56 protein-coding genes (2 of these 56 only partly in view) are annotated in these 57,165 nt (G+C 61.5%); 23 read left to right on the top strand and 33 right to left on the bottom strand.

The window, feature by feature from the left end:
• Positions 1–346, top strand: partial view of an SDR family oxidoreductase gene (locus AXG89_RS41605; protein WP_062001600.1) — the 3' end only. Its footprint begins 422 nt before the window's first position; only the last 346 of its 768 coding nucleotides appear in the window; its start codon lies beyond the left edge, outside the window; it ends in the stop codon at positions 344–346.
• 180 nt (positions 347–526) lie between these two features.
• Entirely contained in the window at positions 527–1,228 is a 702-nt protein-coding gene (locus tag AXG89_RS41610; protein ID WP_062001599.1) for a response regulator transcription factor, read from the top strand.
• On the opposite strand, the gene AXG89_RS41615 is transcribed toward AXG89_RS41610, so the two are convergent.
• The gene (locus AXG89_RS41615) at positions 1,229–3,013 is read right to left on the bottom strand and encodes an ATP-binding response regulator (protein ID WP_075357376.1); all 1,785 of its coding nucleotides are present in this window, start codon (positions 3,011–3,013) and stop codon (positions 1,229–1,231) included.
• Between the two features lie 213 nt (positions 3,014–3,226).
• Between AXG89_RS41615 and AXG89_RS41620 the strand changes: the two genes are divergently transcribed.
• Complete coding sequence (locus AXG89_RS41620) at positions 3,227–4,090, top strand: hypothetical protein (protein ID WP_236873654.1); 864 nt, start codon at positions 3,227–3,229, stop codon at positions 4,088–4,090.
• Here the strand turns inward: AXG89_RS41620 and AXG89_RS41625 are convergent.
• On the bottom strand, positions 4,071–5,900 hold the full coding sequence (locus tag AXG89_RS41625; RefSeq protein WP_075357375.1) for an FAD-binding protein: 1,830 nt from the start codon (positions 5,898–5,900) through the stop codon (positions 4,071–4,073). The two genes, AXG89_RS41620 and AXG89_RS41625, sit on opposite strands and share 20 nt — an antisense overlap.
• Positions 5,901–5,937: 37 nt before the next feature.
• Complete coding sequence (locus AXG89_RS41630; protein WP_075357374.1) at positions 5,938–6,252, bottom strand: antibiotic biosynthesis monooxygenase family protein; 315 nt, start codon at positions 6,250–6,252, stop codon at positions 5,938–5,940.
• A gap of 349 nt (positions 6,253–6,601) precedes the next feature.
• Here AXG89_RS41630 and AXG89_RS41635 point away from each other — a divergent pair, with 349 nt between their 5' ends.
• Positions 6,602–7,813: an MFS transporter gene (locus AXG89_RS41635; RefSeq protein WP_075357373.1), complete on the top strand. Its 1,212-nt coding sequence runs from the start codon at positions 6,602–6,604 to the stop codon at positions 7,811–7,813.
• 6 nt (positions 7,814–7,819) lie between these two features.
• Here the strand turns inward: AXG89_RS41635 and AXG89_RS41640 are convergent, their stop codons facing one another.
• Positions 7,820–8,737 (bottom strand): ion channel, encoded by a 918-nt coding sequence (locus AXG89_RS41640; RefSeq protein WP_075357372.1) that lies wholly within the window; start codon positions 8,735–8,737, stop codon positions 7,820–7,822.
• Positions 8,738–8,835: 98 nt separating this feature from the next.
• Positions 8,836–8,976, bottom strand: a complete 141-nt coding sequence (locus tag AXG89_RS42715; protein ID WP_162916251.1) for a hypothetical protein — start codon at positions 8,974–8,976, stop codon at positions 8,836–8,838.
• A 40-nt stretch (positions 8,977–9,016) separates the two neighbouring features.
• Here AXG89_RS42715 and AXG89_RS41645 point away from each other — a divergent pair, with 40 nt between their 5' ends.
• On the top strand, positions 9,017–9,778 hold the full coding sequence (locus tag AXG89_RS41645) for a 3-oxoacyl-ACP reductase (RefSeq protein WP_075357371.1): 762 nt from the start codon (positions 9,017–9,019) through the stop codon (positions 9,776–9,778).
• A gap of 86 nt (positions 9,779–9,864) precedes the next feature.
• Here AXG89_RS41645 and AXG89_RS41650 read toward each other — a convergent pair whose 3' ends face one another.
• Together AXG89_RS41650 and AXG89_RS41655 are read right to left on the bottom strand one after the other, a co-directional pair.
• A complete protein-coding gene (locus tag AXG89_RS41650) occupies positions 9,865–10,323 on the bottom strand; it encodes a hypothetical protein (protein ID WP_119024858.1) in 459 nt (152 codons plus the stop codon).
• Positions 10,324–10,572: 249 nt separating this feature from the next.
• The gene (locus AXG89_RS41655) at positions 10,573–11,466 is read right to left on the bottom strand and encodes a LysR family transcriptional regulator (protein ID WP_062001592.1); all 894 of its coding nucleotides are present in this window, start codon (positions 11,464–11,466) and stop codon (positions 10,573–10,575) included.
• Between the two features lie 126 nt (positions 11,467–11,592).
• Between AXG89_RS41655 and AXG89_RS41660 the strand changes: the two genes are divergently transcribed.
• Positions 11,593–12,588 (top strand): zinc-binding dehydrogenase, encoded by a 996-nt coding sequence (locus AXG89_RS41660; RefSeq protein ID WP_075357369.1) that lies wholly within the window; start codon positions 11,593–11,595, stop codon positions 12,586–12,588.
• A 38-nt stretch (positions 12,589–12,626) separates the two neighbouring features.
• Here the strand turns inward: AXG89_RS41660 and dapA are convergent, their stop codons facing one another.
• From dapA to AXG89_RS41710, 10 genes are all read right to left on the bottom strand, one after another.
• A complete protein-coding gene (gene dapA, locus AXG89_RS41665; RefSeq protein WP_075357654.1) occupies positions 12,627–13,499 on the bottom strand; it encodes a 4-hydroxy-tetrahydrodipicolinate synthase in 873 nt (290 codons plus the stop codon).
• Positions 13,500–13,674: 175 nt separating this feature from the next.
• Positions 13,675–14,658: an ABC transporter substrate-binding protein gene (locus AXG89_RS41670; RefSeq protein WP_075357653.1), complete on the bottom strand. Its 984-nt coding sequence runs from the start codon at positions 14,656–14,658 to the stop codon at positions 13,675–13,677.
• A 26-nt stretch (positions 14,659–14,684) separates the two neighbouring features.
• Positions 14,685–15,488: a siderophore-iron reductase FhuF gene (gene fhuF / locus AXG89_RS41675; protein WP_062002325.1), complete on the bottom strand. Its 804-nt coding sequence runs from the start codon at positions 15,486–15,488 to the stop codon at positions 14,685–14,687.
• Complete coding sequence (fhuB, locus tag AXG89_RS41680; protein WP_075357368.1) at positions 15,485–17,566, bottom strand: Fe(3+)-hydroxamate ABC transporter permease FhuB; 2,082 nt, start codon at positions 17,564–17,566, stop codon at positions 15,485–15,487. Before fhuB ends, fhuF begins: the two co-directional genes overlap by 4 nt.
• Entirely contained in the window at positions 17,563–18,396 is an 834-nt protein-coding gene (locus tag AXG89_RS41685; RefSeq protein WP_075357367.1) for an ABC transporter ATP-binding protein, read from the bottom strand. Before AXG89_RS41685 ends, fhuB begins: the two co-directional genes overlap by 4 nt.
• Positions 18,393–19,400 carry a TauD/TfdA family dioxygenase gene (locus tag AXG89_RS41690; RefSeq protein ID WP_075357366.1) on the bottom strand — a complete coding sequence of 336 codons (1,008 nt, stop codon included), beginning with the start codon at positions 19,398–19,400 and terminating at the stop codon, positions 18,393–18,395. The genes AXG89_RS41685 and AXG89_RS41690 overlap by 4 nt, the downstream gene beginning before the upstream one ends.
• A 44-nt stretch (positions 19,401–19,444) precedes the next feature.
• A complete protein-coding gene (locus AXG89_RS41695) occupies positions 19,445–19,687 on the bottom strand; it encodes an MbtH family protein (RefSeq protein ID WP_062001587.1) in 243 nt (80 codons plus the stop codon).
• 101 nt (positions 19,688–19,788) lie between these two features.
• A complete protein-coding gene (locus tag AXG89_RS41700; RefSeq protein WP_075357652.1) occupies positions 19,789–20,478 on the bottom strand; it encodes an RNA polymerase factor sigma-70 in 690 nt (229 codons plus the stop codon).
• 166 nt (positions 20,479–20,644) lie between these two features.
• Positions 20,645–20,974 carry a hypothetical protein gene (locus AXG89_RS41705; protein ID WP_119024859.1) on the bottom strand — a complete coding sequence of 110 codons (330 nt, stop codon included), beginning with the start codon at positions 20,972–20,974 and terminating at the stop codon, positions 20,645–20,647.
• A 76-nt stretch (positions 20,975–21,050) separates the two neighbouring features.
• Positions 21,051–22,022: a LysR family transcriptional regulator gene (locus AXG89_RS41710; protein WP_075357364.1), complete on the bottom strand. Its 972-nt coding sequence runs from the start codon at positions 22,020–22,022 to the stop codon at positions 21,051–21,053.
• Positions 22,023–22,452: 430 nt separating this feature from the next.
• Here AXG89_RS41710 and AXG89_RS41715 point away from each other — a divergent pair, with 430 nt between their 5' ends.
• From AXG89_RS41715 to AXG89_RS41760, 10 genes are all read left to right on the top strand, one after another.
• The gene (locus AXG89_RS41715; protein WP_062001584.1) at positions 22,453–23,457 is read left to right on the top strand and encodes an arabinose ABC transporter substrate-binding protein; all 1,005 of its coding nucleotides are present in this window, start codon (positions 22,453–22,455) and stop codon (positions 23,455–23,457) included.
• 74 nt (positions 23,458–23,531) lie between these two features.
• Positions 23,532–25,040, top strand: a complete 1,509-nt coding sequence (araG, locus tag AXG89_RS41720; RefSeq protein ID WP_062001583.1) for an L-arabinose ABC transporter ATP-binding protein AraG — start codon at positions 23,532–23,534, stop codon at positions 25,038–25,040.
• Between the two features lie 62 nt (positions 25,041–25,102).
• The gene (gene araH / locus AXG89_RS41725; RefSeq protein ID WP_075357363.1) at positions 25,103–26,107 is read left to right on the top strand and encodes an L-arabinose ABC transporter permease AraH; all 1,005 of its coding nucleotides are present in this window, start codon (positions 25,103–25,105) and stop codon (positions 26,105–26,107) included.
• A gap of 383 nt (positions 26,108–26,490) precedes the next feature.
• Positions 26,491–27,975, top strand: a complete 1,485-nt coding sequence (locus tag AXG89_RS41730; protein WP_075357362.1) for a mechanosensitive ion channel family protein — start codon at positions 26,491–26,493, stop codon at positions 27,973–27,975.
• Positions 27,976–28,031: 56 nt separating this feature from the next.
• The gene (locus tag AXG89_RS41735) at positions 28,032–28,484 is read left to right on the top strand and encodes a MarR family winged helix-turn-helix transcriptional regulator (RefSeq protein ID WP_062001580.1); all 453 of its coding nucleotides are present in this window, start codon (positions 28,032–28,034) and stop codon (positions 28,482–28,484) included.
• A gap of 27 nt (positions 28,485–28,511) precedes the next feature.
• Positions 28,512–29,072, top strand: coding sequence for an isochorismatase family protein (locus tag AXG89_RS41740; protein ID WP_075357361.1), 561 nt, complete (start codon positions 28,512–28,514; stop codon positions 29,070–29,072).
• Positions 29,073–29,074: 2 nt separating this feature from the next.
• Positions 29,075–29,404: a hypothetical protein gene (locus AXG89_RS41745; protein WP_062001578.1), complete on the top strand. Its 330-nt coding sequence runs from the start codon at positions 29,075–29,077 to the stop codon at positions 29,402–29,404.
• Positions 29,401–30,648 carry an MFS transporter gene (locus AXG89_RS41750; protein ID WP_062001577.1) on the top strand — a complete coding sequence of 416 codons (1,248 nt, stop codon included), beginning with the start codon at positions 29,401–29,403 and terminating at the stop codon, positions 30,646–30,648. Before AXG89_RS41745 ends, AXG89_RS41750 begins: the two co-directional genes overlap by 4 nt.
• A 349-nt stretch (positions 30,649–30,997) precedes the next feature.
• Positions 30,998–32,020, top strand: coding sequence for a hypothetical protein (locus tag AXG89_RS41755; protein WP_143325511.1), 1,023 nt, complete (start codon positions 30,998–31,000; stop codon positions 32,018–32,020).
• An 83-nt stretch (positions 32,021–32,103) separates the two neighbouring features.
• Positions 32,104–32,418, top strand: coding sequence for a hypothetical protein (locus AXG89_RS41760; RefSeq protein WP_236873655.1), 315 nt, complete (start codon positions 32,104–32,106; stop codon positions 32,416–32,418).
• Here AXG89_RS41760 and AXG89_RS41765 read toward each other — a convergent pair.
• On the bottom strand, positions 32,415–32,828 hold the full coding sequence (locus tag AXG89_RS41765) for a winged helix-turn-helix transcriptional regulator (protein ID WP_075357650.1): 414 nt from the start codon (positions 32,826–32,828) through the stop codon (positions 32,415–32,417). The two genes, AXG89_RS41760 and AXG89_RS41765, sit on opposite strands and share 4 nt — an antisense overlap.
• Before the next feature lie 99 nt (positions 32,829–32,927).
• Between AXG89_RS41765 and AXG89_RS41770 the strand changes: the two genes are divergently transcribed.
• Positions 32,928–33,851, top strand: a complete 924-nt coding sequence (locus tag AXG89_RS41770; RefSeq protein ID WP_075357359.1) for an NmrA/HSCARG family protein — start codon at positions 32,928–32,930, stop codon at positions 33,849–33,851.
• Positions 33,852–33,862: 11 nt separating this feature from the next.
• Here AXG89_RS41770 and AXG89_RS41775 read toward each other — a convergent pair whose 3' ends face one another.
• Positions 33,863–34,240, bottom strand: a complete 378-nt coding sequence (locus AXG89_RS41775) for a DUF3140 domain-containing protein (RefSeq protein ID WP_075357358.1) — start codon at positions 34,238–34,240, stop codon at positions 33,863–33,865.
• A gap of 94 nt (positions 34,241–34,334) precedes the next feature.
• On the opposite strand from AXG89_RS41775, the gene AXG89_RS44125 reads away from it, so the two are divergent.
• Together AXG89_RS44125 and AXG89_RS44130 are read left to right on the top strand one after the other, a co-directional pair.
• On the top strand, positions 34,335–35,231 hold the full coding sequence (locus AXG89_RS44125) for an NAD(P)/FAD-dependent oxidoreductase (RefSeq protein WP_250645756.1): 897 nt from the start codon (positions 34,335–34,337) through the stop codon (positions 35,229–35,231).
• Positions 35,170–35,751: an NAD(P)/FAD-dependent oxidoreductase gene (locus AXG89_RS44130; protein ID WP_250645757.1), complete on the top strand. Its 582-nt coding sequence runs from the start codon at positions 35,170–35,172 to the stop codon at positions 35,749–35,751. The genes AXG89_RS44125 and AXG89_RS44130 overlap by 62 nt, the downstream gene beginning before the upstream one ends.
• 107 nt (positions 35,752–35,858) lie before the next feature.
• On the opposite strand, the gene AXG89_RS41785 is transcribed toward AXG89_RS44130, so the two are convergent.
• The 8 genes from AXG89_RS41785 to AXG89_RS41820 form a co-directional block, all read right to left on the bottom strand.
• The gene (locus AXG89_RS41785) at positions 35,859–36,986 is read right to left on the bottom strand and encodes a zinc-dependent alcohol dehydrogenase family protein (protein ID WP_075357357.1); all 1,128 of its coding nucleotides are present in this window, start codon (positions 36,984–36,986) and stop codon (positions 35,859–35,861) included.
• Positions 36,983–38,647 (bottom strand): acetolactate synthase large subunit, encoded by a 1,665-nt coding sequence (locus tag AXG89_RS41790; RefSeq protein ID WP_062001572.1) that lies wholly within the window; start codon positions 38,645–38,647, stop codon positions 36,983–36,985. The genes AXG89_RS41785 and AXG89_RS41790 overlap by 4 nt, the downstream gene beginning before the upstream one ends.
• 131 nt (positions 38,648–38,778) lie before the next feature.
• Positions 38,779–40,737, bottom strand: a complete 1,959-nt coding sequence (locus AXG89_RS41795) for an acyl CoA:acetate/3-ketoacid CoA transferase (RefSeq protein ID WP_119024860.1) — start codon at positions 40,735–40,737, stop codon at positions 38,779–38,781.
• 129 nt (positions 40,738–40,866) lie between these two features.
• On the bottom strand, positions 40,867–41,745 hold the full coding sequence (locus tag AXG89_RS41800; RefSeq protein ID WP_236873656.1) for a class I SAM-dependent methyltransferase: 879 nt from the start codon (positions 41,743–41,745) through the stop codon (positions 40,867–40,869).
• 8 nt (positions 41,746–41,753) lie between these two features.
• Positions 41,754–42,245: a polyhydroxyalkanoate granule-associated phasin gene (locus AXG89_RS41805; protein ID WP_236873657.1), complete on the bottom strand. Its 492-nt coding sequence runs from the start codon at positions 42,243–42,245 to the stop codon at positions 41,754–41,756.
• A 515-nt stretch (positions 42,246–42,760) separates the two neighbouring features.
• Positions 42,761–43,864 carry a porin gene (locus AXG89_RS41810; RefSeq protein ID WP_075357994.1) on the bottom strand — a complete coding sequence of 368 codons (1,104 nt, stop codon included), beginning with the start codon at positions 43,862–43,864 and terminating at the stop codon, positions 42,761–42,763.
• A gap of 52 nt (positions 43,865–43,916) precedes the next feature.
• The gene (locus AXG89_RS41815) at positions 43,917–45,245 is read right to left on the bottom strand and encodes a uracil-xanthine permease family protein (protein WP_062002318.1); all 1,329 of its coding nucleotides are present in this window, start codon (positions 45,243–45,245) and stop codon (positions 43,917–43,919) included.
• A 33-nt stretch (positions 45,246–45,278) separates the two neighbouring features.
• The gene (locus AXG89_RS41820) at positions 45,279–46,394 is read right to left on the bottom strand and encodes an aryl-sulfate sulfotransferase (RefSeq protein WP_075357995.1); all 1,116 of its coding nucleotides are present in this window, start codon (positions 46,392–46,394) and stop codon (positions 45,279–45,281) included.
• A gap of 102 nt (positions 46,395–46,496) precedes the next feature.
• Here AXG89_RS41820 and AXG89_RS41825 point away from each other — a divergent pair, with 102 nt between their 5' ends.
• Complete coding sequence (locus tag AXG89_RS41825) at positions 46,497–47,441, top strand: LysR family transcriptional regulator (RefSeq protein ID WP_119024861.1); 945 nt, start codon at positions 46,497–46,499, stop codon at positions 47,439–47,441.
• 241 nt (positions 47,442–47,682) lie between these two features.
• Here the strand turns inward: AXG89_RS41825 and AXG89_RS41830 are convergent, their stop codons facing one another.
• The 4 genes from AXG89_RS41830 to AXG89_RS41845 all read right to left on the bottom strand — a co-directional run bounded on the left by AXG89_RS41830 (position 47,683) and on the right by AXG89_RS41845 (position 50,371).
• On the bottom strand, positions 47,683–47,964 hold the full coding sequence (locus AXG89_RS41830; protein ID WP_083637727.1) for a DUF3325 domain-containing protein: 282 nt from the start codon (positions 47,962–47,964) through the stop codon (positions 47,683–47,685).
• Positions 47,964–49,595, bottom strand: a complete 1,632-nt coding sequence (locus AXG89_RS41835) for a PepSY-associated TM helix domain-containing protein (RefSeq protein WP_075357997.1) — start codon at positions 49,593–49,595, stop codon at positions 47,964–47,966. The genes AXG89_RS41830 and AXG89_RS41835 overlap by 1 nt, the downstream gene beginning before the upstream one ends.
• Entirely contained in the window at positions 49,595–49,891 is a 297-nt protein-coding gene (locus tag AXG89_RS41840; protein WP_075358163.1) for a DUF3649 domain-containing protein, read from the bottom strand. The genes AXG89_RS41835 and AXG89_RS41840 overlap by 1 nt, the downstream gene beginning before the upstream one ends.
• A 147-nt stretch (positions 49,892–50,038) precedes the next feature.
• Positions 50,039–50,371, bottom strand: a complete 333-nt coding sequence (locus tag AXG89_RS41845) for a hypothetical protein (RefSeq protein WP_119024862.1) — start codon at positions 50,369–50,371, stop codon at positions 50,039–50,041.
• Between the two features lie 279 nt (positions 50,372–50,650).
• On the opposite strand from AXG89_RS41845, the gene AXG89_RS41850 reads away from it, so the two are divergent.
• The 3 genes from AXG89_RS41850 to AXG89_RS41860 all read left to right on the top strand — a co-directional run bounded on the left by AXG89_RS41850 (position 50,651) and on the right by AXG89_RS41860 (position 54,590).
• Entirely contained in the window at positions 50,651–51,346 is a 696-nt protein-coding gene (locus tag AXG89_RS41850) for a gluconate 2-dehydrogenase subunit 3 family protein (RefSeq protein WP_119024863.1), read from the top strand.
• A 75-nt stretch (positions 51,347–51,421) separates the two neighbouring features.
• Positions 51,422–53,206, top strand: coding sequence for a GMC family oxidoreductase (locus AXG89_RS41855; RefSeq protein WP_075358000.1), 1,785 nt, complete (start codon positions 51,422–51,424; stop codon positions 53,204–53,206).
• A gap of 10 nt (positions 53,207–53,216) precedes the next feature.
• A complete protein-coding gene (locus tag AXG89_RS41860) occupies positions 53,217–54,590 on the top strand; it encodes a c-type cytochrome (protein WP_083637786.1) in 1,374 nt (457 codons plus the stop codon).
• A 41-nt stretch (positions 54,591–54,631) separates the two neighbouring features.
• On the opposite strand, the gene AXG89_RS41865 is transcribed toward AXG89_RS41860, so the two are convergent.
• Positions 54,632–55,570 (bottom strand): Gfo/Idh/MocA family protein, encoded by a 939-nt coding sequence (locus AXG89_RS41865; protein WP_075358002.1) that lies wholly within the window; start codon positions 55,568–55,570, stop codon positions 54,632–54,634.
• A gap of 60 nt (positions 55,571–55,630) precedes the next feature.
• Positions 55,631–57,165, bottom strand: partial view of an IlvD/Edd family dehydratase gene (locus AXG89_RS41870; RefSeq protein WP_075358003.1) — the 3' portion only. It continues 208 nt past the right edge of the window; only the last 1,535 of its 1,743 coding nucleotides appear in the window; its start codon lies off the right edge, out of view; it ends in the stop codon at positions 55,631–55,633.

Raw genomic sequence — 57,165 nt, forward strand, 5'->3', positions numbered from 1 at the left:
CGTGAACATCGGATCGCTCACGAGCGAAGGCGCGCGCGCGACCGTGGGCGCCTACACCGCCGCGAAGGGTGGCATCAAGATGCTGACGCGCGCGATGAGCGCGGAATGGGCGGCATCGAATATCCAGGCGAACGCGATTGGCCCGGGGTACATCCTCACCGACATGAACAAGCCGCTGGTCGAGAATCCCACCTTCGATGCATGGGTGAAAAGCAGCAACCCGTCTCAGCGCTGGGGCACGCCGGAGGAACTTGTCGGCACGGCGGTGTTCCTGTCGTCGGCGGCGTCGAGTTATGTGAACGGGCAGATCATCTACGTCGATGGCGGGTGGCTTGCCGTGCTTTGAAGCCTGACGCGCGGGTTCAAAAAAAACCGGCGTTCGTTCGTTTAAGTAGCGCACGTGGATACTTCGCATAAATAATCCTGTTGCCATAACGAATTCAAGCCACATAATCGCCAATACGACCGCTTCAGTCAGACCGCATCCAAGCCACTCGACAAAGCAGGCCCGCGACATGGAGATGCCATGAGGTTTCTGGTGGCCGATGACCACGAACTGATCCGGCAAGGCGTGAAATCGCTGCTGCGCGGGCTCGACCCCGACGCCCAGTTCGACGAAGCCGATAGCTGGGAAACGCTCGCTGCCGCTGCGAGGCCGGAAGCGAACCACGACCTCGCGATAGTCGACCTGCACATGGCCGGCATGGAAGGTGCAGCGTCGCTGCAAACGCTGCTGAAGGCGAATCCGGCACTGCCGCTGGTGGTGTTGTCGGCGGAGGAGTCAGCCGACGAAATGCGTGCGGTGCTTGCTGCCGGCGCACTCGGTTTCGTGCCGAAACGCGAACCCGCAAGCGTGATGCTCAAGGCAATCGAGCTCGTGCTTCTCGGCGGCGCCTACGTTCCCATTGAAGCGCTGAGTCTGCTCGGACCCGGGCAGGCCCCTGCGCCCGTTGCCGAACGTTCCGGGGCGGCTGTCGTGGAGGCGTTGCCGGTCGGTATCCAGCCGCATCATCGGCATCTGATGGAAAACCTGTCGCCACGCCAGCAGGAAATCATGCGGCTCGTGTACCGCGGCTGGACCAACAAGATGATCGCGCGGGAACTCGGTGTCGCCGAGGGAACCGTCAAGGTGCATCTGTCGGTCATGTTCCGGGCGCTATGCGTGCACAACCGGTCAGCGGCGATCGCACTGATTGGCGGCTGGCTTGAAACCGGCCGTACGCTCTGATTACGATGCCGGCGGCTGGCGCTCCAGCGCCGCGTTGCGTTCGCCCTGCTGCCAGAGGGCGTCGAGCGTGCGGCGCAAGCGGGCCGGCGTCACCGGCTTGTGCAGCACGGGAATCCCTTGCGCGGCGAGCGTGCTGAGCTCGGACGACGCCATGTCGCCCGTGATCATCAGCGTGACGATGTCGCCATCGCCCCGCTCCCACAACGCCTGCCGCACCGCGCGAACAGCCTGCGCGCCGGTTCGGTGATTGCCGAGCTGGTAATCGCAAAGCAGCGCATCGGGAACGAAATCGTCTTCAACGGCTTGCACCGCAGCGCGCTCGTCCCGCACGCTTCGCACGGTGCAACCCCAGCGGCCAAGCAGGCGTTCGAGTGCGGCAAGAATGGCGGGATCATCGTCGATGCAAAGAATCCGCCTTCCCGCAGCCGTTGGCCCGGTCAACGCCACATCACTGAGCCTTGCGGTGATCGTGATCAGGTCCGGGTCGCCGCGCTTGACCGGCACGCCGACTGTCGTGCCGCGTCCCGGTGAGGAGCGCAACGTGACATCGCCGCCAAGCAGTTTCACCAATCGTCTGACAGTAGGCAAGCCGAGCCCGTGTCCCTGCCGCGGTTTTTCATCAGGCAGCCTCGCCTGATAAAACTCTTCGAACACGAGTTCGTGTTCTTCCGGCGCAATGCCAATCCCCGAATCACGTACCTCGATCCGTCCACTTCGATATCCCATCCATATCGCGCCGCGCTCGGTGTATCGAATCGCGTTCGATATCAGGTTGCCCAGCACGCGCTCGAGCAATACAGGGTCAGAGAAGGCGACCGCATCCGTCGGCGCGATGCGCAATGCGAGACCCTTGGCGGCGGCGAGCGGACGGTATTGGTTATCGATACGAGTGAAAATCTCCGCGAGGCGAAAGTGCAGCGGGATCACCTGCGTGACACCGCTTTCAAGGCGCGCCAGATCGAGCACCTGATTAAAGAGCCCGTTCAGTGCTTCGACATTTGAAATGATGCCGTCGGCCGTTTCGCTGCGTTGAGCACCGGAGGCCAACGTGTCCCTCAACGATTCGGCAAGCAAGCCGATCGCATGCAACGGCTGGCGCAGATCGTGACTGGCGGCTGCGAAAAAACGCGTCCTCGCGCGGCTCGCCTCTTCCGTCACCCGCTGCTGGATGGCGAGCGATTCAGCCAGCCGCTGCTGGTTCACCCGCGCCTCCACGACCCGCCGGAAGAGTGTCCGGTAGCGCGCGGCGTAGAAGTTCATCGCGATGAAAAACACCACGAGCACCGAGCCAATTACGATGCGGTCGCGCGTGGGCGAGGTGAAGTTCAGCACCACCGCGGGCATCAGGAGCAACGGAATCGCGCTGGAAAAATTGAAGAGGTCGAAGCCGCTCGACATGAAAACACCCGCCGCCAGCGTCACCAGCAGCACGGTATGGAGGACGGGAAGATCGGCTTGCTGGCTGTGGAACGCGAACCAGATCGACAAGCCGGGCGCGCTATACAGCACAATACTTCGCAGCGCGTGAAGGTTGATCCACTTGCGTGGCGCGAATGTCGCCGGCCAATGACGGTTCCACGCCCACAGTGCTATTCCGCCAAAATTAGCGATGCTGTAAAAGACAATCCAAGCGGTGAACAGGCCTCGATGCGCAATTGAACCGAAATAAACTGCGCTTAAAGCCGCAATGGCTAACCAGTGCGTAAAGAATGCAATGGGGTCCTGAGCATAAAGAACCTTGGCGAGGTCTTTGTCTATTTCCCGCCGCATTGGATCGTTCTGCATCCTGTCAGCCCCTTTTTTACAAGATGCGCGCCTGGCTGACGCACGTGGGAACGACTTGCTAAAACGACACTGGACATAACGGTGGGGGCGTCGAGCCGCCTTAAGACCTTACACAAGTTTACCCGACGGCTATTACTTTAGCCATATGGCGCAACTCGCATCCAGTCACCATACTTCGCTCGACATCCAATAAAACATACGAGGGAGAGCAACATGGACACCATGACCGCGCACGCGCGTATCGCGAACCTTGACACCGCAATACTTCCGGATCTCTGGCGCCGCCGCACCCATCTGTCGCATGACGAAATGGTGTCGATGTACCATTTGGTGCGCGGCGCGTTGCGCGCTTACCACCCGCTCGAACTCCAGTCACTTCGCGAAGACAAGGAAGAGCTCGTCGCGCAGTTCATTTACGCCAAGGTGCTGCGTCTGGAACCGGGTCACTCCACGGCGAAGTCCTGCGCTGAAAGCGCGCCATCGAACAACTATGCCATTTGCGCCTATTTCAGACGCTATCTGATCGATTGCCTGCGCAGCGCGAGCCATCAGCGCAATGTATCGATGGAAGTGAGCGGCATCGATCAGCAAGTCGATGAACATGCTCAGGCTATAGAAGATCCCGTCAGGTCGGTGCTCCTGCAATACGGACTCGATGAATCCCGGGTGCGGCGCATGGCGCGCTGCTTCATAAGCGCGCTTGACCGACACGAGCGTGTGGTGCTCGCGGGGACGCTCGGCCGCGATTCGGGCCGCAAGGGTGGGCTCTCGCGAATCGCGGCCGAGCACAAGGTGCCGTCGTATCACTATCGTGCAGTGAAACTGGGCGTGGCGTTGCGGAAAACGGCGCGTCCCGCGGATTTCGCTGCAACGAAGATCGGCTGCTGGTTGAGCGACATTGTCGGCATCCCGATCAACGAAGAGAATCAGCCGGTGATGCTGGTCGTGCTCGATCTGCTCGCAGCCGAGTCAGTTGAGGGCGTGAATGGGTATCCGGTCGAATCTGCCAGTGAAGATGCAAGCGCTCATGCAAACGACTACGCAGGCGAATACGCAACTACGCCCGCAGCCGCGTGAAGCCGTCGTCGCTCCATTCTTCTGAATTCACGCCGTGATGCACGAAGAATAGACCGTCCGGATCGTATCGCCGCTTGATCGCCAGCAGCCTCGGATAGTGCACGCCCCAGAATGCGTCTTGCCAGTCGCGCTCGAAGAAATCACTCTCCGATACATACGAGCCCGCACGCGGCACCACGGTTCGCAGTGTCGCCGTCGCTTTCGCGATGCGGCTGGCAGCATGGCGGGCAACGCGGATATCAGGTTCATGTCCAGCGATACCGGGCAATGCCGGCGGCCCTTCGCCAGAGATGATTGCAAGCGCGAAGGCATCGAGCACGGCGGGGTTCATGGCGGTATCGCGGGTGGCCGTTCGCGCATCGTCCGATGCCCCCGCGAGTCCCTTGTTGAAATGCAGCGTCACGCCCCAGTCCCGCGTGCTGGCAAACAACGCATTCACACAACGCGCCCGCTCGCCCTCGTCCAACAACGATGCAGGCAGCCACGTCGAGTGATACCCGTAGAGAAACTGCCCCGCTTCCGCCGCGTCGGCGCTCCAGAAGACGTTGCCGGGCGACGCGCCCGTCCGGTTGTCCGCGGCCATCACGCCCGGCGCAAATGCTTCCATGAAGGCCGGGTCCCAGAAACGCTGCGCGGGAACTGCGATGATCTTCGCCGCCTTCGGCATGTAGAAGTCGCTCGGCGACTTTGCGATCCAGTCGAAGAACGGTTGCCAGACGCCGGCGGCCTGATCCTCGTTCAAACCCTGGAACACCATCGATATATTCAGAGTGTTATTGCCGCGAAAGCTCACCGTCTCACCCCAATGCGGATTGAAGAGCCTGCTTGCATAAAAGCGCATGAACTCACTGGTCAAGCGCTTGAACGCGGCGTCGGATGAAGCTTTGACCGCGCCAAACACCGCGCCGAACTGCTCGGGAAGGTCGTGCGTCTTGAGTGTGAGGCGCGTTATCACGCCGAGGCTCCCGCCTCCGCCACCTTTCAGGCCCCAGAAAAGATCCGCATTGGAGCACGGGTTTGCGATCCGCACGGCGCCGTCGGCGGTGACGACTTCCGCTTGCAGCAACGAGGCCGCCGCCGTGCCGAACCGCTTCGAGAAGTTGCCGAAGCCGCCGCCCTGAACGAGTCCCGCAACGCCGACAGTAATGCATCCGCCGCCTTGCACATAGCGGCCGGCGCGGGTGGTGACAGCATCGTAGACATGACTCCAGAGCGCGCCCGCCTCCACGGTCACAGCCGGTTGCGAAGGCTGACGTCCCTCGCAACCCTCGCCAACAAACGCATCATGCAGCGTGACCTCGTGCATGGCGTGCGTCCAGATCAACAGCGAGTCGGCCGCGTTCGATGTCCCTTGATAACTGTGACCGCCGCCTTTCATGACCAGCCGCAGCCGATGCCTGCGCGCGAAGTTCACCGCTCGGGCTACATCGCGTGCGCTGGTTGCGTTGAGCGCATAGACGCTTGGCGACGATGTCCATGCGTCGAGGTAGCCGGATGTTTGCGTGAGCGCGGCGGAATCGCTTATGAAGTACGGGTTCTTGAGCTGGCCGAAGATATCGGCGCATGCAGTGCTCGCGGGCGATTGGGCGCACGCGGCAAACGGCGATTCGACCTTGAGAAGATGGCCGCCGACCGCGTTGTTGAGTGCATCCCATTGTTGCTTCGATGGCCAGCCGGGCTCATCCGGCCGCACGCGCCGCATGGTCGGCCCGTCCAATACTGCCGCCATTGCCGCCCTCACCGGCACGCCGCCAACAAGCGGCGCGGCCAGCGCTCCTTTAAGCCAGGTCCGCCTGTCTAAAGCGCACATGTCTCCTGTCACCTCGCGATTGCTGACGCTGATGCGTCTATTTGACCGTCTGGATCACTTCAAAACCTTCGAACTCCGGATGCCCCAGATAGAGCGAGCGCGTTTCATTGCCGGCATTCCGGTGTGCCGCGCGAAACGCATCGCTTTTGGTCCATCCTTCGAAAACGTCGTAGTTCGACCAGATCGTATGGCTGGAATAGAGTACGTGATCCTCCTTTTGAGGACCTTTCAAAAGGTGGAATTCCACAAAACCCGGCACCTCCTTGAGATGCGTGTCCCGGCTAGTCCAGAGATCCTCGAACGCGGTCTCGGACCCGAGGGCCACTTTGAAACGGTTCATGGCGATATACATATGGTCAGCTCCTTTGATCGGTAAAGTGTGACGGCGCACCAGTTTATCGCCATCGCGCGGGGCTTGTTTCAGGGCAGGATGAAACGCCCGAATGCGGCTCTGAATGCGGCTCTCCGGTAGCCTGTACACCGGGATTGCGCCTGCTGGTCCGCAAGCGGGCTCGTGCTGCTGGTGGTATCGTGCCGCATCCGGACGTCCTTGGCCATTCGTACGTTTTTTCATTTGTTCGCGTGCCTTTCATTTGCGCAGTGCGATGGCGCAGCCGCAATCTGCGTTCGCCAAATTCCCGCAGTCCGCTGTCAGTACGCGTCGAACACGAGTATTCCGTCATTCAATCTGTGGAGCATGCATGTCCCCGAATTCCCCGTCGGCCGCCACGGGTCCAGCCCAGGTCAAGATGACCAGCGGCCTGATCGCGTTGTTCGCTTTCTGCTGCGGCGCCATTGTCGCCAACCTGTACTATGCGCAGCCGATCATCGAAATGATCGGGCCGGATGTTCACTTGTCGAGCGGCGCGGCGAGCCTGATCGTCTCGCTCACGCAAATTGGTTATGCGCTCGGGTTATTCTTCCTCGTGCCGCTCGGCGATCTGCTGGAAAACCGCAAACTGATGATCGCGACGGCGCTGGTTTCCATCGCCAGCCTCGCGGCGGCCGCGCTCGTTCATCAGCCACACGCGTTCCTTGCCATCTCGCTGCTCGTCGGCTTCAGCTCGGTCGCGGTGCAGATCCTGATCCCGCTCGCCGCGCACCTTGCGCCCGATGAAACACGCGGACGGGTCGTCGGCACGATCATGGGCGGCCTGCTGCTGGGTATCATGCTGTCGCGGCCCATATCGAGTTTCGTGGCGGGTCACTTCGGGTGGCGCGTGGTGTTCGGTTCTGCCGCCGTGCTCATGGCAATCGTGACAGCGTTTCTTGCGTTCACCATTCCGTCGCGCCAGCCCGATCACAAGGCCACCTATGTGCAACTGATCCGCTCGCTCGGCACGCTCGTCGCGACCATGCCGATCCTCCGGCATCGTGCGTTGTATCAAGGGCTGATGTTCGCCACGTTCAGCTTGTTCTGGACCGCCGTGCCCGTCGAGCTGATCCGCCATCACGGGCTGACGCAGAACGGCGTCGCGCTGTTTGCGCTGGTCGGCGCAATGGGCGCGACGTCGGCGCCACTTGCAGGGCGGCTCGCCGATGCCGGTCATTCCCGGCTCGGCACCCTGATTGCCTTGATCCTCGCCGCGTTGTCGTTCATGCCGTTGCTCATCCATCCCGCGTGGGGCGTGGCCGGCCTCGTGGTGACGGGAGTCGTGCTTGACTTTGCCGTGCAGATGAACATGGTGATCGGCCAGCGCGAGATTTATGGACTTCATGCCGCAAGCCGTAATCGTTTGAATGCGCTTTATATGACGAGCATTTTCATAGGCGGTGCATGCGGATCGGCGGTTGCGAGCACGTTGTTCGAGCGCGGCGGCTGGACCTTGATTGCGAGCGTCGCCAGCGTGTTTCCGCTTCTCGCCTTGCTGCATTATCTGTTCGTCGGACGCTCGGCTACGCGACTTGCCTGAGCCGCTTCAAAGCGGCACGACTTCGTTGAACTTCGCGTAGTCGATATGCGTTTCGCCGTTCTGCACCGAGAGCAAATCGACGTATCGATGGCCGTATAAAATTGACTCAGGCGGCCAACTGCGGCGCGCCTGCATGGGCTGCATGGTGGTTTCGTCGAGACCTTCCACCATCAGCATCAATTCGGCGTTGCTTGCTTCGAGCGACTCGAGCGTCTCTCCGTGGAGCGGACTGTTTTCATCGATCACATGCATCAGGCTCCAGCTCAGCAGAAATGCCGGATGCTGGTCGCGGATGAGCGGCAGGTCGTGCACCTTGCGCGAGAAAAAGCCTTCAGGGGTAGTCTCCGAACGTATCACGCGCATCCGCGCCTTAGCCTCGACAATGACGTTCTGCCGCGCATTCGCGGCGCGAACCATCAGCGTCAGACGGCCATCGATAGGACGAACCACAGCATTGTTCGCGAACAGAATGCGCGCGCGAGGCCGCGAGAACCGCGCGAAGATCATGCCGGTCGTCAGCGCGATGCCCGACATGCCCACGAAGATCTCGCCCGTCGCAATCGCATGACCGTACAGCGTCGCCGGATGCATGTCGCCATAGCCCACCGTCGCGAGCGTTTCGACGCTGAAGAAGAACGCGCCGAGCAAACCGGCGGGCGCCTGATTCGCGATCGCGTGCTGCCCCATCTGGAATAACAGCGCGAAACCCAGGTTGAGCACAAGGAACAGCAACGCGACGACACCGAAGAAGACCGGCCACTTGGCGGTTAGCGCGATGTGATAGATGTCATGCCAGAAGTAAGTCCTAAGTCCGTGCGTTGTCACGTGGTGCCGGTCATCTAGAACGATCCGCCGATGCGGCGGCGCCGCATGATGCTCTGCCGGCTGCTCGCTATGCGGTGATTTTGATGTCTCGTGTGGCATGGTCGGTCGTTCTCATAGGGGACGGCCGGTCAATACATGGCTGCCGGCGAAAGGCGTCATATTAATCGCGAAATAGTACGGAGGACAGATCAATCCATCTAATGATTGATGTCACGCGTTGAGCGAATGGGGGCGTCGATCAGCGCGAGATCATCGCCGCTACCGAATCTGGCCGGTTGCGAATAGCCGAACCGCGCGACGACAAGACGCTCCGACGGCACGACCAGACCCTCCGGCATAATGCTCCAATCCAGTCCCAAACGAACTTTGGAGAAATCGATGCTACTGCCTGAACAGAACGTACTCGTGACCGGTGGCGCACGCGGGCTCGGTGCGGCGATCACCGAAGCGCTCGCGCGCGAGGGCGCCGGCGTCGTGATCAACTATCGTCGTAGCGAAGTTCAGGCGAAACTGCTCGCGGAGCGTCTCGGGCCGCGCGTGGTGGCAATCCAGGCCGATATCACCGACAAGGCGTCGGTCGCGCGTCTCTTCGACGAGGCTCACGCGAAAACGGGCCGCCCGGTGCATGCCGTGGTGAATAACGCGCTCGCGAATTTCAGCTTCGATGGCGACGCGCGTCCAAAGATCGGCGACATTGAATGGGCGCGCTTTCAGCAGCAGATCGATGGCGCGCTCAGGGGCGCGCTGAACACGATTCAGGCCGCGTTGCCTGCGATGCGCGCCGCTGGCTTTGGCCGTATCGTCAATGTCGGGACCAATCTGTTCCAGAATCCTGTTGTGCCGTATCACGATTACACGGCGGCAAAAGCGGCGTTGCTCGCGCTGACGAGAACCGCATCGAACGATCTCGGACCGGATGGCATCACGGTGAACATGGTGTCTGGCGGCCTGCTGCGCACCACCGACGCCAGCAGCGCGACGCCCGAAGCCGTGTTCGACATGGTCGCGGGATTCACGCCGCTGCGCCGGGTCACGACGCCTGCCGAGTTCGCCGACGCAGTGCTGTTCTTCCTCTCGCCATGGGCGCGCGCGGTGACGGGGCAGAACCTGGTGGTCGATGGAGGGTTGGTCAAGGGATGAGGATGGAAAGTTCTCTGCTTGGGCGAGGAGCCAGGCGCAGAGGCGTCCGCCCCGGATAGTCAACCGTCGTTCGTGCCGTAGCTATATCAACGAATGATGAGTATCGTCTGAACGCCGTCGTCGTTGACGTCAAATCGAACATACGCTGCGTCGTCAAGAACGTATATCAAGGCTTGTGTCCCGGGCATTACAAGCGGCGGCTTCTTCACTGGTTTGCCAAGGGTCGAAGTTATTTTACTCAGGCTATCCCCGATCTTGATGCCGAGTACGCTTCCCGTGTAAGGAGCATCAAGCCGTATCGTCTCAACATGGCCCGCCGGATTGAAGAATACCCAGATGCCACGCGTTCGGAGGTGCAGATCTGTCTTGCCCTTGTTCGGATCGGCGACAAAACTGGGCAATGCCGGATTGCGGATTTCCGGTTCGACCTGCATTTGCGTATTCAATGCGGTTTGGACCGAAGGGATGTCGTCGCCGAGCTTGAATCCAAGATTCGGCAAGGGATTCATCTGAGCGTTTGCGGTGCCATTGAGGACAATCACCAAGCCTAGCGCGAGCCATACTGCATACCTGTTTCTCACTTCGATTTTTCCCGTAGGTTGTGCGTTTTCGAATCTTGCGTTATCGATCTTTTGCTACATGGCGTGCAGGGGAAGCGACCACTCGCCGGATCGAGGCTGTCTATCCGGACCGGATGCTCCAAAATGCCGCTGCACGTTGTTTATCGACAGCGTGGCGATCTTCTTTAGTCCCCGACACGCCAACCCGCAAGCTGAACTCGTCTCAGTGATGTATCAAACCCCGGAACTCCCAAAGGCCTCCACAAGATACTCGATGAACACCCGCACCCTCATCGGTACCCTCCGGCCAGTCGGATAAACAAGATGGATCGGCACGCGCTCGGGCTGCAACGCCGGCAACAGGACCTGGACCTGCCCGTTACGGATCTCTTCCGCGAGCAGCCAGTATGGAGCCTGAGCAATGCCAAGGCCGCTCAGCACAGCCGCACGGATGTGCTCGGCATCACCGGTCAGCAGCGAGCCGTGCGGAACGTAAGAAACAGACTCCCGCCCGACCTTGAGCGCCCAGGGGTATCGCTCACGGCCCTTCGCAAAGACGATGCAAGCGTTCTGATCGAGATCCGCGAGCCGCGCCGGCACGCCCCTCGCGGCCAGATACGCGGGGCTCGCCACCAGCACGAAGTCGGTCTCGGACAGCTTTCTGGCAGTGAGCGAAGAGTCTACGAGTCGCCCATGGCGAACCGCCAGGTCGACACCGTCGCCAATCATGTCGACATGACGCTCCGATACCGACAGTTCGACCGTGACGTCGGGGTACTGGCGAAAGAAATCAGGGAGTAGCGGTGTAATGCATAACCGTCCGTGAGCCGGTGCAGTATTGACCCTGACCAGGCCTCGCGGCGATTGTTGGCGATCGCCCACCGACGACTCGAGCGCGTCGAAGTCGTCCACGAGTTGCCTCGCCGACTCATAGAACGTCTGTCCCGCTTCGGTGATCACGACCCGCCGCGATGTCCGCAAGACAAGCTGTGCGCCAAGGTGCCGCTCCAGCGCGCCGATCTGTTTGCTGACTGCAGGCTGCCCGATCCCTTCTTCACGCCCGACGGCGGAAAAGCTCCCACATTCGACCAGACGTACAAACAGGCGGATCGCGTTCACTCTATCCATACGGCCATCCGCATCAATTCCAGAATGAAATCGATGGTATGCCCTGATGCAGCGTTTCGGCAATGGATGAAGTTGCTTATGTTATGGGCTGTGCAAGCAACAACCCCAGGACAAAGGAGCTGAGCGATGAAAGCGATATGTGTGACACCCGAACGCGAGCTTGAAGTTCGCGACATTCCGACCCCGACCGCGCCGGCACCGGGCCATTTGCTGATCGACATGGAAGCATCGGCGATCAACCATGGCGACAAGACTTTCCTGCGAATCCCCACAGCCGCCGGCAAAGCGCTCGCGCTGGGCCAGCACGACGTCTGGGGTGCGTCGGGAGCAGGACAGGTGTTGGCGGCGGGAGCCGGCGTTCCTGCAGAATATGAGGGCAAGCAGGTGGCGATCTACCGATCGCTTGGAAGAAGTCCCGAAAGCGTTGGACTTTGGTCCGAGCGGGCGCACGTGCCCTACTCTGCGTGCCTGATCCTGCCCGAGCATGTTCGCGCCCGGGACTATTGCGGTTCGCTCGTGAACGTGATGACGGCCTACGCCTTTCTCGAAGAGATCGCCGAAGCGCGTCACAAGGGCGTCATCGTCACGGCCGGGAATTCGGGCACCGGTCATGCTCTTGCCGCCCTGGCCCGTATTCGAAAGTTGCCCGCGATCTTCCTGGTGCGTACCGGGGAAGCACGCGAGACGCTGTGCCGTTTCGGCGCGGAGCATGTCATTGTCACCACCGAAGGTTTCACCGATACGCTCCGCACGTTGTCCGCCGAACTGGGAACGACGGCGGTATTCGACGGCGTTGGCGGAGACTTGCTGTCGAAGATCGCACCGGTCCTGCCAGTGAATTCGACGGTCTACATCTACGGCTTTTTAGGCGGCGCCGTTCCAGTTTCGATTCAGTCCGTGCTTTTCATGATGAACAACCTGACCTTGCGACGGTTCAGCAATTTCGAAAGCCGCACGGTGAAGGATCATGACAAGCTCGTCTCCGCTCTCAAAGCGCTCGAGGGTGTAATTGACGACCCGATGTACAGGACCCGGATTGGCAAGGCGTTCCCGCTCGATCAGATCGAAATGGCCATGGCCTACGAATCGAGTAGTGGCGCCAAGGCCGTCTTGCTGACTTAGGCGGCCCCGAAACGGTTTCTTTTTCTCAACCAAAAGATTCAGGCCACGATGGCAAGCTGCCGGAAACACGCGTCGAGCGCGATCCGCAATTGCTCCTTGAGCGTCGCCGACGCTTCCATGACCGGCAAGCGCGTTTCGCTGCCAATCACGCCGTCGAGGGCAAGCGCCGCCTTCACGCCGGACGGATTCGGCGCGCTGAACAAGAGTTTGATGACAGGCTTGAGGGCTTCGAAGAACGCGGCGGCATCGTCCGTTCTCGCCGATAAAACCCGTTCGTGGATCTCGGCCAGGACATCGGCGAAAAGATGGGCGCTCGTCAGGATGCCGCCCGATCCGCCGGCAATCAGGCAATCGAGGTAGGCGTCGTCGTTGCCGCAGAGAACGCTGATCGGCAGTTGGCAAAGCTTCTCGAAAGTCGCCGGCACACAGGCCTTGATCGCGACAATATTGGCATGCTCGGCAAGGCGCTCGACCGTGTTCGTATCGATGGAAACACCCGTGCGATGCGGCACGTCGTAGAGGATGACGGGGCGTTCCGTGGCGCGTGCGACTTCGTCGAAGTGCCAGCGAATGCCGTCTTGATCAGGGCAGACATACGCCGGCGCGGACACCAGATAGCCGCCAATATCCCAGCGGTCGAGTTCGCGAATTTCCTGCACCATGTCGCGTGTGTTCATGCCGCCAATACCGACCACCACCGTCAGCCGCGTACCGATCACTTCGAACAATGAACGCAAGACCTTGAGCCGTTCGTAATGATCGAGCAGCGCCGCTTCGCCGGTCGTTCCCAGTGCGACAAAACCGCTGATTTCCTGGCTCAGATATCGCTCGGCGAGACGCTGGAGTGCGTCGGTATCGACTTGTCCGTCCTTGAACGGCGTGACAATAGGCAACCATATTCCGGACACCATGCTCAACTCCGCATGGCCGGTCGGGCCAGGGCGTTTTCAATTTTCGATAAAACCTGTTCGGACGTCATGACCATCCCCTCGCGTTCATTTGATTGGATCAAACGAAGCGTATCGGATCGCGTGTAAACGTCGCGTCAAAAAAGCGGGAGCGCGCATATAGAACGCGCCTGCGTAATCAGCGCGGCGGCAGCGGCAGTGCCAGCAACTTGTTGGTGATTTCGTTCGATAGACGTAAGGCCGACATCGGGCCGCCGAAGCCCCAGATGTTCGGCTCAACCAGCGCGATGCGCCCTGCCCGCTTCGACGGAACGAAGCGCCAGACGGGGGACGTGAGCTGTGTTTCGATGGGAACGTTCTCGCTCGACGCGGTCACGAACAACACCGCGAGGTCGGGCTTCTTGAGCAAATCAGCCGACGTCACGTAGATGGTGCCTTCACGCGTCGGCTTTGATGGCCACAGCGACAAACCCAGCGCCCGCGCCACCCCCGCCGCCGTGCTGTTTCCTGTATAGACCCAATACCGATCCGGCAAGCCGAGTTCCTGCAACAACGCCACCTGCTCGCCGCTGCGGCCTGCGAAAGCGAGGCGTTGTGCATCGTGGGCGAGGCCCGCATCGAGTTTCGCTTCTACTGCTTGCGTCCTGTCCTCGCGTCCTGTGAGACAGCCTATCGTGCGAAAGATCGTGCGGGTCCAGTCCAGTTGCGTTTTCTGCACGCCACTTTGTTCCATGTCCGGACTGAACTGGAAGAGCACCGTGGGCGCGATCCGGTCGAGCGCCGCGAAGATCGGCGCATGTCGATACCCCACGCCAATGATCAGGTCGGGACGCACCGATGCAATCGCTTCAAGGCTCGGTTCCTGCCGCGTGCCGACTTCCGGCACGCCGTTGAAACGCGCGCTGTCGTAGCCGATCCAGCCGGCGTAGTAAGCGTTATCGACGAGACCGACGGGCGTGATATCGAGTGCGGCCAGATCTTCCGCGAACATGAATTCGAGGACGACGACGCGCTTGGGTTTCAAAGGCATCGTCTTGCTGAATTGCGATATGGTCGCGTTATCCGCAAGCGGTCCGCAGACGGGCGCGTTCGGCTCCGACGCGAACGCCACCGACGCCACCGACGCCACCGACGCCACCGACGCCACCGACGTCATCACCATGCATGCAAACGCACAGAAAAGCTTCTTCACGCGATTGCCTCTTGTAGCGCGAGTTGTTCGTCCGACATTGTCAGCAGTAAGGGACAGCTGGTGCAAAGTTGCGTTTCTCCGGGGATCTCGTAGCGCACGCAACACACGCGGCGTGCGCGAAACGGGTCGGGCAGCAGCGCCGAGCGCGGCTTCATCTGGCGGATGGGGGCGCGCAGCGGATTGGGTGCGCCATCCGCGCCGAGGGAAAGTCCGAAGAGCCATGCAGCATCGCCACGATCGTCTTCCTCGCCCGGCAGCAGCGCGCATTGCTCCAGCAAGTAGTCGAGCAGATTGCCTGCGTTGCTCCACAACACGCGTGGCGCGATGCGCGTCATGCCGGCGAGCATCCCGATCACTGTATCGAGATGCTCGAGCAGGCCGGCGTAGTTGAGCACGGTATCGTGGGTATGCGGTTTGAGCGCGTCGGCTGCGAAACGCAGCGCGACCGGCATGCCTTCGCGCAGGACAAGCTGCGCTCTCAATGGCGACATGTCCAGAGGACGTCGCAGCAGCCGCGCCGCCAGAATTCCCGCGGGGGCGGCAAGCCCGAAATAGTACTTGCTCCATTGCGATAACAACGCACGCGCGTGAAGCTCGGCATCGCCGCCATAGTGATGGACCATTGCATCGAGCAACGCGTTCCGATGCGCGCCCAGCGACGACAAAGGGATGCTGATGTCGTTCGTTTCCAAAGCATGATCGGGCGCACCGAGCCACACGTTCTGCAGATACGGCGCGATCGATGCCGGCGCGAACGATGCAAGACATTGCGAAGCATTCGACGCGGCGTCCGGACTCATCGTCCGCTCCGCTTTTCGCGCCGTACCTGCAGCACCAGAAGCGCAAGCAGATAAGGCGCGCCGATCAACGCCGTCAGCACGCCCGCCGGAATCTCACGTGGCGCGAGCAGCGTGCGTGCGGCGATATCGGCGGCGGCGAGCACCAGCGCACCGATCGCGGCCGCGAGCCAGAGCCGGGTCCGATGTGCCCGCGCGCCGAGCATGTTCGCCAGATGCGGCGCCATCAATCCGATAAACCCCACCGGCCCGACCGCCGCCACCGCCGCGCATGCAGCGAGCGTGGCAATGGTGAGCACGAGCGGCCTCAGCACGCTGATTGGCACGCCAAGCGCGACCGCCTGATCATCGCCGAGTGCGAGCAGGTCGAGTGGACGCGCGAGCAACGCAAGTACCGGTAGGGCAACGACGCACCACGGCAGCAGCGCCGCGACTTCGCCCCAACTGCGCCCATATGTGCCACCTACGAGCCACACCACGAACCGCGCCGGCTGCACACTTTGCTGCGTGATCAGCCATTGCGACAACGTAGTCCATAACGTACCAATGACAATGCCCGTCAACGCCACCGCGAGTGGCGCGTAATGATGCCGCCGATTGAGCAACAAGGTAAGCAGAAGGGTTATGCCACCGCCAGTCAACGCGGCGCCCGAAACGATCGCGTGACCGGCGAGCGGCCAGATCATCAGCGCGACGAGCGTCGTCAGCCCCGCCCCTTGCGTGACGCCGAGCACCTCGGGACCCGCCAGCGGATTTCTCACGATGCTCTGCATCAACACGCCGCTCGATGCCAGCAACGCGCCCGCAAGCAACGCGCACACGAGGCGTGGCACGCGCAGATCGAGCAGCATGCGCGCCACATCGTCACGATGAGCAAGGACGCCGAGCCATCGCTCGGGACCCAGCCACGTCGGGCCAGACGATGCACCGATTACCAGGATCACCGCGCACGTCGCCGCCAGGATCGCCGCGACCGCCGGCCACGGCAACGCGCTCATCGCGCGGACGAAGCGCGTGCCGCGTGCTTCCACCGCACGTTCCTGGCCCCCATGCAGCACGCCTGCCCACGCGGCGCCGCTGCGGATCATCGCGAGCATCAGCGGCGTGCCGGCGAACGCAATGGCGACGCCTGTGGAAAGCGTCGAGTCGAGATCGAGTGCGAGTACGGCGCTGTCGGTGACGAGCACGAGCGCGCCGCCCACCAGCGCCGATAACGGCACGAGCGCGCCCAGCTTCGATGCCTTCGCGCCGCGAATCTGCCGCAGCAGATTCGGCGCGATCAATCCAACGTAGGAGAGCGGTCCCGCAATGCTCACCGCGACGCTCGCAAAAGCGACCGCGACGGTCAGCGCCGCGAGCCGCGTGGCGTCGATACGAACGCCGAGCGCAGCGGCGGCATCGTCGCCAAGAGACAGCGGATCGAGCGGCCGCATGACGAACGGCAACGCAACGAGCGGCACGACGAGCCACCCAAGCGCCGACTTCAATCCGGCCGCGCCCGGCTGATACAAACTGCCGCTCGCCCATAGCGATGCGCCCACCACGGTCTGCTCGAAGAAGGCCAGCAACAGTGTCGATATGGCCGAGAACAGCAGCATGCAGACGCTGCCCGCCAGCACCAGCCGAAGCGGGGTCGCCCGCCAGCCGCCGGCGGCCGCCGCAACACATGCAGCGGCCGCGAGACCGCAGGCAAACAGCAACGGCACGGAGGCCGCGCCGAATACGGCGGGCAGGATCATCGCGGCGAGCAAGCCGAGTTGCGCGCCGCCCGTGATCCCAAGCAGATCGGGCGATGCCAGCGGATTGCGCGTCAGCGCCTGGAACAACGTGCCGGCGACCGCAAGACAGCCGCCCGCCACGAGCGCCGCTGCAATGCGCGGCACATTCAGGTCGAAGAGAAAGACACCGGCGAGCTGAGCGGCGTCGCTGCCCGGCGCGGCCTCAAGCCACGCACGGACATCGGGCGCGAGGCGCAACAGCGCAACTGCGACGATCAGGAGCACGAGCAAGACGACCAGCAAACCCACGCGGCTTTTTACCGGCGCGCGCCATCGCTCGGAAGAGGAGGCAAGCGTGGTCATGCGACCAGATCCCTGGCCGGGCTTCCCAGCGATTCCGCTTCGTAAGCCGGCACGCACATAGGCGCACCCGTCTGCGGATGTGCGATCTTCAGCATCCGCACGCCGAACGTATCGTTGAGATGATGCGGGTCGAGCATGGCATCGGGCGCGCCATGAGCGACGATCCGGCCGGCGCGCATCAATACGATTTCATCGCTGAACGCGGCAGCCTGGTTGAGGTCGTGCAGCACCCATACGATCGTCAATCCGCGCTCGCGATTCAGCCGCCGCAGTTCGTGGAGAATATCGAGTTGATGATGGATGTCGAGATAGGTTGTCGGCTCGTCGAGCAACACGATAGGCGCCTGCTGCGCCAGCGCCATCGAGATCCACACCCGCTGACGTTCGCCGCCCGAGAGCGCGGCGACATCGCGTGCTGAATCATCGGCCAGGCCGCTTGCTTCGAGCGCTTCATCGATCGCTGCGTGATCCGCGCGTGTCAGTCCTCTCAGCCAGCCGCCATACGCATAACGCCCGTATGCAACCAGTTCACGCACAGTCAGCCCTGCCGGAATCTGGTTGAACTGCGCAAGCATGGTCAGCGTCCGGGCGAGCACGCGCCGGCGCAATGTACCAATAGGCACGCCGTTCACTTCGACATGTCCACCAAGCGCCGGCTGCAATCCGGCAAGCGTGCGCAGCAACGTGCTCTTGCCGCACCCGTTCGGGCCGCACAGCGCGGTAACCCGCCCTGCCTGGATACTCACATCCAGCCGGTCAAGCACTATATGTTCCCCGTATCCAACCGTCAGCGAGTGCGCGGCCAGTGCGGGTCCTGCGGGCAATGTCATCGTGTATCCGTCCGCTTGCTGTAGCTTTGCGCCATCGCGACCACGACCTTGCGCGGTCCTTCGAACGGATCGCGGGCGTGCGCGGTCAGCATGTTGTCGAGCATCAGCACGTCGCCGGTCATCCACGGAAACACGATGCGCTGCTCGTCCAGCACGCCGCGAATCTCCGCGAGCGCTTCAGCTTCTATCGGTTCGCCGTCGCCGTAATACACGTTGCGTGGCACGTTTTCCAGGCCGACGGCATCGACGAGTGCTTCCTGCATGTCTTCATCGAGCGTCGAGAGATGGAACAGATTCGCCTGGTTGAACCACACCATCTCGCCCGTGCGCGGATGGCGCGCGACCGCCTGGCAGCGTTCGCGGGTACGCAGGAGCAGTTCTTCATCGTCGCCATTGCGCCACTCGTATTCGATACCGCGCGTCGCGCAGATCCGTTCGACCACTGCGGGGTCATCTGAGCCGAATGCGTTTTGCCATGGCAGATCGAGTCCTTGCCCGAAGTTGCGCACGTACAGCAGCTCGCGTTTTGCAAAACGGTCGACCAGCGCGGGATCGAGTGCCCGGTAGACCGCGCGGCTGTCCGCAATCGGCGTCGCGCCGCCCGATCGCGCCGCCAGCGCGCAATGGAACCAGATGCGCAACGGCCACTCGCGTGTGTACGACTGTTCGTTATGCAGCGGAATGGAGCGATGCGGCGGATATTCCGTCGATGTGTACACGGCGCCCTCGACCTGGCTGCGCGGCGTCGATGCAAATTCATACCCAATGAGCGGATCTCCGCACGATGCGGCGAAGCGCTGGAATGCTTCTATCGATGCAACCTCGAAGCCCGTGAAGCGCAGCCCGCCTGAACGCTCGAGCGTACTATCGATGATCGTGCGCAGCGGCGCTGCGGCTTCTTCAAGCGAGATACTGACGCCGGGTCTGGGCGAGACCACGGTCGGCAATCCCGGTTCGATGTTCAGATCGTCCAGCGTCGGCCGTGCCTCTGGAAGCGAGTTCATGCGAAATTCTCCTGGCGCGGGATGACATCACCCGGCATGCATGTTCAGGACGCGACGCCGTCCATGTGGCGGCGCAGACTGGCGGGGCGCATGTCGGTCCAGACGGTTTCGATATGCGCGAGACACGTGTCCTTCGAGCCGCTCACGCCGACCGTGCGCCAGCCCGCAGGCACTGCGCGAAAGGTCGGCCAGAGCGAATACTGCTCCTCGTCATTGATGACGACCGTGTACTCGAGTTCGTCGGCTTCGCGTGCGAACGCGGTCGGGGTGTGCTGGGCTTGCGTCATGATCGGCGGCCTGGTCGGGGAAAACTTGGGAGGTCGGCGGCCGGAAGCCTTGAGCTCACGGCGCCATCTGTATGGAATAGACGCTTGGGGAAAGCGAATTTTTACCGGCGACGTGCGCAGCCGTCGAAATAGCGCGGATTCGCGTCGCCGCGATGGCAGGCATCGAGGCTATCGACACAATGCTTTTCAGCGTCACGCACCATGAAATGGACCAGCGTTTGCGAGACGTTGAGCGCGCTCGCCGTGCTTTTCAGCGTTTCCTCGCGCAAACGCACCATCTCGAAGGCCGCGCGGCAGCGCGCCGGCAATTGTTCCAGCGCAGCCATAACCTGACGCAGCGTGTCGCGCGTCTCGGCCATGACTTCGGGCGTGCATTGCGGCGACGGCACGTCGAGGCCGTCGTCTTCGTCGGCGTGATAGGTGTTTTCGAGCGTCTGCGAACGGCACGCATCGATCGATGCATTGCGCACCATCCGCGCGACATACGCGGCGGGCTGGCGGACCGCGTCCTGATTGGGGAAATCGATGAGCTTGATGAAGACGTCGTGGACAACGTCTTCCGCCCGGCTGCCGCAACCGACAAAACCACGCGCCATGTTTACGAGCATCGGCCGGTTGGAGATGGCGATGTCGAGCAGCGTGCGCGCAGCGCACGCTGCCTTCTGCGCGGGCGATTCAGTTGCCGGCTGGATCTCATGCACGGGACGCCATGCGTTCCCGGCGCTAACGAGCGAAGGAGGTATCAGCGGTGTGGCGGGCGATTGTGCCGGCCGGTCGAGCACTTCCGTCATCGAGTTGCCCCTCATTTCTAGGTCGGATTTCAATATAACCTAAACGAGAAGCATTCTCAAATACAGCTTACAATTAAGGTCTTTACTTGCTTTCAGCCTTGAACCTGACTAGACGCGCGACCTGAACCAGCCGCCCGGCTGGTTCAATGCGTTACCGGTCGGGCGCTTATGCGGCGGCGCTGACGCCGCGGTTTCCATCGGCGCGGGACCGGCGATACTGCCCGGCCGACTCCGCTTCCTCGTTGCGGCGCAGTTCATCGATATAGGCCCGTGCGGCTGCTTCAGCCCGGTGCCGGGCCGCCGCCGGTTGCGCGAACGCTGCCGCGTCGAGACCGGGAACCGGCAAGCGGTAGTCCATCACCGCCGCCGCAGTCCCGGCCACGACAGCACGTGCAACGAAGCTCGTGGGCTTGGCGCTATCGGTGAGATCCTGGGCGCTTTGCGCCCAGGCCGTGATCCGATAACCGCGGTAAATGCTTTCGCTAAAGCTGAACATGATCTTCTCTCCAGAATCCGTTTAGGGATTGCAAGAGCAGATGGCGTGCCCAGGGCCTTATTTCAGGCGTTTTGCGTCAGGCGATAGCGTCCACCCGCGCGCCGTAAACCTCCAGCGCGGCATCGTGCAATGCACGCAAAACGACGGTCGCCGCCGGCGACAACAAGCGCGTTTGCCGGGTGATGATTCCGAACGCGTCCATGCGGCAAGGCAATTCGATAGCAAGACGCTTCAGCGTGCCGAACTCCTCGTATTGCCGCGCGACCTCTTCTGGCATCACGGCAAGCATGTCGCTTTGCAGCAGGATGCCCGAGATGGCGACGATGTTGTTCGTGTTCACCACGTTATCCGGCGCGGCGAGACCGATCTGCGAAAACACCATGTCAAACCGATGCCGCAAGACGCTGCCCGGGGGATGCAAGACCCAGCCCTCGCCGACAATGTCAGCCATGGTCAGCCCGCTTGCACTCGCCAACGGATGCCCGGGACGCACGACCACGCAAAGCGGTTCCTCGGCGATAGGCTCGTAACGCACCGCATCCTTGAACTGGCCCTGCCGCTCGAGCACGCGGCCAACCATGATGTCGAGATGTCCCTGGGCCACGAGCGGCAACATCACGTCCGATGTCTCCACTTGCAGCCAGATCTGCAACTGCGGATAGCTCGCCTTCACGCGTGCGATTGCGAGCGGCACCATCGTCGCAGCGGCGGCGGCGATCGCGCCGATCTGGACTTGCCCCACGAGACCCGCGCGCAATGCGGCGATTTCGTCATGCGCCTGGCTCAGGTTCGACAGGACCATGCGCGCGTGCCGGATCATCACTTCGCCGTACAGCGTGGGGTGCATGCCATGCGGCGTGCGGTCGAAGAGCCGCACTTCCAGCACATCCTCCAGTTCCTTCAATAATCGCGATGCCGCCGGCTGCGTCATGCCGAGGATCTCGGCTGCGCGGCGCACGTTGCCCTCCTCCTCCATTGCCGCGAGAAGAAGCAGTTGCCGCGTCTTGAGGCGCGTGCGCACGGTGATGTTCGAATAGTTTTGGGCCATGCAATGCGCCTGCGGCAAGTTTTACGATCGCCAATCGTAGCCGATCCTGACCGGCTGAGGCCAGCTTGAGCAAGCTTCCATCCCAGAATGTAGGAGCATCGCGGACATACCGGATTTGATATCGGTATCGTCAAAAAACTGATTGGAAAGGAATCAGCCGCTTCCTTAAGATGCAGTCAAACTTTTAGAACCTGAGACTGCGCCCTTTGCGTTTGCAGCAAGCCTGGTAGCGAGTTCGCGAGGGCATGAGGGCTAACCCGACAAGACGCGGCCTGCCTCGCGCACATTACGACCGTACAACAAACCCGCCTGCCTGGCGGAACAACGATTGACCCGCAATACCGCAAGAAGAGGCGAACGGGCTGCAAGCCTGCGCTTCGCTGCATGTCACTTGAGTCATGCAGCCTCAATTCAACCAGGAGACGCCCTCATGAACCGTAAGCTTCGTCGTTTGACCTTGTCCGCCATTGCCGCAGCCACACTCGGCATCACGTTCGCCCCGCAGATGTCCGCTCATGCCGACGAACCGCTGAAGGTCGGTTTCCTCGTCAAGATGCCCGAACAGGCGTGGTTTATCAACGAACAGAAAGCGGCATCCGCGCTTGGACAAAAGGAAAAATTCTCAGTGGTGAACATCGGCACGCCGGATGGCGAGAAGGTGCTGTCCGCCATCGATAACCTTGGCGCGCAGGGCGCTCAAGGCTTCGTGATCTGCGCGCCCGACGTGCGTCTCGGACCGGCCATCCAGGCCCGCGCGAAGCGCTACAACATGAAGTTCGTGACGGTCGATGACCAACTGGTCGACTCGACCGGCAAGCCGCTGCCGAACGTCCCGCACCTCGGCATGTCCGCATTCAAGATCGGCAATCAGGTCGGCACCGCCATCTCGGACGAAATGAAAAAGCGCGGCTGGAAGCCCGAGGAAGTGGGCGCGCTGCGCATCACGGATTACGAACTCCCGACGGCGAAGCAACGCACCGACGGCGCCACGCAGACGCTCCTGGCGAGCGGCTTCAAGAAAGAAAATATCTTCGATGCCCCGCAAAAGACGACGGACGACGAAGGCGGTTTCAACGCGGCATCGCCGGTCTTGTCGCAGCATCCGAACATCAAGAAATGGGTGATCTACGCGATCAATGAAGAGACCGTGCTCGGCGCCGTGCGCGCGACCGAACAACTGCATATTGCGTCGGCGGATGTGATCGGCGTGGGCATCAACGGCGCGGGTGAAGCGTTCGCCGAATTCCAGAAGAAGGAACAAACGGGCTTCTACGGCACCATTGCCGTGAGCTCGACAAACCATGGGAAGGACAGCACGCAGAACCTCGTCGACTGGATCAAGAACGGCAAGCAGCCGCCCGCCGATACGCAGACCACCGGCAAGCTGATGGTTCGCAGCAACTGGCAGGACGTGCGCAAGGAACTGGGTATCTGAGCGTTTGGCCGCGGGCGTCGTGCATGTCATGCACGTCATGGCGCCCGCTTCAGTTTTCAACCAAGGAACGCTCAATGATGGATACCGCAGTGGCCACGGCCGCGCCTTATCTCCTGCTCGATAACATCACCGTGCGTTTTCCCGGCGTGCTTGCGCTCGACTCCGTGTCGCTCGGCGTGCGCACGGGCGAAGTCCACGGGCTGATGGGCGAGAACGGCGCGGGCAAGTCGACGTTGCTCAAAGTGCTGTCGGGCGTGAATTCGACAAGCGGTGGAAGCTTGTCGCTCGACGGCGTCGAGCAGCAGTTCACGACCACCAAGGCCGCCATTGAGGCGGGCATCGCGATCATCTATCAAGAGCTGCATCTCGTCCCGGAACTGACCGTGGCCGAGAACCTGATGCTTGGCGCAATGCCGAACCGCTTCGGCATGCTCGACGAAAAGGCGCTGGTCAAGCGCGCAATCTCCGAGCTGGACCGGCTGGGTGAAAAGATCGATCCGAACATGCAAGTCAAGCACTTGTCGATCGGGCAACGCCAGATGATCGAGATCGGCAAGGCGCTGATGCGCAACGCACGCGTGATCGCGTTCGATGAACCCACGAGTTCATTGTCATCGCGCGAGACGGAGCAACTGTTCAAGATCATTCGCGCGCTCAAAAGCGAGGGACGCGCGATCATCTACGTGACGCACCGCATGGACGAGGTCTATGCGCTTTGCGATCGCGTGACGGTGTTTCGCGATGGCCGGCGCATCGAGACCTTCGAGGAAGTCGACGGACTCGAACGCGATCGCCTGATCAGTTGCATGGTCGGACGCTCCATTCACGACGTGTACGGCTACCGTGCACGCGACATAGGCGATGTGCAGCTCGATGTGCAGGCGCTGATGGGTCCGGGTCTGGCGGAACCGGCGTCGTTCAGCGTGCGCAAGGGCGAAATAGTCGGCTTCTTCGGGCTCGTTGGCGCCGGCCGTTCCGAGCTGATGAAGCTGATCTACGGCGCGGTCAAACCCGTGTCGGGGCAGATCGTGCTCAAGGGATCGAAACGCAAGTTCAGATCGCCGCGCGACGCCGTGCGCGCGGGCGTGGCGCTGTGTCCGGAAGATCGCAAGCAGGAAGGCATTGTGTCGATCGCTTCGGTTTCCGACAATATGAACATGAGCTGCCGCCGGCACTTCAGCCCGTTCAACATCCTGAACAGCCGCAAGGAAGCCGCGACGACAACCGACTACATCGCGAAGCTCGCCATCAAGACGCGCAACGGCAACACGCCTATTGGCACGCTTTCCGGCGGCAATCAGCAGAAGGTCATTCTTTCGCGCTGGCTCGCCGAAGAGATCGATGTGTTCCTGATGGACGAGCCGACACGCGGTATCGATGTCGGCGCACGTAGCGAAATCTACGGCCTGTTGTACGGGCTTGCGGAAGCGGGGCGCACGGTCATCGTGGTATCGAGCGATCTGGCCGAGGTCATTGGCGTGGCGGATCGCGTGATGGTGATGCGCGAAGGAAAGATCGTCGGCAACCTGCCCAAGGCGCAGGCGACGCCCGATCAACTCATCAAGCTCGCCCTGCCCGGCTGATTCACCTTCATCACCGATAACACCCGCAGCACGTTCAACGCGCTGCGAACGAAAGAGACATCATGGAAATTACCCCCGTCACCAATCAGTCGAATCCCGCTCAAAGCACGGGCTCGCGTGCTCGCGCCGCGCGGACCTGGGACCTCATCAACAAGTCGGGCATCGTCATGGTGTTCGTGATCCTGTTCGTGACGCTGGCCTTCACCGTCCCGGGTTTCATCAGCTCGCGCAATATCCAGGGCTTGCTGTTGTCGGTCACGTTGATCGGTTCGATCTCCGTCACCATGATGTTCGTGCTCGCGCTCGGCGAGGTGGATTTGTCGGTGGCCTCGATCGTGGCGTTTGCCGGGGTGGTGGCGTCCACGCTGATCACGTCCACGCATAGCGTTACGCTGGGGATCGCGGGAGGCGTGCTGGCCGGCGGCGCGGTCGGACTAGTGAACGGCGTGCTGATTGCACGCTGGAAGATCAACTCGCTGATAGTCACGCTGGCAATGATGGAAGTGGTTCGCGGACTCGCCTACATCACGTCGAACGGCGATGCCGTGATGATCTCCGAAGAACGTTTCTTCGATCTCGGCGGCGGATCGTTCCTCGGCATTTCGTTTCCGATCTGGTCGAACATCGTCGGCTTATTGCTGTTTGGTTTTCTGCTGAAAAAGACCGTGTTCGGCAAGAACGTGCTGGCGGTGGGCGGCAATAGCGAAGCGGCGCTGCTCGCAGGTCTGCCGGTCATGCGCATCAAGATCACGGTGTTCGTGCTGCAAGGGCTCGTGACAGGGTTCGCGGGTGTCATGCTGGCTTCGCGGATGAGTCTTGGAGACCCCAAGACGTCGGTCGGGCTGGAACTCGGGGTGATATCGGCTTGCGTGCTTGGCGGCGTGTCGCTGACCGGTGGCGTGGCCACGATCTCCGGCGTGCTGGTCGGCGTGCTGATCATGGGCTCGGTGCAGGATGCAATGAGCCTCATGAATGTGCCGACCTTTTATCAGTACCTGATTCGCGGCGGGATTCTGCTGCTGGCAGTGTTGTTCGATCAGTATCGGAGAAGCAAGCGGGTGGCGTGAGCGGAGCGCCGGCGATTTTAAGGGCACGGGGCGCGGTCAGCGAAAGCCGTTCCGGCCCGCCGCCGGCCGGTCCCGAAACAGGCTGATTTCACGAGTCTCCCGTCCGGGAGCATTCTCCATCGCCACCGCTTTCCTCAGCGCTCGCGCCAAACCGGTTCGATGATTCTTTCGCCGTCCCGCCGAGTGCGGGCGGCATCTGCACTATCCTCTCCGCTGAGCTACGGCTCGAAATCGCACGCAGTGCAAAAAAGGACAGTTGCGCGGCCCCATCAGGAGCCGCAGAATTGGCGCACCCGGCTGCCGGGTGTCCTGCTGCGCACGGCCGAAACAGCATTCGCGTGCCTATATCGGTCCTCTTGAAGCTATCTCCTGGCGGAGCGCCTGTGAAATACCCGTTGATCCTTGGATTCGGTATCGTCGCTCTGGATGTCGTCGTATGGCGGCTGCGGGTGCCTCCCAACGAGCTCATACGGCTGTTCATACGGCTCACGCTCTTTAGCGCGCTGAGCGCGGTGCTCTTCTCGTCAGGCCTGAACCCCTTCACGCAAGCTCCGGATGCCGCCGCGCCCGAGCGCCACTGGCTGGGCCAGATCGTCGAAATAATCTGGTGGCTGATGGGCGCACGGCTGCTTACCCTTTCCCTCGACACGCTTTTATTGCCAAGCACCTGGCGAAAGCAGCGGCTCTTTTCGGACGTGTTCGGCGCCGTGGTCTTTCTGGCCGCGGTCGTGGCCGCCCTCGGTTTTGTGCTCGCGTTGCCGGTGCGTGGACTGGTCGCCACATCCGGGGCGCTTGCCATCGTCCTGGGTCTGGCGATCCAGAGCACGCTGAGCGACGTGTTCGCGGGCATTGTGTTGAACACCACGGAGCCGTACTCGGTCGGCGACTGGGTCATGATCGATGACGTGGAAGGCAGGGTCGTCGAAATGAACTGGCGCGCCACTCACTTGCTGACGGGCCAGGGAAATACGCTGATCGTGCCGAATGCGGTTGCATCGAAGGGCAAGATTTCGAATAACAGCAGGCCGGCCAATGTCCACGGGCTGTCGCTTGTGCTTGAAATCGCTCCCGAAGCGCGGCCACGGACAGTGCTCGAAGCGCTGCGCCGCGCACTGACCGGCTGCGACATCATCCTCAACGCGCCTGCGCCTTATGCCCACATGAAGCGCACTACAGTGAACTCGGTGCAATACGAGGTGGTTGCGTTTGTCGACAACATGGACAAGAAACTCGCCGCGTCCAACGAATTGTTCGACCTTTGCTACCGGCATCTTGCTTCGTCAGCCATTCCCATGCGCGCGCTCGGCGTCCCTGCGCCGGTCGAAAGCACGCATGACGCAAAAGAAGCGCTGCTCAAACGCGTGAGCCTGTTCGAAAGTCTGACTGGGGATGAAGTAAAGCGGCTCGCCACACGACTTTCACGTCATGAATATCAGGAACATCAGGTGATATCCGCGCCCGATACAGTGCCCGATAGTCTGTCTATCGTCGCGTCGGGGGTTCTCTCCGTCAAATTCACCGAACCGTCAGGCGAGCGCGAGATCGCGCGAGTGGGTCCAGGCGAAGCATTCGGAGAGGCAGGTCTGCTTGCAGGACTTCCCATGCGCGTGTCCGTCTCCACACTCACGCCCTCCGTGCTGTATCAGTTGGGCAAGGAGGACATGACAGCTTTCCTCAAGGACCATCCGGAGGTTGCCAGGCAGATGTGCCAGCTTCTGGCTTCCCGTCAGGACAGGCTCGGGAAATTGACGACACCGATTCCCGAAGACCACGAAACTCATCAATCGATATTTCAGTGGCTGGTCGGGAAAGTCTGGCACCAGCATTCGCTGCACGACGAACCGCATGGGCCCAGCAGTCGGCAATGAAGCGATACATACAGTCAAACTGTACAGTTTGACTGTATGTATGTTATCGTCTGCACATGGTCAAACAATCACCCACGCCTGAGACTCTCAGGTCGGCCGCTCTTGCCGGTGAACTGCGCATTTCTGTTGGAAAACTCATTCGACGGTTGCGTGAGCAAGCGCATCCGGGCGACTTCACCTCCGCCCAGAAATCGGTCCTCCATCGTCTGGATCGCGACGGGCCCGCAACCGTCTCCGCTCTTGCCCGTGCGGAAAGCGTGCGTCCGCAGTCCATGCGCGTCACAGTGGCCGGCCTGGAGGCCATCGGGGCCATCAGTGGCAAGGCCGATCCAGCCGATGGACGAAAAACGCTGATCGACCTGACTCCCGCCTTCCGAAAAACCATCAAGGCCAGCCGTGCTGCCAGAGAAGACTGGCTGCTCCGCGCTTTGCAGGCACAACTCTCGCCACAGGAACAGGACGCACTCGCGGCCGCAGTGAAACTGCTGCAGCGGCTCGCCGACTTCTGAGCGAGTCCCAGACCTTTCAGGAAAACCATGGCCGTTACCACGCTCGATCCGAACACCGCCCTTATCGTCGTCGATCTGCAAAAAGGTCTTGTCGGCTCCCCTTTCAGCCATCCAAACGACAAGGTCGTGGAGCGCTCGTGTGCCCTGCTCCACGCGTTTCGTGAACGCGGCCTGACCGTCGTGCTGGTCAACGTCGCGGGTGGAGCGCCGGGGCGCACCGAGCAGCCGCGCCATAGCAGAACGTTCCCGGCCGGGTGGACCGACCTGATCGACGAACTCGGCCAGCAGCCCGGCGACATCGTCGTGACAAAGCGGACCTGGGGTGCGTTCGCGAGCACCGATCTCGGGGAGCGGCTGAAGGCGCTGGGCGTGACCCAGGTCGTCGTCACGGGTGTCGCTACCGGGACCGGCGTCGAATCGACCGCCCGCCAGGCTTATGAGCACGGGTTCAACGTGACGCTCGCCATCGACGCGATGACGGATTCACGTTCCGAGGCGCACGACTACAGCATCAGGAACGTCTTCCCGAGGCTGGGCGAAACCGGCACGGCCCAGGACATCATCGACCTGCTTGGAACGAGGAACTGAACATGGAATGGCTGCAGCTTGTCTCCTACTTCTTTGGCGGGGTTTTTCTCACCAACGCCGTGCCGCATCTCGTCAGCGGCGTGAAAGGAGAGCCGTTCCAGAGCCCGTTCGCCAAACCGCCGGGGCAAGGGCTTTCATCGTCTACCGTGAACGTGCTCTGGGGCTTCTTCAATATCGTCCTCGGGTATGTGCTCGTCTGCCGCGTCGGCGATTTCGCACTGAAGATCACGAGCGATGCCCTTGCTTTCGGGCTCGGCATCCTGGCCATGGGATTGCTGTGCGCGCGGCTCTTTGGCCGCCTGCACGGCGGTGATAGTCCAGAGCGTTCATGACCGCTTTGTCAACCGGCACATTTCGGTCGCTGAGGAGCTACAACTATCGGGTGTGGGCGGCCGGCGCGCTTGTTTCCAATGTCGGAACCTGGATGCAGCGCACGGCTCAGGACTGGCTCGTGCTCACCCAGCTCACGCATCACAATGCGTCGGCCGTGGGCGTGGTCATGGCGCTCCAGTTCGGGCCGCAGCTTCTGTTGCTGCCCTGGACGGGCTTCGCTGCCGATCACTACAACCAGCGCAAGCTGCTGGTTGCTACGCAGGCAGCCATGGGCACGCTCGCCCTGGCGCTGGGTTTGCTCACCGTCACGGGCGTCGTCCAGCTCTGGCACGTCTATGTGTTCGCCTTCCTGTCCGGCTGCGCGGCAGCATTCGATGCACCCGTGCGCCAGACCTTCGTGGCGGAACTGGTCGGCGACGAGGATCTGTCGAACGCGGTCGCGCTCAACTCGACTTCGTTCAACGCCGCGCGGATGATCGGGCCGGCGGTTGCCGGTCTGGTCATCGCTTCGGTCGGCACCGGCTGGGCGTTCATGATCAACGGCGTGAGTTTTATCGCGGTGCTGGCCTCCCTGTCGTTGTTCCGCGTCTCCGAGCTGCGTGCTAATGCGAGGGCTCGCCGCACCAAGGGCAGCTTCACCGAAGGGTTTCGCTATGTATGGTCCCGGCCGGACCTCAAGGCGATCCTGGTCATGCTGTTCCTGATCGGCACGTTCGGACTGAACTTCCCGATCTTCATCTCGACCATGGCGGTCGGCGTCTTTCATACCGATGCCCGTGGCTATGGTCTCCTGTCATCGATCATGGCGGTTGGCACGGTCGCGGGCGCTCTCCTCGCCGCCCGCCGCGGCAAACCGCAATTCACGTCGCTGCTGATCGGCGCCCTGACGTTCGGGTTCGGCTGCACGCTCGCGGCCGTCGCACCGAATTACTGGCTGTTCGCGGCGGCGCTGGTCGTGATCGGCGTGGCGGCCCTGACCTTCACCAACGCCACCAACACGCTGATGCAGCTCTCGACCGAACCCGCCATGCGGGGACGTGTGATGGCGCTGCGTCTTGGCATTGCGCTCGGGGGCACGCCGATCGGCGCGCCCATCGTTGGCTGGATTGCGGACCATCCCGGCCCGCGCTGGTCGCTGGGCGTTGGTGCTGCATCGGGGTTTATAGCGGCTGTCGTGGCCGCTTATGCGTTGAGGCAGCAGCTTCATCGGCCTCGTCAAGCGGATGCGCATGACCTTGGCTGAGGGAGCTACGACGCCCGCGGCCAGCTTGAAATGCTCAGCAGGACGTTCGTCAGTTTCTGATTGTCGTGCCGACTCACTCTCATTCAATTGAGACGCGCAGGCAAGCAATCGGGACGTTCAGGCAAATTCATCGATTAGGCAACTGCTACCATTCCTTCGCCTGATTCATCAGGTGAGAAAACCACTGCGCCACTGGAACCGGTATTCAACCGGCTCGATACCCATGGTGCAGCGGGTTCAACGACTTCGCCATCATGTCTCGCGTCTGCCGATCAGTCGGCCGACCGGTAATCCGTTTGCGTCGGTACTAAACCAATTGCGAGTATTAAAAACAAAGGGGTGTTTGCAAATGAGTAGCTCACGGGTCTGGATGCTTAAATGGTCGATGCCAGTCATATACGCCGCCTTTGCGCTGGCGGCTTGTGGCGGAGATGATGCGAAGACATCGAATAACTCCCCTGATTCCGGTAATGGCACGCCGGCCAACACGGCGCCCGATACGCCGTCGTCACCTTCTACACCTTCGACACCGGCAATTACCGCTTTCATCTACGAAGGCCTCACGCCCGACACAAGCCGCGCGCAGTTCCTGTCCAGTCTCAACACGCAAGGCGCGCAGGGCTATCGCTATCTGAGCGACTATGCTTTCACTGCGACCGCAACGCTCGATCAGACATCGGCCTTCGTCAAGGATCAAGCGACAACCTATAGCTACGAAGTACAGGACGTCACGTCGGGCAGCGCCGCATTCCTGACGCAAGCGAATAGCGAAGGCGCCAGGGGTTTCCGGTGGGCGGGCGAACTGGCCGTGGGTACCGACATGTTCTTTCTCTACAGGAAAGACAATGGTTCAATCGCTACGTATTCCTATCAGGTCCTGACCCAGCCCGCGAGCAAGGCCGATTTCGTGGCACAGGCCAACGCGCAAGGTGCGCAGGGTTATTACAACGTTGCACCGGCGTTCTTATTGGGCGATGCGAGCACGTCATCGATCTACGAAAAGAGCTCGCAGGGTAATGCGACATACGGCTACGAGATCACGGCCGTGCCGACCGACGATACCTCCTTCATGACGCAACTGAATAGTGAAGGTGCGCGTGGTTATCGTTTCCGCGGAGAGTTCGTGTTCTCCGATGGAACCGGCGCAATCTTCGCGAAGGATCTGTCGCAGTCCGCCACGTTCAACTTCTATGGCCTCGATCCGGCCACCACCAGCGCAACGTTCATTCAGCAGGCGAACGTCGAGGGCGCGAAGGGTAACGGCCTGATCGGTGGGTTCGTGCTGCCGAGCGGCAAGATCCAGACGCTCTACTTCACGCCGGGAAACTGCAAAGGGGCGCTCTGTACGCCTGTATCACTGTTCGGCGTTTGAACCGCGGCATGCATGCAACGGATCGGCCGCGCGCTATGGGCGGCCGATGGCAGGACTTAGACATCACACTCACGGGGATTCTCTTGAACAAGAAAGTACTGATACTCGCCGCAATCTCGGCCGTGTTGTTGACCGGTTTGTCGGCCTGCGGCACGACGCAGATGAACATGATCGAAGTTCAGAAAACCACGTCCAGAACTATCGGGCTGGCTTCTTCTGACGAGATAACCGTTTCCAACATCAAATACGGCCAGCGCAACTCACTTGGGGGAACGCCCGTGACCTACGACGCAACCACCACGAAGGGACGTCGATTCGGTTGTTCCGTATTCATGATCCCCGGGCTGACTCCGCTCGACAAGCCGGCTTACAACGATTGGGAATGCCATCCGCGCTAGGCGTCGCCGGAGGCCTGCGAATCGTATCGTTGCCGGGACGCTTCGATCGCGGGCCAGTTCATCCGGATCCACGCGGTGAACCCTTCCAGCGCCGGCAACATGCTGATGCCCATTTCGCTCAGTTCATACTCGACGCGCGGCGGTACTTCCGGGAAGTAGTGCCGCACGAGCAAGCCGTCACGTTCCAGGTTTCTGAGCGTCGCCGTCAGCATGCGCTCGGAGATGCCGTTCACACCGCGCTTGATGCCCGAAAAACGCAACCGGTGATGCGGGGCGAGCGACAACAACGACATGATCAGGATCGTCCACTTGTCCCCGAGACGCGCCAGCACATCGTGCGGCGCACATGGCGTCACAACCGGACCTTCGTGCGTCATGGCAAACGGGCGGCCGAAAATTGTCTGGGACAAGGTTACCTCCATGTAACTAAAGCACACCCCCGTGCCGTCTTGCGGAAAAGATATAGCGGCCTACAATCGCCCCGTCAATAGTTACTTTCGGATACCGCGATGAACAGAACTGATGAACCGATCCTTGTGTTCGGGGCAACCGGGCAACAGGGTGGCTTCGTGGCGAAGGCATTGCGCTTTGACGGATGGAAGGTGCGGGCGCTCGTGCGCAACCCGGCGAGCGACAGTGCAAAGGCGCTTGCGGCGATTGGAGTCGAAACCGTGAAGGGAGATTTCTCCGATCCGCAGTCCATACAGGATGCAATGGCAGGCGTCTACGGCGTGTTCAGCGTGCAGCCAAGTTCCGGTCAAGGCGTTGCGTACGGGGTCACGGATGAAGACGAGATCCGCTACGGCAAGACCGTCGCTGACATCGCTCTAAAAAGCGGCGTCCAGCACTTTGTCTACAGCTCGACCAACGCAGCGGGTCCCACCAAAACCGGGATGGGACATTTCGATAGCAAAAGCGAAATCGAAGCCTACGTCCGCCGCCTTGACATGACCTCGACGATTGTGCGCCCGAGCGCGTTCATGGAAATCCTGATGCTGCCTGGCATGGGACTCGACAAAGGCGAGCTCACCTTCTTCATGCATGCAGACCAGCCGATGCAATTCATTGCCGCCGAAGATATCGGAAAGATCGTGGCTCGGATCTTCTCGGCGCCTGAAGTGTTCTCGTCCCGCACTATCGAAATAGCGGGCGATGCAGTAACTGGTCCGGCTCTGGCCCGCAAATTCAGCCTGATAACCGGGCGTCCCGTGGTCTATCACAGCTTTCCGGACACCGTGCTCGCAGAAAGCCCGTTCCTCGGGACGTTGGCCAGGCTTGTCGGTGACGGCCGACTGTCCGGTAACGCCGACCTTGCATCTCTGCGCGAGTCGTTCCCCGGTCTGCTGACGTTCGACCGGTGGCTGGAAGGCCGAGGGCGAGATGCGTTGTTCGCGGCGATCAGTGCCAAAAGCGAAGGGGTTGCGCTTCGTTGATGCCCGGCACGTCACTTCACAGGATCATGGCCCCAATTCATCAGCGAATAGCGCCAGTTCGAGTGCTCGACATCGTTAGGACGTTGGGCGAGATGTCGTTTTATGTAGCCGATAACCTTGCGCATGTGCGCATAATCCGCCTCCGACAGGTCGGCCTTCTTCTTGCCGAGAATGGCGATGATGTGCCGGCCTGATTGATGACCGACCGATTCGTTTCCGCCGGATTTCTGGCCGACGTCGCGGGACTCATCGGTTTGCAGCCACTTCTCGATCTGAGCGGGCGTCATGTTGACCAGATCCTTGAACGTCTTGAAGGTTTCGTCGGCGTCGCCGTCGGGCGGTTGTCCATGCTTGTCTGTCTGCGTGCTGGAACGATGTTGATCTGTCATTGAATCCTCCTCCACCGGGGAGCGGTTTGCACCATTGCATGACAGCAAGCAATGCTCCCGGCATGGCATTTCCGGCGCACCGAATATGCAGCGCATGGGAACATGCGTCGTACCAGAAGCGATCGAGGCCAGGACCATCGAGTGGCGCAGGACCGCTGCTTGCTTCAGGTTGCGTCCCGACTATGCGGACGTGATGGGCATGGAATCGACACAGCGAACAAATCAGCAACCGCACAGATTAGTTATCGTAGGCGGAGGCGTTGCCGGGCTCGACATCGCGACCCACCTCGCAGGAAACACAGCAGGCAACGGCTCGTTGCAGATTTCGCTGATAGACAAGGAACCGGCTTACGTCTGGAAGCCGATGCTACACATGATTGCGGCCGGGACCTCCGACGCCGGCGCGCAAGAGACAGCGTTCGCCGCCCAGGCGCGCACTCATGGGTTCACCTATCAGCCCGGGTGTGCAACCAGCGTCGACCGCGCGCGGCGCGAGATCCATATTGGACCGCTCCGCCATGGAGAGATCGAAGTCGTGCCCGCGCGCGTTGTCGCCTATGACACGTTGCTGCTGGCGGTCGGGAGCCGTGCGAACGACTTCGGTACGCCCGGCGTGAAAGACCATTGCTCGACCATCGATTCGCGGTCTGAGGCCATCGCCTTCAATGACGAACTGCGGCTTCGGCTGATCCAGGCGGTCGTGTCGAATACGCTGCTGACCATCGGGATAGTCGGTGGCGGGGCAACCGGCGTAGAACTGGCTGCCGAACTGATCCGGATCGCGGCCGTTGCGGAAGAATACGGCGCACGCGGCGCGTCGAGCCATCTCAAAGTCCTGCTGATCGAATCCGGCCCTCGCCTTCTTGGGCCGTTCCCCCCAACGCGTGGCCGATGCAGCCCACCGCAAGCTCTCGGAACTTGGTGTCACGGTGCGCGTGAGCGCACGCGTGGCGTCTGTGGACGAAAACGGCTTCCATCTCGTCGATGGTGAAACGATTCCGGCCGTTCTCAAGGTGTGGGCGGCCGGTGTCAAAGCACCCGATCTCTTGAACAACATGGGCGACGTGAAACGAACCCGCTCGGGGCAACTGGTGGTCGGGCCCACGCTGCGCAGCGTGGACGATCCGCACATCTACGCTGTCGGTGACTGTGCCAGTCCGCAACTGCCTGGCCATGACAATGCGGTTCCGACAACAGCGCAGGCCGCCCATCAGCAAGCCGTATATATGTGCCGCAATCTTCCAAAACTGATTGCAGGCAGCCAGGCGCCAGCGGCTTCATATCATGACTTCGGGTCTCTCGTTTCCCTTGGAGGTTTCGATGCTTACGGCTCGCTTGGTCGTTTCGGCTTCTTCAAGGGTGGCTTCATTCGGGGGCGCATCGCACAGTTAGGGCACGCAATGCTGTACCGGACGTTCCAGGCGCGGCTTCATGGTCCATGGCACGGCAGTCTTCTTTGGCTCGTCGATATCCTAGCCCGACGAGTGAAACCCAGTGCGCGGCTCTCATGATGTGTGATCTGGCGTCTACCTTTCATCCCAACTGGACCTCGAACACCATTCGTGACTCCACTGCCTCGGACTTAGGTCGAATTACCCAAGGCGTCGCTGTCCCCTGATCACTCGAATACCACCACTTGGCGAATCGCCTTGCCCTCATGCAGCAAGTCGAAGCCACGATTGATCTCGTCGAGCTTGAGGCGGCCGGTAAGCAGCTTGTTCACGGGCAGACGACCTTGCACATAGAGATCGATGTAACGCGGAATGTCGCGCGAAGGCACGCACGTGCCGATATAGCTCCCTTTGAGGGTGCGCTCTTCCGCAACAAGGCTGACTGCGGGAAGCGGCCAGAGTGCGGTTGACGGAGGCAGTCCCGCTGTCACGGTCGAACCGCCGCGTCGTGTAATACGGTAAGCCAGGTCAAGCGCGTGGATCGAGCCGGCGAACTCAAAAGCGAATTCGACGCCGCCATGACTCAGCGCCCGGATGTGCTCGGATGCATCGGCCCGAGCGGCGTTGACCGTGTGCGTGGCGCCCAAGGCGAGCGCCTGCTCCAGCTTGTCATCGGACAAATCGATTGCGATGATCTGCCGGGCCCCCGCCGCCTGCGCGCCAATGAGTGCCGCGAGCCCCACGCCACCGAGGCCCACCACGGCAACCGATGCACCGGCCCTGACCTGGGCCGTGTTGACCACCGCGCCGACACCCGTGAGCACAGCACACCCGAACAGCGCAGCCTCCTCCAGCGGAACACCGGGATCTATCTTGACGACGGAACGGCGCGACACGGTCGCATATTCGGCAAACACCGAGCACCCGAGATGATGGTTCAAGGCGTCGCCGCCTCGCGTTAGGCGGCGCGCGCCGGACAGCAAGGTGCCTGCGCCGTTTGCTGCGGCGCCCGGTTCGCATAATGCAGGACGTCCTTCGGCGCAGGGCGCACAGTGGCCACAGCTCGGCACGAACACCACGACGACGTGATCGCCCACCTGGAGATCCGTCACGCCCGCCCCCAGTTCCTCTACGACGCCGGAGGCCTCGTGACCGAGCGCCATCGGCATTGGACGAGGACGGTCGCCGTTGATGACGGAGAGGTCCGAATGGCACAGGCCGGCGGCCGCAATCTTGATCAGGACTTCATCGGCGCCGGGGGGCGCCAGGTCGATCTCTTCAATACGCAAGGGGCGCGAGACCGCGTAAGGCGGCGTTGCGCCCATTGCTTGCAGGACAGCGGCCTTGATCTTCATTGCGCGACCTCCCTGACACGGTTCTTGAGTTCATCCACGAGTACGCGGCTGTTCTCCGAATAGTCGACCGGAACAATGACCAGTTGCACACCGCCTTCGCGGAACGCGTCTTCCAGCGTCGGTGCCAGTGCTTCGGCTGATTCGACGCGCCGTCCTTTTGCGCCGTAGGCATCGGCGTACTTGACGAAGTCGGGGTTGCCGAACGTGAGACCCCAATCCGTGAAGTTGTCTACGGCCTGTTTCCACCGGATCATTCCGTAGGCATCGTCCTGAATGATCAGCACAACCAAGTTGAGCTTCAGCCGCACGGCGGTCTCGAGTTCCTGCGAGTTCATCATGAAACCGCCGTCGCCGCACACCGCCATCACACGCCGCGCCGGGTAAAGCAGCGCGGCCATCATGGCCGACGGCAAACCCGCGCCCATCGTTGCCAACGCGTTGTCGAGCAGCAGCGTGTTGGCGCTGCGGGTCCGGTAGCAGCGCGCAAACCAGATCTTGTACATGCCGTTATCGAGCGCGACGATGCCGTCGGCCGGCATGACTTCGCGTACGTCATGGACGATGCGCTGCGGCGTCAGCGGAAAGCGCGATTCCCCCGCGCGGTCCATCGTCCGCTTCAGGATGCCCTCGCGCAACGGCGCCAGCGCCGCTGCGTTCGGAAGCTTGCCCTGAACGTGATCGGCAAGTCGCGCGAGACTCAGGCCAAGATCACCTACCACTTCCGCATGGGGGAAGAACACTTGTTCGACGTGGGCCGGCGTGTAGCTCACATGAACGACCTTGGGTCCGTCCGGGCCCATGATGAACGGCGGCTTTTCGACCGTGTCATGGCCGATCGCCAGGATCAGGTCAGCACGGTCTATTGCCTCGTGAAGATAGTCGCGTTCGCTGAGCGCCGCGGTTCCCATCCAGAGTTCGCTGGCTTCGTCATGGCCAACTGCGGCCACGGTACCCTTGCCCATCTGGGTGTTGAAAAACGGGATGCCGGTACGTCGAATGAATTCGGTCAACTGGCCCGCGAGCCGGGGACGGTTGCTCGCGGCGCCGAACATGACAAGCGGACGCTCGGCCTTCATCAGCATGGCCGCGGCCCGTTCGATGGCAGCCTCTTGCGCGACCGGAAGCTCGACCGGATGCGGCGGAACAAGCGCCACGTCGTCGCTTACTTCTTGGGCGGCCACGTCTTCGGGCAACTCGAGGTGGACCGGACCGGGCCGCTCTTCCGCGGCGAGGCGGAACGCTTCGCGCACCACGCTCGGGATGCTGCTCCCGCTGACTATTTGCCGCGACGCCTTCGTCAGCGGCTTCATGGTTGCGACTATGTCGACTATCTGAAAGCGCGCCTGGTGCGCTGTCATGATGGCCTTTTGCCCGGTGATAAGCACCATCGGCATGGCGCCGAGATGGGCGTAGGCTGCACCTGTGACCAGATTCAGCGCGCCGGGACCGAGGGTTGCCATGCAGACACCCGGCCTTCCCGTCAGGCGGCCGTGGGTGGCCGCCATGAATGCCGCCGACTGCTCATGGCGGGTGACGATCAACTCGATGTTCGAGCGTCGCAGCGACTCGACGACGTCGAGATTTTCTTCGCCCGGCACCGCGAAAATGCGATCGACGCCCTCGTTCTCCAGCGCCTTGACGAACAGATCTGATGCTTTCATACGTAATCTCCTTGACTCTTTCAATCACGGCTAATCGCCGCGTATTGCAGCGGACTGTCCCTGCCAGCGCATTCAGAATGCCAAAAGATGCGGGATTGCGCATTGAATGTCCCTGACGCTGGAAGCAAGACTCAGCGTAGCGGGCGCCCTACTTCATCTTCGAGTTGGCTCGCCACATGGCTTGCGGCTTGCGCATGCGTTTCGCATACGTGCGATTCCGCATCGACTTCACAAAAAGCGGCGCCCAGTTTCACGCGCATGAATGCACTGGCGGAGAAACGGGTCGCCGAGCTGTAGTACTTGAGCTGCAAACGCCTGACCATTGCGAAGTACGTATCGGCAACCGGATCATCCAGACGGAATCCGTCGTAGTTGACTATCAGTGAAACCTTATGGGCGATTCCATCGCAGAATGCCTCGAGCACGCGCCGCACACTTTCCACGTCGCTGGTCGAGCGGACGCCCATGCCCTCGAAGTTCGCAAAGAGCGTGTTGCGCCCGACGTCATAGCTGAGCCGCTCGCTCATTTGCCGATCGAGGAGCACCGTTGCGAGCCCCATGAGTTGCGGCAGGAAAATACGGGGGTCCATCGAACGCACGTTGCGCACTATAGGCATGAAGTCCATGTGGGCAAGAATGTCGCGCTCCATATCGATGCCGGGTGCAATTTCGGTCAGTTCAAGTCCTTCGGACACGCGCTGGAAGACGCACCGCTCAGTCACATACGTCACAGGCTGGCCGCGTTCGGCCGCGAGAGACCCGTTGAACGTGATCTGCTCGACCGACTCGACGAGTTTCCTCTTCGACCCTTCCGACACGATACGCAGACGTCCATCCTCGACTGCGACTTCGAGTCCGCCGGCCGTGAACGTTCCCGCGAACACCACGCGCCGCGCGTTCTGACTGATGTTGATGAATCCGCCGGCACCGGCCAGGCGCGGCCCGAAGCGGCTGACGTTGACGTTTCCACACCGGTCGATCTCCGCCATGCCGAGACACGCGAGGTCCAGCCCTCCGCCATCGTAGAAATCGAACTGCTGGTTCTGGTGCAGCAGGGCATCGATATTGATTGCCGCGCCGAAATTCAAGCCGCCCTGGGGCGCGCCGCCGATCACACCGGGTTCAGCGGTCAACGTCAGGTGGCTCAGCAGTTGCTCTTCCGCGGCGACGGCTCCTACGACTTCAGGGACGCCAATACCCAGGTTGATGACGCTACCCAAGGGGAGCTCGAAGGCGCATCGACGTGCGATCACCTTTCGCTCGTCGAGCACCGCGCTTTCCGTTGCGCCCGACGGCACCTTCATTTCGCCGGAGAAAGCAGGGCTGTACGCCGTGCCGTAAGTCTGCGCGTGAGCGCCGTTGATTGCGACCACGACACGGTCAACGAAGATTCCGGGAACGACGACTGCACGAGGATCGAGCGTCCCGCTCGCAGCGATCCTTTCCACCTGGACGATTACGAGTCCGTTCGAGTTATGGGCGGCCATTGCCGCCTCCATCGCGTCGAGCACGAGCGCCTCGCGCTCCATCGTGACGTTGCCTTCGGGGTCTGCCGTGGTGCCTCGGATCAGGGTCACGTTGATGGGAAAGACCTTGTAGAAAAGCCACGTCTTGCCATCGATTTCGATGGTGCTGACCAGTTCCTCGGTCGTTCTCGCGTTGATCTTTCCGCCACCCTGGCGGGGATCGACGAACGTGCCCAGTCCCACCTGAGTCAGCGTGCCAGCCCGATGAGCGGCGATGTCCCGATACAAATGCGAGATCGTTCCGAGCGGAAGGTTGTATGCCTCGATCGCATCGTCGGTCGCCATCTTCGCGAGCTTCGGCAACAGCGCCCAGTGTCCACCAATGGCGCGTTTTATGAGCCCCGGCAGTGCAACCCGGTTCAGGCCCTGATCCTTGCCGTCCCCCGGCGCGGCGGCAAATACGAGCGTGAGATCGCGCGGCGAACCCGAGCCCGTGAACCGTCTTTCCAGCGCCATGATCAACTCGTCCGGAGTACCGATTCCGACAAAGCCGGAGCAGCATACAGCGTCCCCATCGCGGATCAACTCGATCGCTTCATCAGCGGTGACAATCTTGTCTTTCATGACGCGGGGCTCGAAGAAGGGGTGGATTTTATGATCGTTGCCGTGATGCTTCCCAGCCTTGGAATTGCGTTATGTCTGTGTCAGGCGCTTTCCTTCGTGCGCGCGGCATTGAACTGCGCGGCGCGGTCACTACTGCTCGCGAACCTTCAAATGGACCAGGCACGGCAAGTGACATCTTGTCAGCGGATTCATGCGAAAAAGGTCCTCGGTCACCTTCGGCCAGCCACGCGGGATCCTGTACTCGAGCACGTTCATGGCAGCGATGGATGACGACCAGTTGCGCAGGCGACCCGCAATCTCGTTACTATCGATACCCCAAGGCATGGGCGGCAGGCGATAGCGCGGCGTCTGCATGAAGCCCCACAGGGTCAACTGGGAAAACCATCGCGGAATGATGTCGAACGCAATTTCAGCACCCGGAAAACGCTCCACGATCTGTATGAACAGACGTCTCACGGTTTCGGGTTTGAGATACATGAAGAGGCCTTGAACGACGATGAAAACATCGGGGCCGGATTCGATCCCGTCGATCCATCCTGGCTCGAACACGCTCGCGGTAATGTGATCGAAGCGCGTGGACGATGGAAGAAAATGCTCGCGCAGTTCGATGGCAGCAGGAAGATCGACCGTCAGCCAGCGCATCCGCCCGTTGTCCACGCGGCGAGCCTGCGTTTCCAGCCCTTCGCCCAAGGATATGATCAAGCCGTCGGGATGACGTTCGAGCCATCGCTTCAGGAGCTGGTCGATCTCTGCCGCACGCGCCGCAAATGCACCGACGGGTTCGCCGAAATGGCCGATGAAATCGTAGTCGATCGCATCGCAGATACGGACGCTGTCAGGGTCGACAAGAATGCCGTCGTCGCGACGTGCTTCGGACGCCCGATCGTAAAGCGTCCATAGCATCGTTTCAGACACGCCGTGCAATGTAGAAGTGATCTTCGCCGGTGCCTGGGCTTTGTGGCTGCGCGCCGCCCGGTCTTCTTGCCGAAGAGAGGGCGGCGTCAGCACGGCGGCTATCAAAGCGCACCCAGCCGTTTGGCATTTGCTGTTGCACGGCCGTGAATGGGTGCGAGGCTTTCCTGCACCACGCGCGTCGCGGAACTTGCCAACTGCAAAGGGTTGGCTGGAGAGGCTGCTGCGACCTTTACAAGCGCTGCCTGGCGTTCGAGAAATTGCGCGGCTGACCGGCTCGAAGCCAGGTCCGCGGCGGCGGCCGACGTGGCCCAGATGTGCTTGCTGGTTGCCATCGCCAGTCCCATGCTCAAGCCTATGAACCCCGAACCCATTGCCTGAAGCGATTCGTTCGCCGCCTCGCTTTTTTCCCGGCTCATCAGGCTGAATTCGGTCCGGTCGCGCTCGTTGGGCAGCGGCCCGGCCATGACAAGACGAGTGGTGCGGACTTTGACGACTTCCGTCGTCGCAGTGAGCATTTCGCAGGTTTCAGTGAAGAGGCGTAACCAGTTCGCCGAAAGCTCGCCGAGCGCCGGTGAAAGGGTGGAAGAAGTCATGAAGCGCTCCAGAATAAGACGTCCGAGAGGGATACCTGATAATGATCCCAATCAATAAATAAAGGACCGTGTCAGATCGCAAATTTGATATGTCAGAAATGTGCCTGATGGTGCGAAGGGAATTGCCTGGAGCGATGCCGCAGTACTGAAAGGGCTGCTAACCGAAAATAATCCGGTCGTCCGAGGCGTGGGCACGAACTTTCGTTCTTGACTTCTGGTTTCGGCGTCGTTTTTGCCGGATTGGCGGCCAGCCCGGTATCAAAGCGGTCAAAACAGCCAGTTAATCAGCCAAGCTCCTTCACGATCTGTGAGTGCTATCGACGGGCCGACTGCGGGCCGGCCGTCGCCGACGCCAATTGCCGTTGCTCATCTCGTTACGTTGATCCAGCATAGGCCGATACATGCTGCATCGCAACATTTTATTTCGGTGGCGCAGCGTTGGCCCCTTGGCAGTGGCGGGAGCAACTGCGCACACAAGGACCGATTTGCAGCTACGGGCCCTGTTGGTGCATGACTCAGAAGAGATGATGAATCCCGGTAAGCAAGACCGTCTGCCGGCCACCCGACGACGCGCCGATCCCCAACGTATCCGCCACCGCGCCGCCGCCCGCGGTCTCGAACATCAGGTCCGCATAAAGCTGCGTCGATTTGGAGAGCGAATAGACGTTGGCGACCGTGAACTGGGTCCAGCGGTGCCCTTCGAGCGTCGCCGTCCAAGCGCCCGCCGATACTTCTTCCGATGGCGTCAGGCGCAGGTTCGCGCCGCCATCGAAAGTACGAAAGTGTTCCGTGCGGGCCGACGTGATACGCAGATCCGTGGCCAGCGCGTGCACCGTCACGCGTTCGAACCGGTACGACCCGCCAATGCCCGCATCGCGGACCTGCCGGGCGTTGAACGTCGCGCCCGCGGCCAGGGCCTGACCTTCGAATGTGCTCAGTCCGAGGCCGCCGGCGAGCGGCAGCAAGCGGTCCCGATATTCCGAATACACTGCGACGAGCTTCACCGGTCCATTCGTGTAATTGCTGCCAAAGCTGATCGTCCGGCCGTTGGTATTGCTGCCCGTTGCGCCAGGAAATCCGTAGAGCGCACCGAACGTCAAGCCGCTGTAGTTCGAACTTTTCCATTTGACCGTGCTCGATAGCTGCACGGGCAACGTGCTGCCGAGACCATCGAGGTTGCCCGGATGAAACGCGGAAAAATCCCCAAGCAACTGTCCTGTGGATACCGAGCCCAGCCAGTCGAAATTCCAGTCGGTCTGCCGCCCCAATGTGGCCGTGCCAAACCGGGGATCGGAGAGGCCCACATAGGCCTGCCGGTTGAACAAAGTGCCGGCGCTCGCGGCCGCGCCCGTGGTGGTGACGAATCCGCCTTCGAGTCGGAACAGCGCCGAGCGGCCGCCGCCGAGATCTTCAACGCCTTGAAATCCGAACCGGTCGGCTTGCAATGTGCCCTGCTCGGCGATAAAAGCCCGGGACCCGTGGAGGTTGCTGACATAGCCAAGTCCCGCATCGAGACTTCCGTACAACGTCACGCTGCTTTGCGCATGAACACTTGAAGGCGCAGAGAGCGCGACAGCAGACGCGACCCCGGCCGCGCACACGACGGATGCAATTTTCATTGGAAGAGAGGAAAAGCGTGGAAGGAAAGGAAGGGAAAGGAACGGCGCGGGTTCAGGTTGTCTGAATCTTTTTCCCGGGCCGCGCCCACACAGCAGTAAAGACAAGATTGACGATGATCGCCGCCACCGTCCCTGCCGCCATGCCGTTGCTGAGCACGAGTTGCAGGTTCGCGGGAAAGCGGGCGTAGAGATTGGGGACCAGTATCGGCAGCAGGCCGACGATCAACGCCACGGCGAGCGTGTACTGATTGCTGCGCGCATTCAGGTCGACCTGTCCAAGCATCTTGATGCCCATGACACCGATCATCGCGAAGACGATCAAAGCCGTGCCCCCGACCACTGGCGCGGGGATCGAATAAGCAAGCCGTGCGAGCGGCGCGAACAGTGCGATCACGATCAACATAACGCCGGCGGTAGCCGTGACATAGCGTGAACGCACGCCGGTCGTCTGCACCACGCCAATGTTTTCGGCGCTCGTGATGATGAGCGACGTGCCGAGCAACGCACCGATCAGTGAAGCCACGGCGTCGCCGCGAATGGTGCGGGGAACGTCGCGCGAAGCATCGATGACCCTGCCCGTGATCTCGCCGACTGCGACCGTCTGCGCCGTTGCTTCGGCCATCGATATCACGCTGAAAATCAGCATGGGCAGGGCGGCGATCACATCGAAATGCGGCGTGCCGAACGGGAACAGCACCGGGTGCGTGAAAACGGGACCCTGCATGACAGTGGCGAGCGGCATGTAGCCCAATGCCCAGCTTGCCAACGCGCCGATGACGAGGCCCAGCAGCACCGCAAGCCGCCCCGCCGCTCCTTTCAGGGCACGCGCAATCAGAAGCGTGGAGGCAATGGTCAGGAGCGCAAGTCCGAGCGCCTGCGGCTGCGCGAATGTCGGAGTGCCGGGCTGTCCGACGATCACGCCCGCATAGATCTTGATCAGGCTCACCGACACCAGCAGCAACATGGCGCCGATCACCACGCGAGGAAAAAAGCGCAGGCAACGCGCGAACACCGGCAGGATGATCCAGTAGAACAGGCTCGTGAGGATCACCGACCCGGCGGCGGTCTGCAGGTCGGTCTGCCTCGCGACGAGGGCGAACAGCATCACCGGCGCGCCGCCCGGAACCATCACGAACGGGAGTCGCGCGCCAATGGCCGCCCAGCCGAACGACTGCAGCAACGTGCCGATGCCGCAAGCAAGAAATGTCGCACCGATCAACTGGACCGTGAGTTCAGCGGGCAGCGACAGCATCCTGGCGACGAGGAAAACGGCCGTGATCGGCGATGCCGCCATCGATAAAACATGTTGTAAGCCGAACAGCACGAGTTGCCATGCGGGCAGGCGTGCATCGACGGGATCTCTTGCTGGATCAGGACTCATGGCCCCTCCGGAAGTCAGGCGCGTGGGCATGGTTCAGGCCGGTAGCCAGGGCAATTGCTCGCGGCCGTACCGGAGGGTCTGGAACACGCTGTTCAACTGGCCGGGACCGGTCTTGCGTGCGGCTTCATCGGGGTATTGATCGAACCACGGAATGATGTATTCCCAAACCACTTCGCCTGCGGGCGTGACCTCGAACAGGCGGCCTGTCGCGGACTCCGTCACGTGCGTATTGCCGTTGGGCAGGCGCTGCGCGTTGCCCATGAACGGGCTGTAGAACACGTTCACCACGTCGTCAGCGTAGGACCACACGACCGCGTTGTTCGAGGGATCGATCTCGAGCACGCGCGAGAACGCGACGTGCGCGCCAGTGCGAAAGTTGCCGTTATCGAAGGTGAGGATGTTGCCGTTCGGCAGCGCCACCGGCGCGTGCTGGTGCGACACCACGCTGGGCGGAATATGCATGGCGAGCGCGCCCGTCTGCTTGTCCACTGCGATGATGCCGGAGGTCGTCCGCAAGCTCATGAGCACCTGGCCCTGTGCGTTGACACCGATGCCGTTCACGAGCGGCCAGTGGTATCGGCCGAAGCCCGGGGCGATCGGGAAGTCCTCGGGATTCAAATGTTCCCAGGCTTTCCATTCCCATACGAGTTCACCCGCACGATTCACTTCGCGGATGACGTCGCCATACATGACTTCGTCAGGTCCGTGTGCCGTGCCACCGGGTACTCGCCCAGCGAAGCCGGGTGGAACTGGCGCGCAGGCCGAATACAGGAGGTGGCCATTGGGAAGCCATTGCGCGTCGTGGTGATGCGCGGGATCTTCGTAACGCCAGACCACTTCGCCCTGCGGTGTGACTTCGGAGAAATCGCCGCCGTGCCACATCGACCAGGGCGCATAGCGATCGGGCGAATGTGCATGGCTGCCGTTGTAGCCGAGGTTGCCGTTAGGCAGGATCACAGCGTGACGTCCGGGGCGCACGGGCATCTTCCATTGATGCACGACCTCACCTTGCATATCGATGAGATAGACATGACCCCCGCCCGTTTGCGGCGCGATCAGGGTATAGCCATGCGCCGATAGCGCGGGATCATGGGCGATGAGACCGACGCCGCGGCGTCGCTGGGTAATCTGGTCTACGGACGTTGACACGTTGAACTCCTTTGATGACGGAGCCCAATGTAGGGGATACTGGCCGTCAGGAAAATATGATTATTCTTTACGGCCCGTTCGGAAAAAACATACACCCGATCCATGCGCTCAATATCACAGACATTCCGATGCTTCGACGAAGTCGTCCGCCGCGGTTCCATCCGAAAAGCTGCTCAGGCGCTGCATTTGACGGCGGCCGCCGTGCACCAGCAAATCATGAATCTTGAAGAACAGGTCGGCACGCCGCTGTTCGACCGGCTGCCGCGTGGCATGAAATTGACCACGGCCGGCGAGATCGTGATCGCGGCCGTACGACGCGGGCAACGTGACTTCGACAACGCCATGACGCAGATAGAAGATCTTCGCTCGCTGCGCCGCGGTCATATCAACCTCGCGGTGTCGCCTTCCTCGGCCGAACACATGGTCCCGGAGGCCATCGAGGCGGCCATCAAGAGTTATCCCGGGATCACCTTCAGCGTGCGCTCCGGCAATGGCGAGAGCATCCTGAAGTGGGTCGAGACGGGCGAGGCTGACATTGGCTATGGCCTGCGCCGCAAGCCGCCGCCAGGCGTAGTCGAAGTGCGGGCGTTCGCTCAGCGTCTGGGGCTGGTCGCAGCGCCCGGTCATCCGTTGTGCGAGCTGGACAGGCGGCTTCGGTTGCGCGACTGTCTCGACTATCCCCTGATCCTGATGACACCCGACACGGAATTGCGCGCAATGGTCGATCAGATCGATCATCGGGAGCAGAGAAAGGCGCGCCCGCTCGTCGAGACCAGTTCGGTCTCGATGGTTCGGCGTCTGGTGGCCAATGGCCTGGGTATCGGCTTCCTGATTGCCGAGAACGTGGCGGAAGACGTCGAACAGGGACGACTCGTGTGGACTCCGCTCTCGGATGCGGGAGCCAAGTCGTTCAGTTGCCTTTATCAGCGATCAGACCTGACCACGACGACAGCCATGGGCATGTTCCAGGAGTTTCTGGGGCACGCGATTACTCGCATGGAGGAGCGCTTTGAGTCTCAAGGCGTCTCCGCAAAATCACAACGATGATCTGCACGACTGGAACCCATGTCTTGCGGATTTCGCAGAAAGGGTGAGAGCTCACGGCACGCGACTGACTTCTTGCATTCCAGAGTGAACTGCGTCCCAGTTTGCTGGGCGGAGTTTCGCTTGGCCAGTCTCCTGATCCGGCAAGACTTATTCGCCGCCCAATTCAACGTTGCGTGCGAAAGCCGGACGCGCTGCGCTGGACGCTGCATCGAATACTGCCTGGCGCGACCGGCAAACGTTATTAACCGTGTGCACTCCGCCTGCCCCGCAGGATCAGCGCGCCATAAACGATTCCGGCCGCGAGACTCGTGCAACCGCTGAAACTGACGAGTCCCATCGCCCACCCTTCGTCGCCGACTACGAGCCTGAGCGCCAGCAAAATCCCGCACCAACCTGCGATCCAGAACCCGCGCGACTGACCTTCGCGCAATTTCCGTCCGAATACCGTGTCCTGATGCCGCTCCATGGCAAGGGCGAGAAACGCAAAGGACAGTACGCAAATGATCAAAGCCAATCCATGCATCACGTGCTCTCCTCTTCTGCTTCCCGCACTGCAACCCGGCGTCCGGCCGCGCTTCTTGCCACAGCCTTCACACGTGGCCGATGACGCCCCGTGCGGACCGCCAGCGCCGCATGCAGCGCCGCGAAAGCCCACATCATCAGATCGAAGCCCACGAACACCCAGTCACCTTGCGCGATGGAACGCCACAACGGCCGTTGCGTGGTGAGCGCATTGAGCAAGGGCAAGAACGCCAGCAAGCCGGCCGCGAACCACAGCAATTCAATCCAGGCGCGCTTTGCAGGCCGTGCAAGCGTGTACAGCAAGGTTGCCGCCCATATCGTGAAGAACAGGTTGATCTCTGCTTTCGGGCGCTCGGGCATTGCCACGGGCAGCAGCCGGTTGGCCCACAGGAACCCCGTCATCGCGATGGAAAGCCCCGCGATGCTCGCAATATTCAAACGCTCGACGAGCCAGAAGCCGAAATAAGGCCGCGCAGGATCGGGCAGCTTTTGACGCCGTTTGACCGTCCACATGACGAGGCCGGTGCCTACCATCGCCGTGCCGGCAAGACTCACGATGAAGTACAGCCAGCGCAACTGCAAGCCGCTGAACCGGCCGAGGTGCAACGCATACAGCACGCCGCGCGTTTCCGCCGCCGCGCCGACGCCGCCTTTCACTTCGATCAGCTTGCCGGTCGCGCCGTCGAACAACAGATATTGCGGGCTCATGGAAACACGTGCTGCGTCCCCGCGCGAAACGGCAACGCGCGCCGCGCTATCGCCGGGATGGGTGATCGTCACGCGCCCGGCATTGCCGCGTCCCCAGCGGGCCTCGGCTTCACGCACCATCGGGCCGACTGGCGCAAGCGGCGCTTTCTGCCCGCTCGGCTTGCCCGGCTGGATGAAGGCGCTCAACTGCGTTGTCATCTGCTGGCTCTCTGCCGGCGTCCTGAACGCGGCCTGGGACCCGAACGGCATGTACATCGCCATCAGGGTGACGAGGCCGGTGTAAGTGATCATCAGGTGGAACGGCAGCCCGAAGACCGACAGCGCGTTATGCGCATCGAGCCATGAACGTTGGCCCTTGCCCCATCGGAACGTAAAGAAGTCGACAAAGATCTTCTTGTGCGTGATCACGCCGCTAATGATGGCGACCAGCATGAACATCGCGCAGAAGCCCGCGATCCACCGTCCCCATAACGCAGGCATGTAATAAAACTGGAAGTGGAACCGATAAAAAAAGTCGCCGCCGAGCGTGTCGCGCGCCGTCACTTTCTGGCCGGTGTCAACGTCGAAGCTCGCTTCCTGGAACGCACGTTTGCCGGTCGCAATACCCGGCGTGCGCCAGAACGAACCAATCACGCTGCTTCGTTCATTGTGCAGATCGAAACTCCACTGCGCGCTCCCTGCGGCCAGCGTACCGAGCGTCGTGGCTACGCGCTCGGCCGTCAGCGCGGCGTCGGGCGGCGCTGTCCGGTGCGCAACTTCAGGCCGCATCCATTGCGTTATTTCTTCCTTGAAGTAGCTGACCGTGCCGGTAAGGAACATTGCGTAGAGAATCCAGCCGACAAGCAAGCCCGCCCATGTATGCAGGTCGGACATGCTCTGGCGGATGCCGCGGGCCTGCGGCTTCGGGTTGGAAGATGCCTTCATCAGACATGCCCTCCCGACCACACGGTCCAGGCTGCACACAACAACGGCAGCGCCACGACCAGACATCCGGTCCACGCACGCAAGGCGCTGCGCACCGCGAACACCCAGATCACAGCGCAGACATACACGATAAAGCTGGCAAGCATGCCCGTCAGGACCGCTTGCGGTTTGCTGATCGGCAATGCAAGGGTCGCCACGCTTGTCAGTGCAGCGAGCGCGTAGCCGCCGAAGATGGCGCATACGATGCGCGACACCAGCGGCCCCACGCGAGCGAATCGAGTGATGACGATGTTCATTTGCTTGCAGTGTCTTGCGTTGTCATGCTGGAGCCATTGAAAGTCGATCTGCGCCGACAACAGCAACGTGCGCGGCGCGGCCACCGTTGCATACGTGCCGCTCACGAGCCAGTAGTTATCGATGAACACGTTCTCGACGTTGGCACGCTAGACCACGGACTTCCCCGCAATCCGCGTCCGATAACGCGCGCCGACATCCGTGCGCGTCCAGCCGGTTACCTCGATGCGGTTGGCCGCATCGAATTGCGGCGAAGAGGTGGTGATGACCCGCCCGTTCAGGCTCAGGCCCGGTACCCACGGCAGGTCCCAGCCAACGCCGAAGTTGATCGCGCGTTTCGGCACGCCGTCCGCGTCGTGGAACGTCACGCTTGCCATCAGGCGCAGGCCGCTCAGCACGTCGCCGCAGGTCGCGGGTTCCAGGCCGCAGTTGCGCTGTTTGCCGTCGAAGCTGCAAACCGTGGTCACGGGGTCCGTGACCACACTCGGGCGCGCCAGCCAGCCCTAGCTCAAATGCAAATGATTATTATTAACAAATATCACGGGTAAGTGTCAAGTTTGTTCTCTGCTCGCGATCGGCCACCGGAATCATCTTAGGAACCGCCAAGCACCAGCCTCCGCAATGATTACTTGAATCTTACGTTTGCTTGTATATTTGCAATTCTTGCAAAGGTGTTTATCGGGCGGCTTCGGCGCGCCTTTCAAAGTGGCCAGTCATAATCCCACCCCTTGAAGACCGCTCGCCATTCTGGATACTCGATAATGAAAACCATCGGCAGCTCCCCTGCCCGGCGCGCGTTTCTCCGCGATGCACTTGCCATGGCGCCCGCCGCCGTCGCGGTTGGAACAGGTGTGGCCGGTTCCACGCTCGTGAAGGCGGCCGACGCCCAACCTTACAAGCCGGCCTACTTCACCGCCCAGGAATGGACCACGCTCAATGCGCTGGTTGACCGGCTGATTCCCGCCGACGCGCAAGGCCCGGGCGCGGTCGAGGCCGGCGTGGCCGAGTTCATCGACTTGCAGATGAACCAGCCGTATGGCTTCGGGGCGCTCTGGTACATGCGCGGCCCGTTCGTAAGAGACACATCGCCGCTGATGGGCTACCAGCTCGAATTCTCGCCGCGCACGCTGTACCGTTCGGCGCTCGCCGGTTTCGACAAGGCGGTCATCGCCAGGCGCAACAAGCCTTTCAACGATCTCGACGATGCCGGCAAAGATGCGCTCATCGGCGAACTCGAACACGGCAAGCTGGCAATCGGCGACGTCCCGCCCGCCGACTTCTTCGCGCAGTTGCTGCAGAACACGCACGAAGGCTATTTCTGCGATCCGAAGCACGGCGGCAACAAGCACATGGACGCGTGGCGAATGATCAATTTCCCGGGCGCACGCGGCGATTACATCGACTGGGTCGAACAATACGGCAAGCGTTATCCGCTGCCGCCGGTTTCAATCGGCTGAACGGGGCGCCTGATCGTTGCCCGGTTTTGGAACCGGTTCCATAAGCGCAGATGCTGACAAACAAGGACACATTGCATGGCCGATTTAAAGATGAAGCCCGTGGACGCCGTGATCGTCGGCTTCGGCTGGACCGGCGCCATCATGGCGAAGGAACTGACCGAAGCCGGCCTGCACGTGGTTGCACTGGAGCGTGGCGCGTATCGCGACACCTACCCGGACGGCGCGTATCCGAAGACGCTCGATGAGCTGACCTATTTGCAGCGCTGGAAGCTGTTCCAGGACATGTCGAAGACGAGCTTCACTTTCCGCCATTCCCTGAACGACACCGCGTTGCCGTATCGGCAGATTGGCGCCTTCAAACCGGGTGAAGGCGTGGGCGGCGCGGGCCTGCACTGGTCCGGCCAGCATTGGCGCGTGTATCCGGAAGAACTTCGTCTCAAGTCGCACTACGAGGAAAAGTACGGCCGCAAGTTCGTGCCAAACGGCATGACGCTGCAGGACTTCGGCGTAACTTACGAAGAGCTGGAACCGCACTTCGATTTCGTCGAAAAGATGATGGGAACGTCGGGCCAGGCGTATCGCGTGAAAGGTCAGATTGTTGCGAACGGCGTGGGTAATCCGTTCGAAGCAAACCGCTCGGACAACTTCCCGCTGCCGCCGCAAAAGACGCCGTACACTGCGCACCTGTTCGAACTCGCCGCGCGTGAAGTGGGTTTTCATCCGTTTCAGGAACCATCCGCGAATGTCGCGCAACCCTACACGAACCAGTATGGCTGCCAGATGGGTCCGTGCAACTTCTGCGGTTTCTGTTCGGGCTTCGCCTGCTACAACTACTCGAAGGCATCGCCGAACGTCAACATCCTGCCTGCGCTGAAACAGGTGCCGCTGTTCGAATTGCGATCGAACTGCAACGTGCTGCGCATCAACCTGGACAGCAGCAAAAAGAAAGCGACGGGCGTGACATATGTGGACATCAAGGGCAATACCGTCGAGCAGCCCGCAGCGCTCGTGATTGCCAGCACGTTCGCGTACAACAACGCGCGGCTGTTCCTGCTCTCGGGCATAGGCAAGCCCTATGACCCGAAAACAGGCCAGGGCGCAGTCGGCAAGAACGTCGCCTATCAGACGATGTCCACCGTGCGCATGTTCTTCGGGCCAGGAAAGAACACGAACGGGTTTATTGGTGCCGGTGGCAACGGCGTGGCATTGGACGATTTCAATGCCGACAACTTCGATCATGGTCCGCTCGGCTTCGTGGGCGGCGCGCCCGTCTGGTGCAACCCGGCCGGCGTAAAGCCGATCTCCGGCATTCCTGTTCCGACCGGCACGCCCAAGTGGGGCGCGCAATGGAAGACGGCGGTGAAGGACAACTACACCAATACCGTCTCGTTCGATGTTCACGGCGCGAACATGGTCTACGCCGACAACTATCTCGATCTCGACCCGACCTACACCGACAGCTTCGGCCAGCCGCTGTTGCGCTTCACCTTCGACTGGAAAGAAAACGATATCCGCATGAGCCAGTACGTCACCGGTCAGATGCAGAAAGTCGCCCACGCGATGAACCCCAAGTCCATCCAGACGAGCGTGATGAACATCGGCGATCACCTCGACCTGCGTCCGTACCAGACCACGCACTGGGCAGGCGGCGTCGCGATGGGAACCGACCGCAACACGAGTGTGCTGAACCGCTACCTGCAGAGCTGGGACGTGCACAACGTCTTTGCGGTAGGCTCGGGCGTGTTTCCTGTGGGTATCGGCTATAACCCGACGGGACTCGCGACAGCGCTTGCCTACTGGTCGGCGAAGGCGATCCGCGAACAATATCTGAAAGACCCGCGTCCGCTGGTCGATGCCTGAGGCGAACACGATGACATCATTCACCCGGGTTTTGAGCGGGCTCGCGCTTGCTGTTTCCTTCTCTTTCGCGGCACATGCGGCGCAAGCCGCGCCTCTCACTGCCGATCAGCAGCAGGTTGCGCGCGGCGAGTATCTGGCGCATGCAGGCGACTGCATCGCGTGCCATACCGGGCATAACGGCAAGCCGTTTGCCGGCGGTCTGCCGATCCAGACGCCGCTCGGCAAGATCTATTCGACCAACATCACGCCGGATGCGAAGACTGGTATCGGTACATGGAGCTACGACGATTTTGCCGCGCTGATGCGTCACGGCGAGACGAAGTCCGGGTACGCCGTTTATCCGGCAATGCCGTATCCGTCGTATTCACGCGTGAACGATACCGACATGCACGCGCTCTACGCCTACTTTCAGCATGGCGTTGCACCCGTCGAGCAGGCCAATCGCAAGAACGATATTCCCTGGCCGCTTTCCATGCGATGGCCACTGAAGATCTGGCGCGCCGCGTTTGCACCCACGCCCGCGCCCTACGCCGACACCGCGAGCGACAGCGTCTCCGTTGCACGCGGGGCGTATCTGGTGGAAGGGCTGGGTCATTGCGGCAGTTGCCACACGCCGCGCGGCGTCGGCTTGCAGGAAAAAGCGCTGACCGGCAACGACTCTTCAATCTATCTTGCGGGCGGCGGCGCCATCGACGGATGGATTGCGCCGTCGCTGCGCAACGAACACGGCGGCGGCCTGGCGGACTGGAGCGAAGCGGATATTGTCGAGTTCCTGCGCAGCGGCCGCACGCCCATGACGGCATCTTTCGGCGCCATGAACGATGTCATAGTCGATTCGACGCAGTACATGACCGGCCAGGATCTCGAGAGCATCGCCCGGTATTTGAAGTCGATGCCCGCGCGCAGGACGCAGGCGAAAGCCTACGCGTACGACCCCGCGATCTCGCGCGTGCTGTATGCGGGCGAAGTGCCGCCCATGCCCGGCGCGCAGATTTACCTCGACCGGTGTGCGGGATGCCACAAGTCGAACGGCAAGGGCAATGGCAAGGCATTTCCGGCGCTGGCGGGCAACGCCGTGCTGCAGACATCGAACCCGATGTCGGCGATACACATCGTGCTCTCGGGCGGCGCGATGCCAGCCACGCGAACCGCGCCTTCGAGGATGACCATGGCGCCGTATGCCGATGTGCTCAACGACCAGCAAATAGCGGACGTGGTGTCGTTCGTGCAGACGAGCTGGGGAAATTCAGGCGGCAAGGCGACGGCGGCAGACGTCGCAAAGATCCGAAGGACTGCGCAGCCGGTGAGCGCGGAAGGGTTCTCGATGGCCGAGCCTGAACTGCATCACGCCGCGCCGGACGATCAGGCATCGGGCGGGCAGTAGTGGACGGCCGGGCGCTAGCAGAAGCCCGGCCGTTTCAACGTTCAATCTTCGAAGGCTTCAACCTCATGCCGCTTGCCGAGCAACATGGCGTCTGCGACATGCTGCAACGGGCTGACATCGACATCGCTTGAACCCGTCGAGATCAACTCGAAGAACCGGTCATAGAGGCTCGGATATTCCCGCTCCTTGCCGAGATCCTTCACCTCTTCATCGATCTTCAAGAACTTCCCGCCCTGCGCCAGGTGCAAGACGCCACTGCGGGTCGTCACCTCGATCTGCCACAACTCTTCCGGACCAAACCGCCAGTCGAATTCGGCGCGGATCGGCGTGCCGAGCGCATCGCTGAAATCGAGGTTTGCGGCGATCGGATTGTCCCTGTTGGCCGGAACGAACAACTCCGCCGACTTCAAGAAGAACGCATGCGGCAAGATGCGCGTGACGATGGACAACGCGTTGATGCCGGGATCGAACACGCCCAGTCCACCCGGCTGCCAGATCCAGTCCTGCCCCGGATGCCAGCGGCGCACGTCCTCTTTCCACAAGACGTTGACCGATGTGATCGTCTTGTCCGCAAGCCATGCACGCGCAGTTTCAACGCCCGGCGCATGACGGGAATGCCAGGTCGCGAACAGCGTGCATTGCTTTTCCCGCGCCAGGGCAGCCAGCACCTGAACTTCGGTCACGCTTGCACCCGGCGGTTTTTCGAGCATCACGTGCTTGCCCGCTTCGAGCGCCGCGCGTGCCTGCGCAAACCGCACTTGCGGCGGCGCGCACAGCGACACGGCCTGCAATTGCGGTTCGGCCTTCAGCATCTCCCCGACATTCTGATAGTTGTTGACCCCGTCGATCCGCGCATTCCTGCTCGCGCCGGCAATGAGCCTGTACCCCGGATTCCCGGCTATAGCAGGTAAATGCTGATCGCGAGCGATCTTGCCGACGCCGGCAATGCCTATGGCGACCTGTGCAACTTGCTCTGTCATGGATGGACCTTAAAGATATCGTCGTTGATCTGGTGCGTGCAACGCGCCGCCAGTCCAGGCTTAATGCGAATGCCGCGGCACATCGGCACCCCGACATCCTACGAGAAAATCGAAATCGCAGCCCTGATCGGCTTGCAGAACATGATCGACGTAAAGCTTCCGATACCCGCTCGTATCCGCCGGCGTGACGGTCTGCGCTTCCGCCCAGTCGGCGAGACGCGCGATGAGTTCGGTCTCGCTGACGTCGAGGTGCAATATGCCGCCCATGCAGTCGAGTTCGATCCAGTCTCCGTCCCTCACCACCGCAAGCGGGCCACCCGCACGCGCTTCGGGCGCCACGTGCAGCACGACGGTGCCGTACGCCGTGCCGCTCATGCGTGCGTCCGAGATGCGCACCATATCGGTCACGCCTTGTGCCAGCAGCTTCGGCGGCAAACCCATGTTGCCGACTTCCGCCATGCCCGGATAACCTTTCGGGCCGCAGTTCTTCAGCACGAGAACAGAGTCCTTCGTGACATCGAGTTCGGGGTCGCCAATGCGCGCCTTGTAGTGATCGAAGTTCTCGAACACGACCGCGCGGCCGCGATGCTTGAGCAATTCGGGCGTCGCGGCCGACGGCTTCACCACGGCGCCATTCGGCGCAAGGTTGCCGCGCACGATGCACAAACCACCATCGGCGACGAGCGGGTTATCGAGCGGCCGGATGACCTCTTCGTCGTAGATGGGCGCCTCTCTCGTGTTCTCCCACAGCGACTGGCCGTTCGCGGTGAGCGCATCGGGATGCGGCAGCAAGCCCGCTTCGCCAAGCCGCCGGATCACGCCCGGCAAGCCGCCCGCGTAATAAAACTCTTCCATCAGGAAGCGGCCGGAAGGCTGCAGATCGACCAGCGTCGGCGTACTGCGGCCGATGCGCGTCCAGTCATCGAGTTCGAGATTCACACCAATGCGACCCGCGATCGCCTTCAAATGAATCGCCGCATTCGTCGATCCGCCGATCGCCGCATTCACGCGGATCGCGTTCTCGAACGCTTCTTTGGTCAGCAGCTTCGACAACCGCACGTCCTGCAACGCCATCTCCACAATGCGCATGCCCGACATGTGCGCGAGCACATAGCGCCTGGCATCGACGGCGGGAATTGCCGCGTTGTGCGGCAGCGTGACGCCGAGCGCCTCCGCCATGCATGCCATGGTCGATGCCGTCCCCATGGTGTTGCACGTGCCTGCCGAACGCGACATGCCCGCCTCCGCCGACATGAATTCGTGCAGCGTGATCTTGCCCGCCTTGACCTGCTCGCTGAGCTGCCACACGACCGTGCCCGAACCGATGTCGCGGCCATGATGCTTGCCGTTGAGCATCGGTCCGCCGCTTACCGCGATGGCCGGCACGTCGCAACTCGCCGCGCCCATCAGCAACGCGGGCGTGGTTTTATCGCAGCCGACGAGCAGCACGACAGCATCCACCGGATTGCCGCGGATCGATTCCTCGACGTCCATGCTGGCGAGGTTGCGCGTGAACATCGCGGTCGGGCGCAGATTGGATTCGCCGTTCGAGAACACCGGGAACTCAACCGGGAAACCACCCGCTTCGAACACGC

Origin of the sequence: Burkholderia sp. PAMC 26561 (assembly GCF_001557535.2) — a bacterium.
In the GTDB taxonomy this organism is placed as follows: Bacteria; Pseudomonadota; Gammaproteobacteria; order Burkholderiales; family Burkholderiaceae; genus Caballeronia.

Coding starts and splice junctions, on each gene's coding strand:
- AXG89_RS41610 (WP_062001599.1), top strand. CDS start 527: ATGAGGTTTCTGGTGGCCGATGACCACGAACTGATCCGGCAAGGCGTG.
- AXG89_RS41615 (WP_075357376.1), bottom strand. CDS start 3,013: ATGCAGAACGATCCAATGCGGCGGGAAATAGACAAAGACCTCGCCAAG.
- AXG89_RS41620 (WP_236873654.1), top strand. CDS start 3,227: ATGGACACCATGACCGCGCACGCGCGTATCGCGAACCTTGACACCGCA.
- AXG89_RS41625 (WP_075357375.1), bottom strand. CDS start 5,900: ATGTGCGCTTTAGACAGGCGGACCTGGCTTAAAGGAGCGCTGGCCGCG.
- AXG89_RS41630 (WP_075357374.1), bottom strand. CDS start 6,252: ATGTATATCGCCATGAACCGTTTCAAAGTGGCCCTCGGGTCCGAGACC.
- AXG89_RS41635 (WP_075357373.1), top strand. CDS start 6,602: ATGTCCCCGAATTCCCCGTCGGCCGCCACGGGTCCAGCCCAGGTCAAG.
- AXG89_RS41640 (WP_075357372.1), bottom strand. CDS start 8,737: ATGCCACACGAGACATCAAAATCACCGCATAGCGAGCAGCCGGCAGAG.
- AXG89_RS42715 (WP_162916251.1), bottom strand. CDS start 8,976: ATGCCGGAGGGTCTGGTCGTGCCGTCGGAGCGTCTTGTCGTCGCGCGG.
- AXG89_RS41645 (WP_075357371.1), top strand. CDS start 9,017: ATGCTACTGCCTGAACAGAACGTACTCGTGACCGGTGGCGCACGCGGG.
- AXG89_RS41655 (WP_062001592.1), bottom strand. CDS start 11,466: ATGGATAGAGTGAACGCGATCCGCCTGTTTGTACGTCTGGTCGAATGT.
- AXG89_RS41660 (WP_075357369.1), top strand. CDS start 11,593: ATGAAAGCGATATGTGTGACACCCGAACGCGAGCTTGAAGTTCGCGAC.
- dapA (WP_075357654.1), bottom strand. CDS start 13,499: ATGGTGTCCGGAATATGGTTGCCTATTGTCACGCCGTTCAAGGACGGA.
- AXG89_RS41670 (WP_075357653.1), bottom strand. CDS start 14,658: ATGGTGATGACGTCGGTGGCGTCGGTGGCGTCGGTGGCGTCGGTGGCG.
- fhuF (WP_062002325.1), bottom strand. CDS start 15,488: ATGAGTCCGGACGCCGCGTCGAATGCTTCGCAATGTCTTGCATCGTTC.
- fhuB (WP_075357368.1), bottom strand. CDS start 17,566: ATGACCACGCTTGCCTCCTCTTCCGAGCGATGGCGCGCGCCGGTAAAA.
- AXG89_RS41685 (WP_075357367.1), bottom strand. CDS start 18,396: ATGACATTGCCCGCAGGACCCGCACTGGCCGCGCACTCGCTGACGGTT.
- AXG89_RS41690 (WP_075357366.1), bottom strand. CDS start 19,400: ATGAACTCGCTTCCAGAGGCACGGCCGACGCTGGACGATCTGAACATC.
- AXG89_RS41695 (WP_062001587.1), bottom strand. CDS start 19,687: ATGACGCAAGCCCAGCACACCCCGACCGCGTTCGCACGCGAAGCCGAC.
- AXG89_RS41700 (WP_075357652.1), bottom strand. CDS start 20,478: ATGACGGAAGTGCTCGACCGGCCGGCACAATCGCCCGCCACACCGCTG.
- AXG89_RS41705 (WP_119024859.1), bottom strand. CDS start 20,974: ATGTTCAGCTTTAGCGAAAGCATTTACCGCGGTTATCGGATCACGGCC.
- AXG89_RS41710 (WP_075357364.1), bottom strand. CDS start 22,022: ATGGCCCAAAACTATTCGAACATCACCGTGCGCACGCGCCTCAAGACG.
- AXG89_RS41715 (WP_062001584.1), top strand. CDS start 22,453: ATGAACCGTAAGCTTCGTCGTTTGACCTTGTCCGCCATTGCCGCAGCC.
- araG (WP_062001583.1), top strand. CDS start 23,532: ATGATGGATACCGCAGTGGCCACGGCCGCGCCTTATCTCCTGCTCGAT.
- araH (WP_075357363.1), top strand. CDS start 25,103: ATGGAAATTACCCCCGTCACCAATCAGTCGAATCCCGCTCAAAGCACG.
- AXG89_RS41735 (WP_062001580.1), top strand. CDS start 28,032: ATGGTCAAACAATCACCCACGCCTGAGACTCTCAGGTCGGCCGCTCTT.
- AXG89_RS41740 (WP_075357361.1), top strand. CDS start 28,512: ATGGCCGTTACCACGCTCGATCCGAACACCGCCCTTATCGTCGTCGAT.
- AXG89_RS41745 (WP_062001578.1), top strand. CDS start 29,075: ATGGAATGGCTGCAGCTTGTCTCCTACTTCTTTGGCGGGGTTTTTCTC.
- AXG89_RS41750 (WP_062001577.1), top strand. CDS start 29,401: ATGACCGCTTTGTCAACCGGCACATTTCGGTCGCTGAGGAGCTACAAC.
- AXG89_RS41755 (WP_143325511.1), top strand. CDS start 30,998: ATGAGTAGCTCACGGGTCTGGATGCTTAAATGGTCGATGCCAGTCATA.
- AXG89_RS41770 (WP_075357359.1), top strand. CDS start 32,928: ATGAACAGAACTGATGAACCGATCCTTGTGTTCGGGGCAACCGGGCAA.
- AXG89_RS41775 (WP_075357358.1), bottom strand. CDS start 34,240: ATGACAGATCAACATCGTTCCAGCACGCAGACAGACAAGCATGGACAA.
- AXG89_RS44125 (WP_250645756.1), top strand. CDS start 34,335: ATGGGAACATGCGTCGTACCAGAAGCGATCGAGGCCAGGACCATCGAG.
- AXG89_RS41785 (WP_075357357.1), bottom strand. CDS start 36,986: ATGAAGATCAAGGCCGCTGTCCTGCAAGCAATGGGCGCAACGCCGCCT.
- AXG89_RS41790 (WP_062001572.1), bottom strand. CDS start 38,647: ATGAAAGCATCAGATCTGTTCGTCAAGGCGCTGGAGAACGAGGGCGTC.
- AXG89_RS41795 (WP_119024860.1), bottom strand. CDS start 40,737: ATGAAAGACAAGATTGTCACCGCTGATGAAGCGATCGAGTTGATCCGC.
- AXG89_RS41805 (WP_236873657.1), bottom strand. CDS start 42,245: ATGACTTCTTCCACCCTTTCACCGGCGCTCGGCGAGCTTTCGGCGAAC.
- AXG89_RS41810 (WP_075357994.1), bottom strand. CDS start 43,864: ATGAAAATTGCATCCGTCGTGTGCGCGGCCGGGGTCGCGTCTGCTGTC.
- AXG89_RS41815 (WP_062002318.1), bottom strand. CDS start 45,245: ATGAGTCCTGATCCAGCAAGAGATCCCGTCGATGCACGCCTGCCCGCA.
- AXG89_RS41825 (WP_119024861.1), top strand. CDS start 46,497: ATGCGCTCAATATCACAGACATTCCGATGCTTCGACGAAGTCGTCCGC.
- AXG89_RS41830 (WP_083637727.1), bottom strand. CDS start 47,964: ATGCATGGATTGGCTTTGATCATTTGCGTACTGTCCTTTGCGTTTCTC.
- AXG89_RS41835 (WP_075357997.1), bottom strand. CDS start 49,595: ATGAAGGCATCTTCCAACCCGAAGCCGCAGGCCCGCGGCATCCGCCAG.
- AXG89_RS41840 (WP_075358163.1), bottom strand. CDS start 49,891: ATGAACATCGTCATCACTCGATTCGCTCGCGTGGGGCCGCTGGTGTCG.
- AXG89_RS41850 (WP_119024863.1), top strand. CDS start 50,651: ATGAAAACCATCGGCAGCTCCCCTGCCCGGCGCGCGTTTCTCCGCGAT.
- AXG89_RS41855 (WP_075358000.1), top strand. CDS start 51,422: ATGGCCGATTTAAAGATGAAGCCCGTGGACGCCGTGATCGTCGGCTTC.
- AXG89_RS41860 (WP_083637786.1), top strand. CDS start 53,217: ATGACATCATTCACCCGGGTTTTGAGCGGGCTCGCGCTTGCTGTTTCC.
- AXG89_RS41865 (WP_075358002.1), bottom strand. CDS start 55,570: ATGACAGAGCAAGTTGCACAGGTCGCCATAGGCATTGCCGGCGTCGGC.